54 protein-coding genes (1 of these 54 running past the window's edge) are annotated in these 57671 nt (G+C 56.7%); 18 read left to right on the top strand and 36 right to left on the bottom strand.

Annotated elements, in window-relative coordinates; all coding sequences use genetic code 11:
* Positions 1-723, bottom strand: the 5' portion of a protein-coding gene (locus AS89_RS0110970; protein ID WP_010132674.1) for a hypothetical protein. The gene continues 195 nt to the left of window position 1, outside the view; 723 of the gene's 918 nt are visible here — the first part of the coding sequence; it begins with the start codon at positions 721-723; its stop codon lies beyond the left edge, outside the window.
* A 251-nt stretch (positions 724-974) separates the two neighbouring features.
* On the opposite strand from AS89_RS0110970, the gene AS89_RS0110965 reads away from it, so the two are divergent.
* Complete coding sequence (locus AS89_RS0110965; RefSeq protein WP_033230331.1) at positions 975-1700, top strand: redoxin domain-containing protein; 726 nt, start codon at positions 975-977, stop codon at positions 1698-1700.
* Between the two features lie 195 nt (positions 1701-1895).
* Here the strand turns inward: AS89_RS0110965 and AS89_RS0110960 are convergent, their stop codons facing one another.
* Positions 1896-2300 (bottom strand): hypothetical protein, encoded by a 405-nt coding sequence (locus AS89_RS0110960; RefSeq protein WP_010132672.1) that lies wholly within the window; start codon positions 2298-2300, stop codon positions 1896-1898.
* A gap of 62 nt (positions 2301-2362) precedes the next feature.
* Positions 2363-2506, bottom strand: a complete 144-nt coding sequence (locus AS89_RS18790; RefSeq protein WP_158217356.1) for a hypothetical protein — start codon at positions 2504-2506, stop codon at positions 2363-2365.
* Between the two features lie 180 nt (positions 2507-2686).
* Between AS89_RS18790 and AS89_RS0110950 the strand changes: the two genes are divergently transcribed.
* Together AS89_RS0110950 and AS89_RS0110945 are read left to right on the top strand one after the other, a co-directional pair.
* Complete coding sequence (locus AS89_RS0110950) at positions 2687-3157, top strand: methylglyoxal synthase (protein WP_010132671.1); 471 nt, start codon at positions 2687-2689, stop codon at positions 3155-3157.
* Between the two features lie 166 nt (positions 3158-3323).
* Entirely contained in the window at positions 3324-3746 is a 423-nt protein-coding gene (locus AS89_RS0110945) for an ExbD/TolR family protein (protein WP_010132670.1), read from the top strand.
* A gap of 158 nt (positions 3747-3904) precedes the next feature.
* On the opposite strand, the gene AS89_RS0110940 is transcribed toward AS89_RS0110945, so the two are convergent.
* Complete coding sequence (locus AS89_RS0110940; RefSeq protein ID WP_010132668.1) at positions 3905-4687, bottom strand: tryptophan 2,3-dioxygenase; 783 nt, start codon at positions 4685-4687, stop codon at positions 3905-3907.
* Positions 4688-4979: 292 nt separating this feature from the next.
* Between AS89_RS0110940 and AS89_RS0110935 the strand changes: the two genes are divergently transcribed.
* Together AS89_RS0110935 and AS89_RS0110930 are read left to right on the top strand one after the other, a co-directional pair.
* Positions 4980-5771 (top strand): enoyl-CoA hydratase, encoded by a 792-nt coding sequence (locus tag AS89_RS0110935; protein ID WP_010132666.1) that lies wholly within the window; start codon positions 4980-4982, stop codon positions 5769-5771.
* Positions 5772-6302: 531 nt separating this feature from the next.
* Positions 6303-8138: a sensor domain-containing diguanylate cyclase gene (locus AS89_RS0110930; RefSeq protein ID WP_010132664.1), complete on the top strand. Its 1836-nt coding sequence runs from the start codon at positions 6303-6305 to the stop codon at positions 8136-8138.
* Between the two features lie 23 nt (positions 8139-8161).
* On the opposite strand, the gene glpQ is transcribed toward AS89_RS0110930, so the two are convergent.
* The 13 genes from glpQ to AS89_RS0110865 all read right to left on the bottom strand — a co-directional run bounded on the left by glpQ (position 8162) and on the right by AS89_RS0110865 (position 23011).
* The gene (glpQ, locus tag AS89_RS0110925; RefSeq protein WP_010132662.1) at positions 8162-9244 is read right to left on the bottom strand and encodes a glycerophosphodiester phosphodiesterase; all 1083 of its coding nucleotides are present in this window, start codon (positions 9242-9244) and stop codon (positions 8162-8164) included.
* 169 nt (positions 9245-9413) lie between these two features.
* Positions 9414-10865 (bottom strand): M48 family metalloprotease, encoded by a 1452-nt coding sequence (locus tag AS89_RS0110920; protein ID WP_010132661.1) that lies wholly within the window; start codon positions 10863-10865, stop codon positions 9414-9416.
* A gap of 52 nt (positions 10866-10917) precedes the next feature.
* Positions 10918-11601: a hypothetical protein gene (locus tag AS89_RS0110915; protein WP_237709671.1), complete on the bottom strand. Its 684-nt coding sequence runs from the start codon at positions 11599-11601 to the stop codon at positions 10918-10920.
* 74 nt (positions 11602-11675) lie between these two features.
* Positions 11676-12332 (bottom strand): hypothetical protein, encoded by a 657-nt coding sequence (locus tag AS89_RS0110910; protein ID WP_100169352.1) that lies wholly within the window; start codon positions 12330-12332, stop codon positions 11676-11678.
* A gap of 41 nt (positions 12333-12373) precedes the next feature.
* Positions 12374-13375 carry a vWA domain-containing protein gene (locus AS89_RS0110905; protein ID WP_010132658.1) on the bottom strand — a complete coding sequence of 334 codons (1002 nt, stop codon included), beginning with the start codon at positions 13373-13375 and terminating at the stop codon, positions 12374-12376.
* Positions 13372-14454, bottom strand: coding sequence for a vWA domain-containing protein (locus tag AS89_RS0110900; RefSeq protein WP_010132657.1), 1083 nt, complete (start codon positions 14452-14454; stop codon positions 13372-13374). Before AS89_RS0110900 ends, AS89_RS0110905 begins: the two co-directional genes overlap by 4 nt.
* Entirely contained in the window at positions 14444-15748 is a 1305-nt protein-coding gene (locus tag AS89_RS0110895; RefSeq protein WP_010132655.1) for a hypothetical protein, read from the bottom strand. The genes AS89_RS0110900 and AS89_RS0110895 overlap by 11 nt, the downstream gene beginning before the upstream one ends.
* A 97-nt stretch (positions 15749-15845) precedes the next feature.
* Positions 15846-16640 carry a MotA/TolQ/ExbB proton channel family protein gene (locus tag AS89_RS0110890; RefSeq protein ID WP_010132654.1) on the bottom strand — a complete coding sequence of 265 codons (795 nt, stop codon included), beginning with the start codon at positions 16638-16640 and terminating at the stop codon, positions 15846-15848.
* A gap of 119 nt (positions 16641-16759) precedes the next feature.
* Positions 16760-17119 (bottom strand): hypothetical protein, encoded by a 360-nt coding sequence (locus AS89_RS0110885; RefSeq protein WP_010132653.1) that lies wholly within the window; start codon positions 17117-17119, stop codon positions 16760-16762.
* 11 nt (positions 17120-17130) lie between these two features.
* A complete protein-coding gene (locus AS89_RS0110880) occupies positions 17131-19221 on the bottom strand; it encodes an SUMF1/EgtB/PvdO family nonheme iron enzyme (protein WP_010132652.1) in 2091 nt (696 codons plus the stop codon).
* Positions 19222-19570: 349 nt separating this feature from the next.
* Positions 19571-21151, bottom strand: a complete 1581-nt coding sequence (locus AS89_RS0110875; RefSeq protein ID WP_010132651.1) for a hypothetical protein — start codon at positions 21149-21151, stop codon at positions 19571-19573.
* Between the two features lie 123 nt (positions 21152-21274).
* Positions 21275-22471, bottom strand: coding sequence for a hypothetical protein (locus AS89_RS0110870; protein ID WP_010132650.1), 1197 nt, complete (start codon positions 22469-22471; stop codon positions 21275-21277).
* Positions 22472-22531: 60 nt separating this feature from the next.
* Positions 22532-23011 (bottom strand): hypothetical protein, encoded by a 480-nt coding sequence (locus AS89_RS0110865; RefSeq protein WP_029249954.1) that lies wholly within the window; start codon positions 23009-23011, stop codon positions 22532-22534.
* Positions 23012-23021: 10 nt separating this feature from the next.
* Here AS89_RS0110865 and AS89_RS0110860 point away from each other — a divergent pair, with 10 nt between their 5' ends.
* A complete protein-coding gene (locus AS89_RS0110860) occupies positions 23022-23402 on the top strand; it encodes a hypothetical protein (protein ID WP_029249953.1) in 381 nt (126 codons plus the stop codon).
* An 84-nt stretch (positions 23403-23486) separates the two neighbouring features.
* Positions 23487-23765 carry a hypothetical protein gene (locus tag AS89_RS0110855; protein WP_010132647.1) on the top strand — a complete coding sequence of 93 codons (279 nt, stop codon included), beginning with the start codon at positions 23487-23489 and terminating at the stop codon, positions 23763-23765.
* A gap of 383 nt (positions 23766-24148) precedes the next feature.
* On the opposite strand, the gene AS89_RS0110850 is transcribed toward AS89_RS0110855, so the two are convergent.
* Together AS89_RS0110850 and AS89_RS18685 are read right to left on the bottom strand one after the other, a co-directional pair.
* On the bottom strand, positions 24149-25444 hold the full coding sequence (locus tag AS89_RS0110850; RefSeq protein ID WP_010132645.1) for a hypothetical protein: 1296 nt from the start codon (positions 25442-25444) through the stop codon (positions 24149-24151).
* Positions 25441-25995, bottom strand: coding sequence for a hypothetical protein (locus tag AS89_RS18685; RefSeq protein WP_138976393.1), 555 nt, complete (start codon positions 25993-25995; stop codon positions 25441-25443). The genes AS89_RS0110850 and AS89_RS18685 overlap by 4 nt, the downstream gene beginning before the upstream one ends.
* A 294-nt stretch (positions 25996-26289) precedes the next feature.
* Here AS89_RS18685 and AS89_RS0110840 point away from each other — a divergent pair, with 294 nt between their 5' ends.
* The 4 genes from AS89_RS0110840 (at position 26290) to AS89_RS0110825 (ending at position 31240) form a co-directional block, all read left to right on the top strand.
* Entirely contained in the window at positions 26290-27354 is a 1065-nt protein-coding gene (locus AS89_RS0110840) for a branched-chain amino acid aminotransferase (protein WP_010132644.1), read from the top strand.
* Positions 27355-27789: 435 nt separating this feature from the next.
* Positions 27790-28389, top strand: coding sequence for a Yip1 family protein (locus AS89_RS0110835; RefSeq protein ID WP_010132643.1), 600 nt, complete (start codon positions 27790-27792; stop codon positions 28387-28389).
* A 402-nt stretch (positions 28390-28791) separates the two neighbouring features.
* Positions 28792-30099: a parallel beta-helix domain-containing protein gene (locus tag AS89_RS0110830; protein WP_033230338.1), complete on the top strand. Its 1308-nt coding sequence runs from the start codon at positions 28792-28794 to the stop codon at positions 30097-30099.
* Positions 30092-31240, top strand: coding sequence for an SO2930 family diheme c-type cytochrome (locus AS89_RS0110825; protein WP_010132640.1), 1149 nt, complete (start codon positions 30092-30094; stop codon positions 31238-31240). The genes AS89_RS0110830 and AS89_RS0110825 overlap by 8 nt, the downstream gene beginning before the upstream one ends.
* A 135-nt stretch (positions 31241-31375) precedes the next feature.
* Here AS89_RS0110825 and AS89_RS0110820 read toward each other — a convergent pair whose 3' ends face one another.
* From AS89_RS0110820 to rsxA, 8 genes are all read right to left on the bottom strand, one after another.
* Positions 31376-33871 (bottom strand): transporter substrate-binding domain-containing protein, encoded by a 2496-nt coding sequence (locus AS89_RS0110820; RefSeq protein ID WP_010132639.1) that lies wholly within the window; start codon positions 33869-33871, stop codon positions 31376-31378.
* Positions 33872-34082: 211 nt separating this feature from the next.
* Positions 34083-34802: a TetR/AcrR family transcriptional regulator gene (locus AS89_RS0110815; RefSeq protein WP_010132638.1), complete on the bottom strand. Its 720-nt coding sequence runs from the start codon at positions 34800-34802 to the stop codon at positions 34083-34085.
* Positions 34803-35455: 653 nt separating this feature from the next.
* Positions 35456-36169, bottom strand: coding sequence for an electron transport complex subunit E (locus AS89_RS0110810; RefSeq protein ID WP_010132636.1), 714 nt, complete (start codon positions 36167-36169; stop codon positions 35456-35458).
* Positions 36169-36864, bottom strand: a complete 696-nt coding sequence (gene rsxG, locus AS89_RS0110805; protein ID WP_010132635.1) for an electron transport complex subunit RsxG — start codon at positions 36862-36864, stop codon at positions 36169-36171. The genes AS89_RS0110810 and rsxG overlap by 1 nt, the downstream gene beginning before the upstream one ends.
* Complete coding sequence (gene rsxD / locus AS89_RS0110800) at positions 36864-37916, bottom strand: electron transport complex subunit RsxD (protein ID WP_010132634.1); 1053 nt, start codon at positions 37914-37916, stop codon at positions 36864-36866. The genes rsxG and rsxD overlap by 1 nt, the downstream gene beginning before the upstream one ends.
* Positions 37917-37941: 25 nt before the next feature.
* Positions 37942-40119, bottom strand: coding sequence for an electron transport complex subunit RsxC (rsxC, locus tag AS89_RS0110795; protein ID WP_010132633.1), 2178 nt, complete (start codon positions 40117-40119; stop codon positions 37942-37944).
* A complete protein-coding gene (rsxB, locus tag AS89_RS0110790) occupies positions 40116-40724 on the bottom strand; it encodes an electron transport complex subunit RsxB (protein ID WP_010132631.1) in 609 nt (202 codons plus the stop codon). The genes rsxC and rsxB overlap by 4 nt, the downstream gene beginning before the upstream one ends.
* Before the next feature lie 10 nt (positions 40725-40734).
* Positions 40735-41310, bottom strand: coding sequence for an electron transport complex subunit RsxA (gene rsxA / locus AS89_RS0110785; RefSeq protein ID WP_010132630.1), 576 nt, complete (start codon positions 41308-41310; stop codon positions 40735-40737).
* 361 nt (positions 41311-41671) lie between these two features.
* Here rsxA and AS89_RS0110780 point away from each other — a divergent pair, with 361 nt between their 5' ends.
* A complete protein-coding gene (locus tag AS89_RS0110780) occupies positions 41672-42238 on the top strand; it encodes a transglutaminase-like domain-containing protein (protein WP_010132629.1) in 567 nt (188 codons plus the stop codon).
* 59 nt (positions 42239-42297) lie between these two features.
* On the top strand, positions 42298-43185 hold the full coding sequence (gene yghU, locus AS89_RS0110775; protein WP_010132628.1) for a glutathione-dependent disulfide-bond oxidoreductase: 888 nt from the start codon (positions 42298-42300) through the stop codon (positions 43183-43185).
* A 60-nt stretch (positions 43186-43245) separates the two neighbouring features.
* Here the strand turns inward: yghU and AS89_RS0110770 are convergent, their stop codons facing one another.
* The 8 genes from AS89_RS0110770 to metG all read right to left on the bottom strand — a co-directional run bounded on the left by AS89_RS0110770 (position 43246) and on the right by metG (position 52788).
* The gene (locus AS89_RS0110770) at positions 43246-44136 is read right to left on the bottom strand and encodes an NAD-dependent protein deacetylase (protein WP_010132627.1); all 891 of its coding nucleotides are present in this window, start codon (positions 44134-44136) and stop codon (positions 43246-43248) included.
* Between the two features lie 89 nt (positions 44137-44225).
* Entirely contained in the window at positions 44226-44468 is a 243-nt protein-coding gene (locus tag AS89_RS18680; RefSeq protein ID WP_138976392.1) for a hypothetical protein, read from the bottom strand.
* Positions 44437-44967, bottom strand: a complete 531-nt coding sequence (locus AS89_RS0110760) for a hypothetical protein (protein ID WP_010132626.1) — start codon at positions 44965-44967, stop codon at positions 44437-44439. The genes AS89_RS18680 and AS89_RS0110760 overlap by 32 nt, the downstream gene beginning before the upstream one ends.
* 152 nt (positions 44968-45119) lie before the next feature.
* Positions 45120-45404 (bottom strand): DUF883 family protein, encoded by a 285-nt coding sequence (locus tag AS89_RS0110755; protein WP_010132625.1) that lies wholly within the window; start codon positions 45402-45404, stop codon positions 45120-45122.
* Between the two features lie 288 nt (positions 45405-45692).
* A complete protein-coding gene (locus AS89_RS17365; protein WP_010132624.1) occupies positions 45693-48305 on the bottom strand; it encodes a zinc-dependent metalloprotease in 2613 nt (870 codons plus the stop codon).
* A gap of 367 nt (positions 48306-48672) precedes the next feature.
* Positions 48673-49608, bottom strand: coding sequence for a D-2-hydroxyacid dehydrogenase (locus AS89_RS0110745; protein WP_010132622.1), 936 nt, complete (start codon positions 49606-49608; stop codon positions 48673-48675).
* Positions 49609-49786: 178 nt separating this feature from the next.
* On the bottom strand, positions 49787-50512 hold the full coding sequence (locus AS89_RS0110740) for a hypothetical protein (RefSeq protein ID WP_029249950.1): 726 nt from the start codon (positions 50510-50512) through the stop codon (positions 49787-49789).
* Positions 50513-50736: 224 nt separating this feature from the next.
* A complete protein-coding gene (gene metG, locus AS89_RS0110735) occupies positions 50737-52788 on the bottom strand; it encodes a methionine--tRNA ligase (protein ID WP_010132620.1) in 2052 nt (683 codons plus the stop codon).
* A 252-nt stretch (positions 52789-53040) separates the two neighbouring features.
* Here metG and apbC point away from each other — a divergent pair, with 252 nt between their 5' ends.
* The 3 genes from apbC (at position 53041) to AS89_RS0110720 (ending at position 55189) form a co-directional block, all read left to right on the top strand.
* Positions 53041-54201, top strand: coding sequence for an iron-sulfur cluster carrier protein ApbC (gene apbC, locus AS89_RS17360; protein WP_010132619.1), 1161 nt, complete (start codon positions 53041-53043; stop codon positions 54199-54201).
* Between the two features lie 102 nt (positions 54202-54303).
* The gene (locus AS89_RS0110725; RefSeq protein ID WP_010132618.1) at positions 54304-54675 is read left to right on the top strand and encodes a hypothetical protein; all 372 of its coding nucleotides are present in this window, start codon (positions 54304-54306) and stop codon (positions 54673-54675) included.
* Positions 54676-54799: 124 nt separating this feature from the next.
* Positions 54800-55189, top strand: a complete 390-nt coding sequence (locus AS89_RS0110720; protein WP_010132617.1) for a hypothetical protein — start codon at positions 54800-54802, stop codon at positions 55187-55189.
* Between the two features lie 66 nt (positions 55190-55255).
* Here the strand turns inward: AS89_RS0110720 and trhO are convergent, their stop codons facing one another.
* A complete protein-coding gene (gene trhO / locus AS89_RS0110715; RefSeq protein ID WP_010132616.1) occupies positions 55256-56254 on the bottom strand; it encodes an oxygen-dependent tRNA uridine(34) hydroxylase TrhO in 999 nt (332 codons plus the stop codon).
* Between the two features lie 206 nt (positions 56255-56460).
* On the opposite strand from trhO, the gene AS89_RS0110710 reads away from it, so the two are divergent.
* Positions 56461-56727 (top strand): hypothetical protein, encoded by a 267-nt coding sequence (locus AS89_RS0110710; protein WP_010132614.1) that lies wholly within the window; start codon positions 56461-56463, stop codon positions 56725-56727.
* A gap of 220 nt (positions 56728-56947) precedes the next feature.
* Positions 56948-57634, top strand: coding sequence for a hypothetical protein (locus AS89_RS0110705; RefSeq protein ID WP_029249948.1), 687 nt, complete (start codon positions 56948-56950; stop codon positions 57632-57634).
* The last annotated feature ends 37 nt before the right edge of the window (positions 57635-57671 follow it).

Genomic DNA, 57671 nt, shown 5'->3' with positions numbered 1-57671 from the left:
AGCGGTAGCTTTCTTGGCAGCAGCGGTAGCTTTCTTCTTGGCGGCAGCAGCCTTCTTCTTCTCAGCAGCGGCCTTCTTCTTGGCGGCAGCAGCGGCCTTCTTCTTGGCAGCAGCAGCTTTCTTCTTCTCAGCAGCGGCCTTTTTCTTCGCAGCGGCAGCGGCTTTCTTCTTGTCTGCGGCAGCCTTCTTCTTGGCGGCAGCGGCAGCTTTCTTGGCAGCAGCAGCAGCTTTCTTCTTGTCTGCAGCGGCCTTCTTCTTGGCAGCAGCGGCGGCTTTCTTGGCAGCGGCAGCGGCGGCTTTCTTCTCAGCGGCAGCCAGCTTCTTGGTGATTGCCGCTTCTTCCTTGGCTACAGCCTTGGCAACTTTGGTTGCCAGCTTGTTCTCAGCAACAATGGCGGCCAGCTTTGCTTTTGCCACAGCAGCGGTTGCCTTGGCAGCGACAGCGGCCTTTTTGGCAGTTGCAGCGGCAGCTACGGCAGCCTTTACTTGCTTCTGCTGAGCAGCAGATTTTTTCTTGGCACGGGCTGCTTTAACCTTGGCGGCGGCAGCTTGTGCTTTTTTGGCAGCTTTGTCAGCTTCTTTGCCGGCTTTATCGGCTTCTTTCTTTGCGCCAGCTTCTTGGCTACTACGCGCCTTTTCCAGCTGGGTTTTCAAAGAAGCGAGTTCCGCCTCCAGTTTTGCCACGGCGCTTACGCGCGCGGTGGATTTTTTACGTCCGGCCATAAAATATCCCTGTATCTAAATTTAGTATTTAGGTGTTATTTTGGATGAGTGGAATTCATCGCGCTAATTGCAGCTTATTTATATACTTGATTGCAAGTGTTTTAAGGGCGTTTTTACTCTGTAATGAATAAATTTAAGGTTTTTTTACTTTTTTTGCCTTTAGCTGGCTATTGGCATGTGGAATCGGTGCTTCTTTTTCATTAATCGGTAGCACTACAGCCTCGCAAAAACTTGCCTGGGCGGGTGTGATTTTGAATGCACTGGCGTTACCAATTTGGGTTTGGTTCCGTTATTTGTATCCACAAAAATTTCACGGAGATCTGCGAGAAACCAGTGCTTTTCTGGCTGTATTACTCGGCCTGGCACTTGCGCTGCTCGCAGACGGACAGCTCAGCCTGCCCATTTACCTGGTAATTACGAATCTCTTTGTGGTTTTGCTTTATCTCTACCACTTTAGTTCGATTGCACACCCCGCGCTGCCTGGACTAAACGAACCGTTTCCTGAAATAGAGGAGCAAACAGGGAAAGGCTGTCATATCCGGGATATTTGTCGCGAGCGAGCCCTGGACGGGGTCTTCGTGGTGTTTTTGAGGGGGAGTTTTTGCGCGGACAGTCGGGGTCAGTTAGCAAGCTTCCAACACCTTCTGCCTGAGCTGCAAAAGAGAAACATCGGAATATTGCTATTCAGTGCGCAGCCATCGACTTCCTGGGATAAATCGCTCTCGCAGTTGGGAGCAGCGGCGAGGGCCGAACTACAGGTGCATCAACTGGCCGAATCGTCCGAGGTTTACCCGTTATTTGTCGCACGGCAGGGGGCGCCCCTGTTGATGCAACCTTGGCAGTCCGCGGCGGCGCGGCCCAGCGCCTGGCTTGTGGATAGTGAGGGCCTGGTTCTGTGGCGAGAGCTGGCAGGTAACTACCGAACACCACCGGGAGCTGATTCACTGCGTGCGCAATGGTTCCGGCTTGAAGATTGAACGTGTATAGGTCGCAATTGGTAGCAGTGGCGAGGCTGCCCTAATAGTAGACAGCCCAATACTAGCCAGCCCCAATATAAAGAAGGCGTATCGCTCAAAGCGATACGCCTTCTTTATATTGGGTGAACGATATGAATAGGGCGGCCGGCTGCTTCTGGTATTCGGAATTGCCTGCCGCCCAAACGGTTATATCGTTTAAAGGGGGCCGTAAGGCAGGTAACGATTGTCGGTATTGCCGCGTATCCACAAAAGTTGCTCGCGGCTAAGGGGGGCTTTGCGCTGGCGCAGGGATTTCGCCAGCGGAATTACGGGAGATTCTGCGCCACCCTGCCAGTCGAGGTGCGTTTCTGCCAGCGTGAAAAACTGGATGAAGGCCCACAGTTGTTCCGGTGACCAGTTGGCGGCTTCCTCGAGCCACTGTGTTGCTGGCAATCCTGCGAGCCAGCCCGCCGAGCGCAGTGTCTCTGGAAGCTCGGCCAAGTCGGCGTTGCCGTCGGCGAGTGAAACTTCCAGTATCTGCTTGAGCAGGTTGGGGTCGATTTTTTCTCGGGACTGATCATTGGAGGCCTGCTTGGCTGGTTCCCATGCGCCGACGCTCATACATACTCCTCTAGGAAAACTTGCCCGCAATCGGGCACATCGACCGGGGATTATACATGGGGTTAACGGTGCAAGGGGGAAGGGCATAAAGGTGCAGGTGGCAGGGCGTTGGGCAGGGCGTCGGAGCCAAGGTGCAGCTGGCCGCCGGAGCGCAGGATACGCACTGGCGAATCAGCAGAATAGATGCCGGGCGTGGAATTCTGCATAATCCAGCACATGGACAATTTCGACCTGTTGCCTTACCGGATCACCTTTTTGGGTTTCCTTTTAGGAGTCCCATTTAGGTAGGAGTCCCATTTAGGGGTTCCATGTAGAAGTTCCATGCTGGGGAAACGGCAGCCAAGCGCTGGCACAGGAAAACTGACCCGAATTTGGTTAGAAGTCATATGAATACAATCGACAAGCCAATCGCCGCACAAAAGCGCATTGCTCTGGTGGCCCACGACAATCGCAAGCAGGGGCTTATAAAGTGGTGCCAGCGGCACCGAGCCATTCTCGAGCAACATCAGTTACTCGGGACCGGTACCACGGGGACCCAGATTGAGTCGTCCACAGGAATGCAGGTGGAAAAGCTGTTCAGCGGCCCGATGGGCGGCGACCAGCAATTGGGGGCAAAGATTTGCCAGGGCGATGTGGATATCCTGATTTTCTTCTGGGACCCCTTTGAGCCCATGCCCCACGACCCGGATGTGAAGGCATTGCTGCGTATCGCCGCGGTATGGAACATTCCGGTGGCCTGTAATGCGAGCAGTGCCGATATGATGATTCACTCGACCCTGATGTCGCAGAGTTTTGCGCGGGAAGTACCTGACTATCAGGGCTATCTAGCGAGTCGGACCGGTGATTTTGCTGTATAAATTGTGAGCTTTCGGGTATGCTGCCGATTGTAAGTAATTGATTTTTAAGGCTTATGTTGTGGCTGTGCAGGATGCACTTGCATTGCTGGCCATTTCCCGGCAATCTTCCCCACCTGATTAGACCGGTGAATCCGGCGAATTCGAATCAAAAACTGTACGGTGTTTTATGAGTAGACGACGCGGTAAGGCCGTAGAAGAAGAAAAAGCGGATATCGACCTGACGCCCATGTTGGACGTCGTATTCATCATGTTGATCTTCTTCATCGTGACGGCATCCTTCGTAAAAGAGAAGGCGCTGGACGTGAATGTACCTGATCCGGATCAGCAGGTAGAGACTCCGCCGGACCCCGACAAGCAAAACATCCTGATCAGCGTGAACTCCGCTGACGAGATCTGGATGGGGCCCACGCGCGTTGACAGCCGTGCAGTACGTGCGCGTATTGCCCAGCTCTTCGCGGAGAACCCGCAGGCGATCGTTATTATCCGTGCGCACAACAAGTCCAGCGCGGACACTTACGTAACCATCGCCGATGCGGCGAAAGAGGTGAACCCGAACATTCAGGTTTCCCTGGTTCCTTTCGAAGACTGATTTTAATCGTCAGTCTCCTTGCGGGAGACAGCCTCTCGCAGGATCAAAAAAGCCAGCTTTTGCTGGCTTTTTTTGTGTCTGCTAATTGGGCTCTGGTGGCCGGAATGTCCACACAGTCACCGGCGGCCCTGGTCTTGGCCGCCGGTGAGTTGACCGGACTAAAACTCGGAACGAATTGCCCACAAGTCCGGAAATACCGGCTTGAACAGGGTGCTCTGCAGATAGCCCACCCCACTGGAGCCGCCGGTACCCATTTTGCTGCCGATGGTCCGCTCCACCATTTTCACATGGCGATAGCGCCACTGTTGCAGCGAGGTGTCGATATCCACCAGGGCCTCGCAGATATCGCTTACCAGCGGGTCATTGCGATACACATCAATCAGCACCGCTTGTACCGCCGGGGAGGGCTCGGCCACCTGACTGAAGTCCCGGTTTAGTACACTGTCCGGAATGGCGTGCCCCTCGTGGGCGAGAAACTGCAGGAAGGCGTCCCACAGGGTGGGGGCTTCGAGGCGTTTTTGCAGGCGCTGATAGTGTTCGGAGCCCTGCGCATAGTTTTGCAGCTTGCGCGGGTCCTTGGCGCCGTACAGGAACTCCAGCTCGCGGAATTGGTAGGACTGAAAGCCACTGGCGGTGGAGAGTCGGTCGCGAAAAGACATAAACTCCAGGGGCGTAAGCGTCTCCAGGATGTCGACCTGCTGGATCAGCGTGCGATATATGGCATCGACGCGCTTCAGTGTATGCAGCGCACGATTGCGCTCTCCCGCACAAAACAGGCGCACCAGAAAGTCCAGTTCATGCAGTAGCTGCTTGAACCACAATTCGTAGCTCTGGTGGATAACGATAAACAGTAATTCGTCGTGTTCGGGGCCTGCGGAGAGCGGTTGCTGGCATTCCAGCAGCTCGTCGACCTTCAGATAAGAGCTGTAGGTAACGGTCATGTGGGTGGATTCCTTTTGTCGAATAGCCTCATCTGCAATGAATGTAACGGTATTCGCCGGTATATAAATTAAAAGTTGCGTAAAATTGCACCAATTTGGCCGCATTATAAGGTCGATGAGGCAATTATTGGAAAATACATTTCGTGGCTAATAGCTGCGCTTCAGTCGAGCATTGCTTCGACTTAGGTAAGGCAAACTGGTCGAATTGGACCTCGTCTATACGCAATGACTGGCTAAACTAGCGCTAGATCGCCACCAAGATAATGAAACCAAGTAATAGCGGAGCCCCGTAATGCCAAGCCCCTTCGAAAGCCCCTGTGCAGAAATTGACGCCCAGTTAAGCAACCGGGTTCTGGAGATCACGATCAATCGGCCGCAGCGTAAAAATGCGCTAACCAAGGCCATGTACTCCGCTATGGCACAGCTATTGGTGGAAGCGGCCAGCAACCCGGAGGTGCGCGTCGTCATTCTGACAGGTGCCGGTGGCGCCTTTACTAGTGGCAATGACCTGACGGACTTCCTCGATGGCGCGGCCTCCAGCGAGGATTCCCCGGTATTCCAGTTTATGACCGCGCTGTACGAATTCCCCAAGCCGGTTGTTGCCGCGGTCAGTGGGGTGGCGGTGGGCATCGGCACCACGCTGTTGTTGCACTGCGATCTGGCGATCGCGGAAGATCACGCCATGTTCCAGATGCCGTTTGTCAATCTGGGGCTGTGCCCGGAGTATGCCTCCAGCCTGCTGTTGCCGCGTATCATGGGCCACGCCAAGGCTTCAGAGTTACTTTTGCTGGGGAACAAGTTTGATGCCCAGACCGCGGCAAACGTGAATATCTGTAATGAAGTCGTATTCTCCGGTGAGGCGCTGGGGCGCGCGCGGGAGTATGCGCAAGAGCTCGCGAAGAGGGCCCCGGAAGCTGTACGCCTGAGCAAGAAATTGCTGCGTCAGGGTACTTATGAGAGTGGCCTGGCAGTTATTCGCGAAGAAGCGTTGTACTTCCAGCAGCGCCTGCAGTCGGAGGAGTTCCGCGAGGCGGCGACGGCCTTTATGGAAAAGCGGCCGGCGGACTTTTCGCGGTTCGAGTGACACTCTGTTACCAACTTGCTCGCGGTAGGCGTTTCGCCACCGCGGCCGCAGGGTGCCTTGGGCTGTAGAATTAATTTTTTTATTGGCTGCATTATTGCGGCCATTTTTATTCCTTATTTGTATTTTGGGGTATTTTGTTTTGCTGGTCCGTTGTGGGGGTGTTGAGCGGGCACCTGCACGTCCCCGCCAGCCCCTGTGCACCTCCTCTGTGCACCTCCTCTGTGCACATGTCCGCGGGTTACCCGGGCCCGCGATCAGCCGTGATTCTGCGGCCATGAACCGGTAAACTGCTAAGCGATACAGCAGGACTCGCACGTTCCGTAGCGGCTCCTCGGGCCAACTTTCCAGCGCCGAAGAATAATATGGCTGGGAAATGCACTGTCGTGAGGCTTGTTTAGCTCAGCAAGTGATTGAATAACTCCTATAACAGGCAATTTCGGGCTGTCCATGAACGCCACTTTTTCCTCATTTGAGGTTTCCAATGTGTCGATATCGCGCTGGTTAAGGCCGGCCGCGGTTCGGGTTTTTGTCGTGCTGGCGTTGTTACTTCTCATTCCCAATACGGTGCTTGCCCAGATGGTGACGAGCGTCGGGGCCGAAGAAGATGGCAGTCAACGCACCGGGCAGGCACGGGTCTGGCACGACCCGAGCGGGCAAGCAACGCTTGCGGATGCGCTGACGGCGCTGAATTCAGGCCGCTTTTCCCCGCTGGCCGGCGGTGGCTCTACCGGGCTGCAAAAGGGCAGCTACTGGTCTTACTTTGAGCTGCGCAATACCCAGCAGCATGTGCTCCCGCTGCACCTGGAGTACGTGGACCACCAGTTGATCCGTTTACAGGCGTTTGCCAGTGACCAGGCGGCTAGCGACTTCCATGAGCTCGTCGATCTGGCAATGGGGGAACCGTTTGCCCAGCGCCCGGTATTTCACAATCGTTTTGTCGTCCCCGTGGAGTTGCCGCCCGGCGAGACGGTGAGATTTCTGGTGCGCTACGACTCTGAAGAGGCCGGCTTTGTATTCCCCTCGATGCGAATCTGGACCCCGGACGCGCTGAGCAAATCCCACACCGGTGAAACCGCAGTGCTCGCTTTCCTGTTCGGTGGTATTGCACTGATCTCACTGTTTTCCCTGATTGTGGGCGTGACCACAGGGGATTCCAGCTTCTTCGCCTATTTCGTATATGGCATTTCCAAGATCGTGGCTTGGGCCACGATCCTCGGGTTTACGCACCAGTATGTCCTGCAGCAGGACTTCCACTGGAGCTATATGTCTGCCGCCGGTGCAGTCAGTATATTTTGTGGGGTGGTGTTCGATCGCCTGTTCCTGCAAACCCGCCAGTACACCCCGCGTCTCGATTACATCCTTATCTTGATGATGGTAAATGCGGGCATTTTACTGGTTAGCGCCATACTACAAATCAAGACCGTAGCGCTCATCTCAATAACCCTGGCGCTGTTGCTGTACCCGGCCTCCACCGTGATTGCACTGGTGCGCTGGCGCCAGGGTTCCAGTGAAGCGGCAGTATTTGCCGTGGGTTGGACACTGTTACTGGCAGGGCTTTTCTATCAGGCGCTGCGTGACCTCGGTATCGTCGATCACAATCTGGTGAACTACTACTTGCCGCCCTTGAGCTCCTTCGTTGAGATGGTGACGATTATGGCCGCCATGGGGATCAAGTTACGGCGGGTGCGTTTGCAGGCTCTGGAGTCGGAGCGACAGTACCGGCGGCACCTGGAACAATCGAAAGTGAAGCTTGAGGGCCTAGTGCGGGCGCGCACGGAAGAGCTGGAAAAGGCCAAGCAGCTTGCCGAAATGGAGGCGCGGACCGACCCACTTACGGGTATCCGCAACCGCCGGAGCTTCCTCGAGGACGCTGAACTTTGTATCAAGCGGGCTTATCGCGAGGGTGAACCTGCCAGCCTGCTGATGTTTGATATCGATCACTTCAAGTCGATTAACGATGAGCACGGGCACGGCGTGGGCGACGCGGCGCTGCGGGAGTTCAGTGCAGCGATTCAGACCAAAATACGCGAGACGGACGTATTTGGCCGCCTGGGTGGCGAAGAGTTTGCGCTGCTGATTACCGAATCCAGGCCGAACTCCCTGCTTACCGCAGAACGGCTGCGGGACGCCATTGCCGCGATCCGCTTACCGACCGCGGGCGGTCCGGTGATGTTTACCTCGAGTATTGGTGTGGCACATTCTGATAACGACATCTCCGTCGAACAGCTTATGCGACAGGCCGACTTGGCAATGTACCGGGCCAAGCAGCAGGGACGTAACCAAGTAGTGGATTACGCTGCAGCGGACGATGCGGCAGCGGAGCATCCTGCACTGATAAGCGAATCTGCGGAGGTGACCCCGGCCTAGGCGCCCTTGCGCCAGTGCTTTGGTTAAGGCGAAGCGTCCTCGTGCTGCGGTTTGGGCCGTTTCTGCAGGTAGTCACGCACTTGATCCGGGTGGTCGGTAAATAGTCCATCCACTTTGTATTGCTCTACATAAAAGGCAACAAAGTCTTCAAAGCTGCGGAACGTATCGGGGATTTGCTGTCGATCTGCACGGAATGTGTATGGGTGTATCTTGAGCCCCAGGCTGCGTGCATGGGAGAGCAGTGCGCTCTCTGCCCCCTCCTCGTTTGCCAGCATTGGGTACCATGGGCCAATCCCTGCGGCATAACCGGCGATTTTCTCCAGCCCTTGCGGGGTGCGCATCCACTCATAATCGTAGTTCTGCCATTGCCCGGCCCGCTGTACCTGCTTTTCCTCCCACTCGGTTTCTGCGATCAATTGCACCAGGGGAATATCCATATCCATTGCCGGCAGCAGCTCCCGGTGAATACGCTGTAGCTCTTCCGCATCAAAGGATTGCAGGTAGACCTTGCTATCTGGCTTTGTGTAGCCGTACTGCTTGAGCACCTGGAGCACCGTGCGAGAAATATCGCGCCCCTCCTGCGTATGGAAGTACGGTTTCTTGATTTCAGGGTATATACCGGTGTTGTAGCCCAGCGACTGGTTGAGGCCCCGGATAAGCTCCAGTTCCTCAGCAAATGTCGCCAGCTGGAATTGTGAGTGCCACAACGGAAAACGTTTGCCGTATTTTGGTATTTCCTTTCCCAGTATGTTTATGAAAGGCCCGGTGACGCTGAGCTGCTTGAGTTCTGCGAGCGTGAAGTCAATGGTATAGAAATGCCCATCGGCGCGGGCCCTGCTGGGGAATTTTCGGGCGACATCGGTAACCTGGTCCAGGTAAATGTCATGCATTACGATCAGGTGATTGTCTTTACTCAGTACCAGGTCTTGTTCGATATAGTCCGCGCCCATGGCGTAGGCCAGCGTTTTCGCTTCGAGCGTGTGTTCAGGCAGGTATCCAGACGCGCCGCGATGCGCAATAACAATTGGGGTGTTGCGCTCCGCGGCGTGCAGGGTCGGCACGAAGGCGCAGGCAAACGTAATGAAAATGCAATAAAGCAGACGCATGACGGTGCCGCCAGTAGAGGGTTTGCCTAAACATACCCGGACTGGACTGAAATAAAAATGGCGCAACGAGGAAAGGTGGGTTATGAAAAAATTGTGTCAGTGTGAGGTGGGGTAGGGAGCGGACACCTACACCGACACTGACACCGGTGCCCGCCACCTGTAATCCAGATTACTGGACGATTTTGATCCACTCTCCGGGCTGGGGTTCACCACGCGGATAATAACCATTGAGCAGGCGTAATTGCTCTTCCGCGTACTCGCCAATTTCCATGTGGCGGGCCAGCGATTCAAAGGTTGTTTTCTCATTTGCCTGCACGTAGCGGACGCGCTTGATGTCGGGCTTCACCACGTCGGTTTTGCGCAATGGCCGAAAACTACGAATGCTCGTCATAAACAGGTTATCGTATTCTGCCTGTTTCTCTTTATCCTTTGGTTCCTCGGCAATCTTACCCTCCAGGATGTATTGTCGGCTGCCATAGAACAGCACCGCCACACGGTCCGGCGAATCTGCAGTGCGCACCGGCAACTTACCCGTGTGCCCCTCCAGGCGGTACTGGCTGAGCGCTTCATCTTCCTCGAGGCTGCGCACGTCATATACGCCGCGCAATGCCATGTCCGCTGGCTGGTTGCCATCGCGTTTGGCAACCCGGATGGTCATCGTCGCAGAATTATCCGGCGCAGTGCCAACAATGGCACTGCGTTGGTTCTCGACATTCCATCCATCGGGGAACAGGAGCGAGAAACCCAGGCTCTTGTGATTGAATCGGTTCTTTTCACTTTCCTGCGCATTTTGCCCGTAAACCAAGCCGTCGGTGCGCTCCCGGTAGTACTCCACTTTGGTGATTTTCTTGTCTTCCGGCAGTTTGCCGGCGGCCTCCACCACTTCGCGGAGGCGAATGTCATTGCGCGGGTGGGTTGAGAATACGCCATGGTACGTTTGCTGTTTCTTGCCCTCGACCCGGGCACGGCGTCGGGCAAAGGTCTCCTGGTCCTTCAGCAATGCGATTACATTGATCATTGACTGGGGGTCATAACCTGCGTTGTACATGTACTGGGCGCCAAAGCGGTCTGCCTCCAGTTCCATGTCACGGCCATAGCCTTTCACTGCCGCAGTGCTCCACAGGTTCGCCACGTCGCCGACGACACCACTGCCGGTAACCAGCACGGACAGCACCGACGCCACGCCCGCGCCGGTGGCCGCCGTTTTCTGGCGCACCGCATGGCGCGCTGTGATATGCCCAACTTCATGGGCGAGTACTGCCGCCATCTCGGCTTCAGACTGCAGATACGTGAGCAGGCCGCGATTGATGTACACATAACCACCGGGCAGGGCAAAGGCGTTGATGTCCTGGCTGTCGATGATGGTGAAGTAATAGGTCAGGTCTGGACGATCACTAGAGCGGGCAATTTTCTGTCCCACGTATTCCACATAGGCATTCAGAATAGGGTCGTTGTAGATCGGCGTGCTCGCGACCAGTTTCTCGTGCATTTCACGCCCGATCTTTATCTCTTTTTCTTCGGACATCAACACCAGGTCCGGCCGGTTGGTGGCTGGGTTGAACGCGCAGCCCACTGCACTGGCCAGCAGGGCCGCGACCATGATTTTTTTCAAAGTGTGCATGATGATCTCCTCTATTATTCTCTCCGATCCCTAGCTGAGTGATCGCTGTTCGCTAACGACTCGCGGATTGTGGTGGTAACAAGAATTCACGTAGTTGTGCGGCCATGCCCTTGCACGCGTTGTTCTGCACGCGCGCAATCAGTGGGATGGGCACCACGATGGCGGGCATATAGGACGTGCCCTGGGCGTCGGCGCTGATCTTCCCCGACAGTTCCTGGTCGCGGAAGTCCCATACCGACGCTTCGTAATCAGACTCCTTATCCCAGGTGCCAAAGCCGAAACAACCGGCCCCGGCAGTACTGATTGAGCAGCCGATGGAGCCGGCACTGGAGGTGGTTTCCGTTGAACCGTCGATCCACACGATGTATTTCACTCCGTACTGTTCCATGCGGTCGCGCACATCGGGAATATCCATCAGCTTGCTCAGTGACTTGATGTGCATGGGGGCCTTGCGTGGTTCAAACCATGGGTACAGGGCATCCACAAACTGCTGCTCGGGGATCACATTGACCCCTGCCTCCGGGCTGTGCAGGGTGTCGCCGACACAGTCGATCAGGTCGGGCTCGGTTTCGTACTCACTGGAGTGGCGCCTGCCCAGGATCACCACTGAGTCGCCCACCGCCAGCTCACCGGTACTGCGCCGGTATTCATCGATCACCACTGTGGTGCAGCCGCCGCTAGCCAGCGCTGCGGTGGCCAGTAGCAGTGGCGCTACCAAATTACTCAGGGATTTCACCGAACCATCCTCCTTGATAGGGCCTGCCGGTCTGGGGCGGCCCGAATCGAACATCCAGTTTGCGCCGCTGCGCACTACTTCTCGCCAGTCACTTCCTGCATACTCAGTGCGCGCTGCTTGTTCACAATAAAGGCCTGCAGCTCCGGCACCTGGGTAAAACCGGTATAAAGCGTGGCGCCCGCATCGCGCAGCGCTACATTAATCGCCTGAGCCAGCGCGGCCTCTTGCGATTTCAAAAATGCCGTGGGCGTTTTCCCATACGCAGTAATTACCCACTCCGCCACAGAATCGCCACGCTGGTTGTAGGCGTGCATGTCGTACTTGATCCATACCTCGAAAATATTGACGCGGGTTTCTCGTGGCATGGTGAACTGGAGCTCGCGCACCTCGGGCACGATCACCAGGTCCAGACCCTGGGGCAGGTCGCTGGGATACTGGGCGAGGCTGATGGTTTCCCGGAACATTGACCCGAGAACTGTCTCGAAAAGGTTTTTTTGCGCGCGCCCGGTATTGATATTCCATTCGTCGCGGTCATCCCGATTTTCGCTATACGTAAACTGTCGGAAGTCATCACTCAGATATACGCCCACGGTCAGGGGGTGCTGGTTACCCACGGGGGTGGGAAACTGCCCGTCAACCGAGACGGTATGGGCACAGGCAGTGAGTAGCACCGCGGCGAGTACCGCAGTTAGCCTGCCCATTGTGCGAAGTCCATTTAGCCAGATAGTCATTGCGTGCTCCCGGGCGATCCGTGCCCATGGTCAAATTAGTTTCACCGAAAATCGTTGAGTCCCACGAAGGTACCGCCATTGCGGTAGGTGAGCTCTCGCATCAGTGCGGCAAAACGCAGGCCGGTTGTTTGCAGGTGCAGTGGACGCGAAAACTGAATGGGGAAGCCGATGGCATGAATGCGGACCATACGCTGGTCTTCACCCCGCTGTGCATTGACCCGATCCACGGCCATCATGACGTTGCGAATCGACTTGCCGGTGAATTCATCGCCGAGCACGTAGATGCTGATTTTCTTGTTTGGGTCATAGAAGGTTCGGACGGCTTTCTGGATACCTTCCACCGGGCTGGAATTACTGAAGGGATTCCATGCCCGCAAGCGATCAAGCACGGCCTGCCGACGCCCGGGTGTATCGGGTATCCAGCGATTGCGATAATTGGAGAACATGTAATCCCCCATATCGTTCATTACCTGAATGCCCTTTACGTTGGGATATAGATTGAGCGTGTTTACCATCTCTTCAATCATTCGATCCCAGCCGTAATTGAACATGCTGCCGGAGGTGTCGATGATGAACAGGATGTACTCACTATCCACGGGGATACCGCCAATCACATTGTTCTTGCGCTGATAGTTTTCACCCAGCAGACGCTTCATTTCATCGGTCATGCTCTGCAGGGCGATGGTCAGCTCACCTTTCAGCTTGCCTTCCTCTGATTCACTCTCAGTCTTGCGCGCGTAGACTGCTTGCAAGGTTTCCAGTTCGCCCTTCAGCTTGGCAATACGCTTGGTCTCGATGTCCAGCTGCTCTTTCTTGGCATTCAAATCGCGGTTCAAAACGGTGGTTTCGCCGCGGATCTCTGCCAGTTGCTCCTGCAGTTCCTGCACCTGGGCATCCAGATCCAGTTCCGCTTCTTCAAGCACGATGGGCTCCACTGTTTTCGCGATCATAAGCAGCAGGACGATCGCGCCGAATCCACAACAGATAACGTCGAGAAAAGAAATGCTGAACTCTTCTTGCTGTCGCTTGCTACGTCTGCTCATGGCCAGTCCTTAGAGGGTGCGAGGAAAGAGCCCTGGCTGCTCATCGCAAGCTTCCAGAACTCACTGGCGGCAAAGGGGTCACCCTCCATGGGGGCGAGTACCACATTCACCGGAATACTCTTTGGCAACACCTTCACCGCATTGCGGAACAGCTTCCTGCGGTCCTTGCCGGATACGGTGTTACCACGCGGCGCTTTCATACCTTGGGTGGGTAGGCCGTCGGTGATCAGAATGATGTTGTCCGGCAGTGGGGACATATTGTTCACTGCCTGGAAAATACGCTCGAGACTCGTGCCGTTCTGGGGCACCACTTTATCCAGTGCCTTCATTGCCTCGTCGATTTGATCGCGATCGTCGACATTCAGCCAGCGATCTTCGGTACCGACGATTGCAGCCTGGAAACTGGTGTTAAATGTGTAGATTTGGTACTGGCTGTCTTGGGGAAACTGGGCCACCAGCCAGTTGACAGTTTGCTTGGCACGGCGCCACTTTTCTGTATTGCGCTTTACCGAATCCGACATGTTTCGGGTACGGATAACCTTGATCAGCTCATCGGCGAGCATGCTGGCAGAGGAATCCAGCAAAATCAGGATGCGGTCACCGCCCAGGCGCAGGCCGGTGAGATATTGCCGGTCGCCATCGCCGACAAACTTGCGCACATTGTTGCCGAGCTTTTTGTTTTCTTCCTCGAGCTGTTTCTTGGCCTGCTCCAGCTTTTTCAGTTTTTCCTGTAGCCGGGCAATGTCCATCTCGTCGGTAGTGCTGTCGACCTCAGCGAGATTGCCTTTGACCTCTTCGATCTGCTCCATGATCCGCCGTGCCAGGCCCTGTGCCTTGGCAAGCTCGTCACTGGTGGTGTCCAGGGTGTTGCGGGCCAGCACCATGTGCTCTCGACCGAACTGCACCTCTTCTTGGAGCAGGTTTACTTCCGCCGACGGGTCCTGGTTCTCGGCCTCAATATCGTGGTCCGACCCGTGTTTGATGATCAGGAAGATCAACGCCACGGCACCAAAACCACAGGACATGATGTCGAGGAATGACAGGCTAAATGTTGTAAAACGCCGATTTTTACGCGCCATATTGTTCCACGCTGATCGCAGTGATTACGCCGTCGAAGTCCGCTACGCCGATGCGGTCACCGGCGGTAAGGTTCACCGGGGCGGAAATCGATTCGCCGTTTAACATCAAGTCCGCGCCGGCATCCACGCGCAACGCAAGGCGTCCGGCGTGGTTTGTGATGGTGGCCGCGGGGTGGGTAGGTGGCGTAGGGGTGATGTCCAGTTTGCCGTTTTGCCAGCTTACGAATAGTGGCTGTTGCGCGGCGAGGGCGCGGTGGCCATGTAACAGGTGGGTAGCGCCCGCCTCGGCGGCAGCGTTTACCTGCACCGCGATATCGTGGGCTTCTGCCGCACGCAGGCTGGTGATCAGGCGCAGGTTGCCGCTTTCCGAGTGCAGCTCCTGCCAGTGGTTTTCCACCGCCTGTGCCACGGCATTGTGGGGGAGCAGGTGGATACGCTCCGCGAGCTGTGCACCACCAGGGATTTCTGCCCAGCGATGGGATACGAACACCACGCTGTTGGCATCGCCGAGATTGTCGATCATTGCGCGCACCCGCGAGAGGATAGGGGTGCTTGCGTCTTGCAGTTGGCGCAGGCTGACCTTTGCGGTGCGGTCGTCGAGTTCTGCCATGACTTCGCCCTGGCGCATCGCCCGGGCTATCCACTGCGGCAGCAGGTCATACAATTGCTGTTCTGCCTCGGCGGAATGGAAGGGGTCAAAGCGGCACTGCATCACGAAGGCATCGCTGAAGACTCGTGCCCAAGCTTCCTGGAAATGCTGCAGGCCGGAATCGGTGACGGTTTCGGCAATCGCGAGTTCCGCATGCTCATGTACCTCCACGCGGCTCACCAGCGTTTGGTGGCGGTGCAGCTCCACATGCAGGTGGTTACCGCGGGGTGCGCAGCTGCTGATACAGGCAGCTGCGCTGTCAATCAGGGTGACGCTGTTGAACGCGCTTTCCTTGACGACCCCGAGTAACAGGGCGAGCTGTTCATGGGTAAAGTTGCCGGGCACCGCAAGGGCGACTTCATCCGGCAAGTCGCAAAGTTCTGCGATGTGCTTGAGCTGGCAAAACGCGAGATCCGCATGGTGACGGCATCCCGGATTGTTCGATTTTACCGACTCCAGGCTTAGCCGCCGCCAGAACTGATGATTTACTTCGGTGGGGTGACTGCGTGCGCGCATCAACGCAGCAGTACCGGTAATGATTTCACTGCTATTGATAATCGCGACCCCAGGGCTTTCGAGGATTTCATTTGTGCCATCGAAAACACGCAGACCGCAGTCGTTAATTTCCAGTACACCCTTGCTCATGCCAATTCCTGTTTTGCTCTGGGCAGTCAGGTCCGTGACTTGCCAAATCTCTGGTTGACCGGGATTGCCGGTATTGCTCAAACGTTCTCGACGTTGCTTAACTCACCTTGAGGAAGCGGAGTAATTTGTTGTCGCAATAATTTTGGGTATCCAACACCAACCGCTCCTGCATCAACTGCAATTGGTGCGTGAAAAACATAATTACGATACTGATTACCAGTGCCACAAAAGTGGAATTGAAAGCCACACCGAGGCTGACGGTGACGCCGGCAATGTCCCCTTCCACGGCGCGGTGCGCCTGCGCCAGGGCCTCACCAATACCGCGCACGGTACCGATAAATCCGATCGATGGGATAGCCCAGGTAATGTACCGCACCATGGCCAATTCGCTGTCGAGCCTATCCCCCTCGGTCTCACAGACTTCTTTCACTGAGTTGGACACCGCCGCTACATTGCGGGTAGATCCAAAACGCTGCAGCGCGGTGAGCAGTGCCCGGGGGAGCAAAAAATTTCGTTCGTCTTCTGGCAGTGCCTGGATCGGTCGCGAAAGATCGCGCGCATCTTCTGGCAGTATCGGTGTGCCTTCACTGACATTCAGCAGGGCTTCGTCCAGCAGCTTGCGCTCGCGTATGGAGCGGCGGGCTTTGAGACCCATGATGGCCATGGCCCATAGCATCAGGACAAAGCAGGCCTCCTGTTCGTAGTCGCGCATCACAATGTAGAGGGAGCGCTGCTGCGCATAGGTTTCGCCGGCCTCTTCACGCGCCATCTGCTCGGCAATCAAGGCATCCGCATTTGGGCGGATAATCGCAACGTAGATGGCATGAACCAGGATGATGGCCCCGAGCAGGGCAAACAGCTGGAACATAAAATCTGAAGACTTGAATTTCATGAGATTTCCCGCTTCCTTTTGGGGGCCTTCCTTTGGTGATTGGCCCGGTATTGCTATTGTCTGTGCGTGCTCTGCGCACCGCTCCGTCATCGGGACCAGGTGCGATGTTTAGGTCAATTTCAGATGTCCACTGGATACGAAACAGAAAGATCCTCGGAAATCTCTTCCGTTGCTTCGTAGTTGTCTGCGCTTTCTGCGCTTTGTGCTTTGATACGGGTTTTGGCTTTCTTCGGCTTTGGCGCGACTGTGGTGTCCACTGCTGTTTTCGGAGCTGCCGTATTCCCGGACTCGCTGCCTTGTTGTGCATCTTCGCCCGCGCTGCCGGCGGCATCTTGCGCGGCACTCGGCAGGGGGAGCAGGGCGAGCGCGCAGGCAAAAGTTGCTGCCAAAATAAACGCAACTCGGTTCTTGCTCGGGCGTTTCACAAGTAGGGCCTGTGCAACGGCTGCAGAGCTGGGTGGCGATTTAATCTGTTTCATGAGCACTCCGATTACTTGACCCAGCGGGCGACGCGAAAACCAATGTCGTTGCGTGGGTCAGCGCCGTAGTCGCGGTACGAAAGTCGCAGTTCGGTGAGGCCCGCATGCTTCCAGCTGGAACCGCGCACCACGTGATAATCCCCTTCCTGCGCGCCCACCGGATTTTCCTCTCGCTTGAGGGAGAGCCCGGTGCCGATGCTGTACATGTCGTGAATCCACTCGGATACATTGCCGCCCATATCAAACAGGCCAATGTGGTTTGGGCTGTAGCTGGCGACGGGCGCCGTTGCGGGATAGCGGTCGTTGTAAGTGCGCAGCACGGCCGGGACAATTTGCCCTGCGCTACTATCGGCGTAGTTACCAGAGTTTTTTCCGACTGGTAGAGCATCACCCCAGGGGAATTTGCGCATGGCGCCACGCTCAAAGCGCGAGGCCCAGGCCCACTCGGCTTCGGTGGGTAAGCGATAGCCATCGGCGCTGGCATCAAAGCCGGTAACGCGGCCGCCTTCGGTACGGTATACCTGTTTGAGCCCATCGCGTTCGCTGAGCCAGTTGCAGAACAGTGCGGCGTCATTCCAGCTGATATTCACCACCGGCAGCCGGTCGTTATCCAGGCTGACTCCGTTGGCATGGCTGGAGTTGTGCATGCGCTGGTAGCGTCGATATTCTCGATTAGTGACCTCTGTGGTACCGAGGTAGAACGGGCGGGTAAGCGCAACTTTGCGCAAAACTTCATTGGCCCGTCGCCCCTGCTCGCGGCGTGAGGAGCCCATGGTGAATTCCGCCTTCGGACGCATCAGCAGCATCTTGCCGCCTGCGCCATGGGTGATCTCGGTTGGGACATTGCTCCAGCGTGCCTGCTCGCCGGTTAACAACACGGCGCGCACCGACTGTTTCAACTTGTTGGAGGGCACAATGGTGGTCTGGTAATCCTCGTAGCCCGCCTTGCGCACAAGGATGCTGTGACTGCGGGTGGGCAGGGTAAAGGTCTGGCCTGCAACACCGGCGAGCTTGCCATCGATGAACACCTGGGCATCCGCCGGACTGCTGCTAATGGATACCTTGCCGAATACCGCGCTGAGCTCGACATTCATGTCCCGCAGGTCGCCGGCACGCACATCCACCGAGCGTTCAACCGTGCTGTAGCCATCCATAAAGAAGCGCAATTTATGCCGGCTGTTCGATGCGAGATCCAAATCCAGTGGAGTCTGCCCGCGGTATTCTCCGTTCACGGTTACGCTGGCGCCAGCGGGGGTGCTCACAACGCGCAGGGTGCCATCGGCGGCGGACAGATCGACGGTTTGCAGAGTCTGGTCGACACCGGCGGTTACCGGCACGGGAACCTGCACGGTCTTGTATTGTGACAGTGAAATGTCCACCATCCGGTCGCCCTGAACCAGCTCGGCGGTAAGCGGCGTGGTGCCGAGAATTTTTCCCTCTACGCTCACGGTGGCACCGGCAGGGTTACTGGTGATATGTACGTTAGCCCAGGCGGGGCGCAGGTTCGCAGTGAGTATTTGCGTATTGTCGAGGCCCTCGATTTCGAGCTCTTTACTAAACGGCAGGTAGCGTTCGGTGAGAATAGTGATGCGCTTGCGGCCCGCTGGGATCGCGGATGCCAGTCCCGCTTCACTATCGACTTCCGCACCGTTTACCAAAATCCGCACCGGCACATTGGGGTCGGTGACCACCTGCAGGTGCCCGGGCAGACGCTCCAGGTTCACCGCATGACGACTGTTGCGATCGCTGCGCACCTCCACCTCGCCACTTTGTGGCACATAACCCGTGGCGCTCACGGTGTAGTTGTAATGGCCAGGTAACACCAGGTGACCGTCTCCCAGGGGGAGTGCAATGCCACTCACGGTAACCTTGGCATCGCCTGGCTGGGTTTCAAAGATCAGCGAGCGGGCGATCAGCAGGTACACCAGCATCAACGCGCCGGCCAGGAGGCAACTGGCGACGACAATCGCTTTCGGGGACAGCAGGAGTTTCTTACTACCGGAAGATACCGGAGCCGGGGTAAAGCCAATTGGCTGAATGACGGGTGCATCTTCGCTGGACGGCTCACTATCGCGAGCGGATACCGCTTCCTTGGCTGTCATTTATGATTCCCTGTTACTGCGTACTTATTGATTTTTCCGTCGCGGCTGTCGCATTTTTATCCGCATGCAGTTTCGGCGGAGACACCTCTGGACAAGAGACACAAAGCCGCGCATTTCAGCTTAGTCTGCTCTCGTCTGTGCGGCCTGAATCGCCGAATGATTGGCGTAGCTTTGCTTGTTTTGGCGATACCGAGACGACAATTTCGTCCACTGATGGCTTCGTCAAAATAATGAAAAATACGCGTCCGGCTGGTCAGCTTTTCTGGGGTGGCGATGCCGGCGAACAGTGCACACTACGTGAAAAATCGTGTACTTTTTTGATCTGTTCGCCGGGGCAGGGTTTCCTTGTTCAGGAATTATTGGCGCTGTTAATTTTTTCTGCGCATTGGATAGTGACAACCGGTGAGTCGGACTTGGGATCAACCACAAATTCCTGGCGCACATCGCGGTATCCCTGACGCGTACCCACCGCCGTGTAGCGGCCTGGTTTCAATGCGATTTCCCGCTGTGAGAAGTTACCGAGCTTGCCGACGTGGTAAATAGTCACTTGGGTGCTGGCATCAGACTGTAGCACCACGGTAATCGGGATCAGCGCCCGAGTAAGCGCCGTCTCCAGGGATTCAATCTGCTCGGTGATGCGGGCGCCGCTCGCATCGAGTCCACGCGCATCAGCAAGTACCTTGCGCGCATACTGGTTGCGTTTTGCCTGGCTCAGGCTCAATGGGTCGCCCAGTAGCTCTTGCAACTGATCGTCGAGTTCCGCCCGCGCGCTGGCCCGTGCTTTGCCGGTAATGGCTTCCACCAGGCTGCCGTCCGACTCAAGCAGCTTCGTATATTGCTCTGCAGCCTTATGCCAGTGCTCCATTTGTTCGTTTTTCCGGGCGTTGGCAAACAGGCGGTCAATTTTCGCCTGGGCGATACCATTCGCGGCCTGTTGCAGGCCTGCGTCCGGATCTGTCGCGGTTGGCTTCAGTTTCTTGGCCTTGGAAAAAAGTCGTTTGGCCTGTTCAAATTCATTGCGGTCAATCGCCGCGTAACCCGCCGACATGGCCTCACTGTAATCACGCTCGAGAATCGCCGCGTTAACGTCCGGCAGCAGGGCCTTGGCTGGGGCCGTATCGGCATCGAGTGCCAGCGCTTTTTCCAGCTCGGTTTTCGCGAGATCCAGCTTCAGGGTTTCAAACGCCTCCTTGCCGCTGGTGAAGTGTGACCATACCTCCGGCAAAAGGTCTGCACGGGCCTTGCCTTTTTCCCCGCGCGGATGTCCTTCAGAAATGGTGAGGGCCAGGTCAAAGGCTGCGTGCGCGGCCTTGTCGTCGCCAATATCCAGTGCACCATTGCCTTCGGCAAGGTGTTGCTCGATCCGCGCTGGAATACTGTCGCGCAGTTGCTGCATTGCTGCCAATGCCTGGCGGTATTGTTCTAGCGCCTGCATAAACTTCCGCTGGCGGTAGATACCATCGGCTCCTTCTGCCAGGGTGCGCGCTGCGAAGTAGTCCTCCGCCGCCCAGGTTTCTACCCGGCGTTCAAGCAATTCTTCCTGCAATTGGAGAATTTCTTGCAGCACCTGCTGAACGTCCCGGCGCTGTTGCATGATCTCCGCTTCGGTGAAAGGCGACGCTTCAATTTTTGGCTGTGCGGCTGTGGGTGCAGCGGGCGCCTGAGCAGTGGCCGTAATTACCGGTGGGGCGGGTGTGTCGATCATCTGCGGTAGCAACCAGAATACCGCCACCAATCCACCGAGCATACCGCTGCCAATGAGCAAGGGGCCCCATTTCCTGGCATTTTTCTGCCGCAGGTGTCGGGGGTTCTGTTGCTCCGTCGAACCCGAATTAGCGTTGGGAGAATTACCCTCTTCCGTGCCGCCGAAGGAAAACTCTGCGGGCTGGATGTAGGATGGATCTTTTGAATTGGAATCGCGGTGTTGCATGTGAATTCCGCTGTGCTCGCTGTTATTGTCTATTGGTTGGCGGCGAGGATTGACTCGCAACCATGCCCAGTTCGCTTGCCGACTGCGGGTACACGGCAGGGACGTGTACCCGCAGAAAATCCGTCAAATATCCTGCAGGCCACCGGTCTCCGCCCGGTAGATTTCCCGGAGGAGTTCACGCCATTGTTGATACTGGTTTTCCACTGAACCAGACAGGGTCACGGTGCGGTCCTCCAGTTCTACAATTTGTGGCTCCACTTCGGCTTCCATTGAATCACCGAGCTCCTGCAGCGCCTCGATATGCATCTTGGCCTCGGAGCGTCGGTCAAAACCGCTTTTCACCAGATAACCACCACCGGCAACGGCCACATTACCGGCCTGGCTTGCCGCACCACCGCCTGCGCCAGCCGCGGCAATGCCACCAACGATTGCGGCCACACCCATGATGGTGTTGTTGCGCGCTTTACGCTTGAGTTCGCGCATTTGTTTTACTTCTTCAAAACTCATTGCGCGCCACTCCTGGTAGGGCGCCTTCATGGTTTTAACAAAGGTCCCGTAGTAACCCTGAAGTGTGTCGACAAACAGGTAATCCCGTTCGCGAATCTGACGCACACGTTGCAGCATGGGGTCGTTGTCCGCAGGCAGGGACGTCAGCTGATACATGCCATTCTCGTCCTGGACCAGGTAGCGCTGAAATGCACTGGGAGAAAAACTCTGGGCAAATTTAATTTCTGAAATGGTGCGCAGCTCAGCAATGTATTGGTCAGACAGTCCCTGGCGGTACATCAGCATGTCGTTTGAGATGCGGTTGTAGATACCCTGGAACGCATCACCCTCCGTGGGGTGCTTGCGGTCATAGGCGTAATGCGATGCGAGTTCGGTGTACTCCTTGGTAAACCACAGCTGCCCACGGGAGTCGCGTACCGTCACCTCGACCGTGAGGGTCTCTCCGTCGGACTGGACAATAGTGCCTGACACGGTGACGTCGATATTGGTGCGCTCACTTGGGATTACCCGTACCGCACCCCAGCCCTGGCTGGATTGCAATGCGTCAGCCAGGGTGACAGCGATATAACGGGATTCCGCACGGCGGAGTTCAGGAAAAACCAGCTCGTCCTCTTCCGGTTCATCCTCGCGCTCGAGCCCGGCATCAAATTGCACAATACCAACATCCAGGAGCCGGTTTTCTGCAATCGCCTGGTCTTCCACCGTCAGCGGTGTGTAGGCAGTGGTACGTACTTCGGTAGTGGTGCAACCGGTGATGGTCAAAAGACCAAAAGCCAGGCTGCACACGGTGCTGCGTAAATGCGAGAAAAACATAGCGTTACTCTCTCCCTAGTTTCTCCGAACTCTTTCAAGTGGCCCTATGAATGGGTGTTGTTATTTCTGTGATTTTTTGTATTTCCGATACTCTTCCCAGAGTCGCTCGCGCAACTCGGGATCTGTCTCCCGCGTGGCGGCTTCACGGATCTGGCGCGCGACAACATCATCATCGTCTCCGGTAGGTATATCCTCCGGTACCACGGATGGGCTGCCGCCATGATCGTATTCCCCCATGCGCCCTTTGGTGGGGAGGCCGGGGCCGGTTGCCTGGCCACTGGAATTGCTTTGCTCGGGGCCAGAGCCGCCCTCGCCCTGGGCGCCGGGTGAAGGGGGTGCCGGTAACTCTGCTTCGGCAGACTGGATCAAGTCTTCGAGGGATTCCCCTGCCGGGACCTCGTCCTCCACCGCTTCCTCTTCCTGCTCAGAAGCCGGGCGGTTGCGCACATAGTCGCGCTCGCGCAGGATCATGCCGTCGTAACTGGCCATGGTGGATTCGAACTGCCCCTCCAGCTCGGCGACGCGTTCGGCGCTGCTCATCGGCGCTTCATTGGGTGCACTACTGCCACCGGCGGGGCCGCCCGCACTGGTGGACGCACTGGCTTGCTGTGCGCTGCTCGGTCCACCGCTTTGTCCGCCGCTCTGGCCACTCTGGGCGGAAGCCGGGGCACCGCTGGCTGCGCTACTGGGAGAACTGCTGGAGGCGCTGCTGGGTGCGCCAGACGCACTGGCGCTGGCCTGCGCACTGCTGCTTGAGGCACTGCTGCTCGAGGAGCTGCTGGACGAACTGGACGAAGCGCTCGAAGAGCTGCTGCTGGACGCGCTACTGGCAGTCTTTTCTTCCTCAGAAAAGTCGATTTCCTCCGGTGGTTCACCCTCGCTATTGCTGGATGAAGGGTCCGGGGGCATGCGGGATTCTTCCGGGCGCTGATCGGAATCGCTGTACACCGGCGAGGATGGGTTGCGGCTGGCGGTTGGGTCTGCGTCGCTGCTGCTTTGAGCGCTGGAGCGACGCTTGGATTCCTCACCCTGGTCCGATGCAGTGGATGCCTGCTCGCTGGACCGGTCCCCGGACTCGATACTGGGAAACGAAGTGTTTGGTTTTGCCTGGCTGCTGGATGTCGACACGCTGGGACTGCGGCTGCTGCTCGGCGAGCTTGGCGACGGCATGCTGCTGGCCGTGGACGGGCTGGATTGCGAACGGCTGCTCGATGAGCTCGACGACTGCGATTGGGATTGCGACTGTGACTGCGACGGACTCGATGGGCTCGAACTGGACGGCTGCTGTGGCTGAGCTGGCGGCTGCTGCTGTGTTTGTTGATTCTTACAGCCACTGATCACTGCGGCGAGAACCAGTACCGAGGCGAGGGTTTTCCAGCTACGGCCATGGATACCACTATTGGCAGCGTCGAAACGACGGGCGATCGTCCTTGAAGTCATCACTTTCTCCTGATGCGTTCACGGGTCGCAACGACAGCGCTGCGACCCGTGTGTTCCTTGTCTGTTCGACAGCGATAGCGGCCCTAGGTTTAACAGCTGGGCGTGTTTCCATGCCACTTTTGCCTAGTCTGTTTGCTCCGCTCTCACTTACCTCGATACATCAGTCGAACACTGTTTATTTCCTTTCTGCCTGCAGATCCGGTCTGTTCGGGCCGCGGAAAATGCGTAGCCAGTGTGCTAGTCGAAGACAAATCGCTGGACAATGCCTTTTGTTTCCACCGGCTCACCATCTTCGAAACGGGGGCGGAATTTAGCGCGCTTCAGTACATTGCGAACCCGCGAACGGATGCTTACCTTGTCTTCCGGCTGGGCACTGAGAATGCGAATGTTGCGCGCCTTGCCAAAAGCGGTGACGTCGTAAGATACGGTCACATAGGCATTCGCCAGTGCCTCGCGATCCTCATCGAGCAGGGGCAGGCTAGGCAGGGCCGCCGGCCGCCCGAAAATTTCATCGATCTCCTGGTTGGTCGCGCCGTTATCCCAGAGTGCGTGGTAGGCCTCGCCGTAGGTCTTGCGCGCCGAGTGCCACTTGTTGAAGAGCATGTACCAGTCTCCCAATTCCACCTTGGCCTTGGCAGAGGCGGCCGGTGGCGAGGCCGGGTTTTTCTGGTACACATCCATGATCTTGGTGATCGCAGTTTTTCCGGAGCTGAAACTATTCAAGCGATAGTGGTCCAGCTGTGCGCGGCGCTCATTCGACATGTTGCCACCAGCAAACCCGGTGTTGATCACGATGGCTTCTTGTGGCTCGCCGGAGTAAGTCGCCAGATAGTAGTTCGTGGCTTTCAAGCCGCGCAGGGCCTCGACCAGGCGTAAGTCATTCGCGCCAAAATTGTTCGAAATAATGTCCACTGCCAACGCATACAAATTTGTCGCATTAATCAGGTGCTCAAACATGGTTGCACCTTTCTCATCAATGTATGCCTGCAGGTGCCAGCTGCTGAGCTGATTGATGATGGGGAGCATGCGCGGATCGTTTTCCCCATAATTTTTTGCGTGAAGCCAGAACAGGTATTCGTGATTGTCGTTCGCGCCTTCCCATTCATTGAGCGCGATCTGGCTTTCGATGATACGTTCGATCATCGGCACCTGGTTGAGCGAGTAGAGCCCTTCATTCACACGGTTAATCAGCATCGCGCGGCGGAACTGTGAGATGGCTTCGGCATGCGCACCGTGGCGTTGCAATGCATGGCCCAACCCCATCAGCTGTTCATCAATGCCCGCACCATAGGCGCCATGCTCGGCTTCCATGTCCTCGATACGCTGGCGGTAGTCATCGATGGCCACTGACCGGCGAAGTCGCCGCTTAGGTTTCTCCAGTGGTTTTGATGCTGCCTCTATATAAGCCGTAGGTGGAGCCTTGGCATTGTCGAGAGCGGAGTTTTCTTCCGCCACAACAGAGCCACACAGCAGAGCTGAGGCTGTAAACATCAAGCCGATAGCAACTGCGTTGCTGATATCTGTCTGTGTCACGATTGAACCACTTCCATTACATGTTTTGCCTGACCCGAAGAATTTTGTGCAATACAAAATTCGACAAGCTCGATATCCGCGTGGCTACTTCCATCGTTGGCAGTCATGCAAACTTCTGCCGCCGACGACTCCGCGCGGAACTTCTCTCCCTGAAGTGTGGTTCGTGTTCTTTCCTGCCGGTTTCCCGGTGTGTTGTCGATGTCGACACTGGACTTTGGTGTCGCCGGAAAATCTTTTGCCAATCGTTGGCGATGGTTTTCCTTGCGTAGGGCGATAACCGTCCATGTGATTTCAGTATAGCCAAGTAAATTTCGTGCTTTGCCTCTTGGTGTAGGCTCGCGCGCCACTCGACTTTTACCACACAAATTGACGCGCATTGGACACGGCGCGAACTGGCTTTCGTACGCCGGTACCGTTATTTCGGATGTCGATTTTGGCGGTAATCGTCGAGGCAGGTTTTGTCTCGCGCCATGCATCCCATGCGTTGCGGAACCGTAGATAAAATTTGCTAAAAACAGTCTGGCATTGCGCGGCTGGCCGCGAGGCCACATTGAATTATCCCAGTGCCAATATTCGCCGGCATGGTGGAAGCCGGTGACGAAGTGTGTTGTTAGCCGACTGGGGTGGGCTCGGGTGTCAGCAACCAGGGCAGGGTGTCATCACGGTCAGCGCTTTCGCCCGAGGCGGGCTTTGCGCATGTTTGCGGGTTGGCCATCCTAAAGTTTATGTTTTTTGGCTCTTTCTGTTGCTTGATTTGCTGCTCTGTTGGTCTGGGGGTTTGGAATCTGGCCCGTTGCAGCCATAATTCGCAGGATTGACCGCACCAGAATCAGTGGGAGAGCTTTGTGAGCATAAAAATACAACCGGAAGCCATTGCCAGCCTACGTGGTTACGAGGTCCCTGAGCGACTGGGGTTCGGCACCGTGATGGCGCCAGTTATGTTTCGCGCCCGTTATCAGGATGGTCGCTGGAGTGACGGTGAGCTAGTGCCCTACGGACCGCTGGCGCTGGACCCGGCGTCCAAGGTCCTGCATTACGCGCAAACCTGTTTCGAGGGTATGAAAGCCTATCGCTGCGGCGGCGAGATCGGTCTGTTCAGGCCGGAGCGCAACGCGGAACGTATGGTGCACTCCGCCCGACGCCTATGCATGCCATCGGTGCCGGAAGACCTGTTTATGGATGCCGTGCGCACGGTGGTGTCCTACTGCGCAACACTCATCCCGGTGGGAACCGGTGAATCGCTTTATATTCGCCCGTTTTTAATTGGCACACAGCCAGACCTTTCGGTGACGGCCAGCAACGCGTATGAATTTTATGTGATCGCCAGTCCCTCTGAGGCCTATCACTCCGGCAATATGCGTCTTTGGGTTGAGCGGGAAGACAGCCGTGCGGCGGTCGGCGGCACTGGCGACGCCAAGGTGGGCGGGAATTATGCGGCCTCGTTGCTGAGTATCGCGCGTCTCAAGGAGCGTGGTTACGACCAGTCCCTTTGGTTGAATCCGGGCAACCGCCGCACCGTAGACGAACTGTCGGGCATGAATTTCTTTGCAGTGATGGATGGTGCCCTGCACACTCCCGCGCTAAACGGCTCCATTCTGGAAGGTGTAACCCGCGACTCGATGTTGACCCTGGCGCGGGACCTCGGGATCGAAGTGCATGAGCGGGAAATCGATATAGATGACTTGCTCGCGCTGGTCGCCTCGGGCACCTGTAGCGAAGCATTTGCGTGTGGTACTGCAGCGATTGTGAGCCCAATTAGCGAGCTCGGAGACAGTGAAAACCGTTACCGCCTGGCCAGCGCACCAGGCCCCGTGGCGAGCCAATTGCGCGCGGCGCTGCTGGATATTCAGGAGGGGCGTGCAGAAGATCGTTTTGGTTGGATGCAAATGGTGCAAACGGCCAGCTTGTGACGCGTATTTACACTTTGATGTGATGCGCCGGGCGTACGGCTTCACTACGTGGTTGATAATGGCGCCGAAAATTTCGCTTCGAGTGTTTCGGTAGCACTATTCAGGATGCGGTTGTTTCCAAGGGGAACGACCGCATTTTTATTTGCGGGAAATACAGGTGCTCCGTTGACTTGCATGACGGAGGTGTTACAACAACAACGTGCCTGCATTAAACAGGCGCGATGAAATATGCCGGCACGCATGGCGATGGGCAATGTGCCGGGAAAAATAAGAAACTGGAACTGTTGGGAAAGGCCTTTGGCGGTATCCCTCACTTTGATAAGTAGTATCCAGATCAAATTGAGACACAGGAGTCGAATTGCGTCTGTGACTCCCTGAAAGGCTCTCCCCTGCGGCCACAAGCCGTGTGGTTCCTCGTGAGTGAGGAGAATGGGAATGCTGAATCATCTCTACGGCCTGATGGTACAACCGCGCAGGCAGTGGCAGGAAATTGCCGGTTTATCCGAAAAAGGGGTCAACCGTCAGATTCCTTACGTCATTATCCTGGCGCTGGTGCCCGCGCTGTGCTGGTACTTCGGTACGACCGAAATTGGCTGGAACATCGGCGGCAACGGCGAAGTCCGTACGCTAACCAGCAATAGCGCACTTTCTCTGGTGGCCGTGTTCTACGTCACCATGATCCTGGCGGTGGTCGCCGTCGGCTATTTTATTCACTGGATGGCGAAAACCTACGGTGCGAAAACCCACCCCATGAAAGGGATCGTGGTCGCCGGGTTTACGGCGACACCAATTTTTGTTGCCGGCGCGGCAGGCCTGTATCCCATCTTGTGGTTGGATATCCTGGTTGCGACACTGGCGGTGGCTTATGCCGTGTACCTACTGTACGTGGGTATCCCCATCGTGATGAATGTCTCCGAGGAGCGCGGGTTTCTGTTTGCCAGCGCGGTGGTTACCGTGTGCCTGGTAATGGTCGTGGTGGTGATGGTCGGGACGGTGCTCTTCTGGAGCTTTGTTGCCGCCCCTGTGTTCCGCTGATCTGTACGCCTCCCCTGAAGCCCGGATTGTGTATCCGGGCTCTCAGGCCCATTCCCTCCCTCTCGTCTCTCATCTTTCATTTCTCTCCTCTTTCATCTCCCATCTTTCGTCTATCTCTTCTAGACCTGCCGGTCGCAAATCCACTGGTTAAATTGAGACGAAGTTCCATTTCCTGAATTGCCCGCTGGCTGGCGAGCAGATAGTATCCGGGCAAGGGTCTTTGACGTGCTTTGTACCCTGTAATTGGTACAGGCGTACCAATTAAGAATGGAAAGTAAGCTTTGGTCACGAATGGGGTGGGCCTTGCCGGTGCTGCGGTGTGCGCATTATCGCGCGGCAAGGGTTTCGTACCGGAATCCCGTGGGCAACAGATCAATACGAATAAAAATGTTTGGAGAGAATATGAAGACATCGGCTAAGTTTGGCGCGCTCCTGTTGGCAGCACTGGCCACCGCCTGTTCGCAAAAAGAGGAAGCCGGCACTGCCAACACCGCAGCTGCGGATGATGCGGCGCAATTTCAAAAGCAGTTGCTGAAGCAGCTGATCCAAGCGCAGCCTGGTGATGTCATCGAAATCCCGGAAGGGCGCTATGCACTGAACCGCAGCCTGTCACTGAACGTCGACGGCGTTACTATCCGCGGTGCGGGCATGGATAAAACCATTCTTTCCTTTAAAGACCAGATCCAGGGCGCCGAGGGCCTGCTGGTCAACGCCAGTAACTTCACAATTGAAGACCTGGCCATTGAAGACACCATCGGTGATGCGCTGAAGGTAAATGAAGGCAAGAATATTGTTATCCGCGATATTCGCGTTGAGTGGACCAATGGCCCGTCCACCGAAAATGGTGCCTACGGTATCTACCCGGTTCAGACCGAAAATACCCTGGTTGAAGGCACCGTGGCGATCGGCGCATCGGACGCTGGTATTTATGTAGGCCAGAGCCGCAACGTGATCGTGCGCAACAACCGTGCGGAATTCAATGTTGCGGGTATCGAGATTGAAAACACCATTGGCGCGGACGTTTATGACAACGTAGCGACCAATAACACCGGTGGTATCCTGGTTTTCAATATGCCGAACCTGCCACAGCCGGGCCACAGTACCCGTGTTTACAACAATAAGATCTTCAAAAACAACTACGAGAACTTTGGCCATGAGGGTACGCCGGTTGCCGCTATCCCTGCGGGTTCCGGTGTGGTGATCAATTCCAACGACTTCGTGGAAATTTTTAGCAACGAGATCTCCGATAACGACACCGCTAACGTGATCGTCAGCAGTTACTACGCGGCGGGCTACTACAGCGACAAGTCTACCCAGGAGGACTTCGATCCATACCCGGAAGGCATCTATATCTACGACAACACCTTTACCGGTGGCGGTGAGTCCCCGGACGATCTGCAGTTGAAAGCCCTAAAAGTTGCCAAGTTTGGTCTCACCGGCAGCCTCCCGGACGTATTGTGGGATGGTGCCATCGACAAGAACAAGCTGGTGGATGGCAAGCTGCCGGAAAACCTGAAGCTGTGTATCGATAACGGTGAAGCCGGCATTATCAATGTCGACCTTCAGGGTGGCTTCAAAAATATCTCCACCGATATTGCGGCGCACAGCTGCAGCTTGAAGAAACTACCCCAGGTAGTTTTGGATTTTGACAAAGAAAAGGAACCCTCTCAGGATGAGCAACACGCAGCGAATGAGGTAGCCGATGCGTAAGCTGTTTTCATCCAGGTTATTTGGGGGTGCGGTACTGGCCCTCATGCTTGCGGGGTGTGAAGCACCTCGTGAGCAGGTAACAGTACACGAACGTAACGCTGTTCCGGATAACCTGAGCGAGTGGCACCTGGTCGAGGCGATCGACGGTAAGTTGTCATTGAATGATCGGGTTGTACCCTATGACTTGAATACCGCGCTGTTTACCGACTACGCGCACAAGCTGCGCACGGTGTGGATGCCCGAAGGCACCTCTGCAGAATACGGTGAAGCGGAGTTCGACTACCCGGTAGGCACCATCATCAGCAAAACCTTCTACTACCCCCGGGGTGAAGGTGGTGCGGTGGTGCGTACCGACGATCACAGCAATGACTTTGCCGGATCTGGCCTCGACCTCTCCAAGGTACAGCTCGTTGAAACCCGCGTGCTGGTGAAGCGCGCGGATGGCTGGCAAGCGCTGCCATACGTATGGAACGAAGCCCAGACCGATGCCGTACTCGAGATTGCCGGCGACGCCACGCGTATGCAGCTGGTCAGTGAGGACGGTAGCCAGGAAACCTTTACCTACGTGGTGCCAGATGCAAACCAGTGTGCCGGTTGCCATGCGGACAACCACTCACAAAAAGCGGTACGCCCCATTGGCCCGCGTGCCCGTCACCTGAACAAGGACTACGTGTACCGCGAGAGCCCGATTCAGGACGGAGCCCAGAACCAGTTGGTGTACTGGCAGCAAATGGGTTTCCTCACGGGGTTGCCGGAACTGGCGGCAGTGCCGCGCAACGTGAACTACCAAGAGGAAAGCGCCTCTCTGGAAGAGCGCGCACGTTCCTACCTGGATATTAACTGTGGCCACTGCCATAACCCGAGTGGCCCGGCGGACACCTCCGGCCTGATGCTCAATATCGCAGAGCACGATATGCGCCGCCTGGGTGTGTGCAAGCCGCCAGTGGCAGCGGGTACCGGTTCTGGTGATCGTCTGTTTGCGATCGTGCCTGGCAGTCCGTCCGACTCCATCCTCAACTTCCGTGTGGAATCCACCGACCCTGGTGCGATGATGCCGGAATTAGGGCGCAGCCTGGTCCACGAAGAAGGAACCGCGCTGCTGAAAGAGTGGATTGCGTCGATGCCGGGTAATTGCAGCTGAGTGCACCCAGCCGCTAACGCAGTAAACAAAAAAAGGCGACGGTTTTCACCGTCGCCTTTTTTGTTTGTGTCCGCTTTTTGTTTGTGCCTGTTTTTGTCTGTATCCGGTTTTCTTGCGGTGCAATCGTGATCGAAACTAGTGGGCGCTTACGAGATGGTCGGTCGGTGTCGCGATCCACTGGCTGAATTGTGGATACAGGGTGTCGAGCAGTTGCCCGGTTTCCTGTTCGCCCTTGCGCCGCTCGTAGTCCTCAAGTAGTGCCACGTAGGTGCGGAAGCGCGCCTGTATTTTACGCACATAGTCGAAGGGTTCCTGCCCGCGGGCGTATCCATAACGCGCCTTTTCATAATATTTTTTCTCCGACAGCAACAGCATGGCATTCTCCACATTGTCGAACCATACGTTGCGATCCCAGCCTTTTTCCTCCGCCAGATCCTGTGCGTCATAGACGTGGCCAAGGCCTGCATTGTAAGACGCCAGGGTAAACCACATCATGTTTTCCGGGCTAATGCCTTTGTCTTCAAACTTGCGGTGCAGCCACTCGAGGTACTTTAAGCCGGCCCGAACACTGGTCTCCGGGTCGAACAGGTTCTTCTCACCCACCTGCTTGCCGGTGTCGGGCATTACCTGCATCAGGCCTCGTGCACCCACCCAGGACTTGGCCTTGGGATTGAAGGTGCTCTCCTGGTACATTTGTGCCACGATCAAGCGCCAGTCAAAATCGTACTCGTCGGAGTATTTTTTTACATACTCATCGAATGGCGAGATATTGCCCTCGGCATTCAGCTCATTGATCTCTGGGCGTGTCCGTTTCGGTGAGTCAAAGTACTTGTTGTAAAGTATCGCTATTTTCTTTTGTGTCCCCTTGCTATCGAAGAACTTTTCCACCGCTTTGAGTAGTTTCGGGTTGTTCTCTCTTACCATCCATGCGTACACGTTGTCATCGATATGTAAATCGATCAGGGCATCGATGTTCTTGCGCCAGGTATGCTCAAGTTTGACCGACACATGATCGGCTATCGCGAGGTCCCACTCGCCATCGGCGACCTTGTCGATAATTTGCTGGATGTTGAGCTCCTCCGGGGCCAGTTCTATTTTCACCCCCGGTACTTTTTTCTGGAGCTCTAGCGCGATCTCATAGTGGTTCGCCGACTTGCGTACATAAATGGTTCTGCCATCAAGTTCTTCGATACTGTCGATATTGTCGTCATCCTGCCCGACCACGACGACCCGCTCCTTCATGTAGGGGCGGCCAAAGTCCATACCGCTGTTATCGCGGCGTTCGGTGACGGACAGCAGGCTTGCGGCAATGTCTGCCTTGCCGTCTTTCAGAAAGGTCAAAAGGTCTGCATGGGTGGGAGCGACCACGATTTCGAGACGGAGGTCTTCTTTTTTGGCAAAATCCTGGGCAAGTTCAAATTCGAACCCGAGAATGCGACCTTTCCACATATAGTAGGTTCCGGGATGGTTGCGTGTGACAACCCGGATATAGCCTCGCTCGCGGATTTCATCGAGATCAGCCACCGAGCGCTTGACGACACGGGTGAGCATACTGTCGCGCACAAACTTGTTGATTTCCTCAAGCAGTTCCGGGGACTGTTTACGCACTGCCCAGGCCAGTTGCAGTTCCTTGGGAAACACATAGTTGGCCTTTACGTTGTCCTTGAACTGGGTGACCAGGTCGAAGGTCTGCTGTTCAACGATGGTGAGGTCGAGGTTTTCTTCGGCAACATCAACCATTAACTCAACATAGTTTTTCTCGACTACTTCGAGTTTCAGGCCTGGATATTGTTCCAAGAGTTTGCGGGCCAGCGGTTCAAACACGGTCCCCTTGGTGACGCGAATGGTTTTGCCGTCGAAGATCTTCTCGCCATCTTCCCCTTCCTTGGCGTCCGGGACATCGGTACGTGACACCAGTATCAATTGGGTGTCGTCGGTGGGAGTGGAGAAGTTCACGATTTCTTTGCGGGCGTCAGTAATGACCATATTGTTGGCGATGATGTCGCCTTTGCCACTATTAAGCAGCGGCATCAGTTGGTCAAAGTTTTCCGCATACAGAACCACAGGCTCCAGGCCGAGGCCGCGGGCAAACCGTTTCGCCTCCTCCAGCTCGATATCTTGCTGGGTGGCCTCACGGTGGAGCGTATCGACGTTGGAGATATCCACTAGGATGCGCAGTATGCCGCGCTTTTTGATGGCTTCGAGATCGCCGGTTTCCTCATAATTTTTATAGGCGTTAATGGGGTACTCCCCAGAAGTTTCTGGGCGCCAGTTTGCTTCCGGGCGAAGGTCGCCCTTGTCCGCAGGCCTGAGCGGCTCTTCGGCGTCGTCTGGTTGCTGTTGTGCTTGGTCTGCGGCAGCCGTGTCCGCTCCATCTTCGCTACGGTCACTATCATTGTCATTGTCACTGTCACTGTCACTGTCACTGTCACTGGCCGCAGCTTCCGCGCTTTGGCCTTGTTCCGCTGGCGCGACGCTATGCTTCCCGCCCTTGTCCGTTCCACCATCAGCATCGTCCTGGCGGTTGCATGCCGAGGTGAGCAGTAGCAACAACACAGCAAAACAAATCGTTACCGCACGATGCGGGAAATACTTACTCGAAGGGCGGGCAGACAGCAGTTCCATGACCATGCATCTAACACTTCCAATGACGTCTTTATCAGTCTAGCTCGTCCTCAGGGCGTGGCTTGGATGGCGGTCAAATCGGCGGTTGTTGGAGTAGGGTAGCGGTGAGGGGGAAGGTTCTGAGGGCTGGGGAGTTGGGGGCTGGGGAGTTGAGGGCTGGAGAGAGCCGTTTTGCAGGTGACGGCCGCCACCTGCAAATTGCGCGGGAGGGTCAGGATTACGCGAATTGTGGGCGTGCGGTGTGCGCTGCTGCCGCGGTCGCCTGAGCCGGAATAAGGCGCTTCACCATCAAGGAGACCGCGCGTTCGAGCAGCGGTGAGTCCACCGCGATAGCGCCATTCAACACCTGGAATTCCAGGTTCAGGATGGTGCCATATACGATTTGGGCGGCGGCCAGTGGGTCAGTGAGTTGCAGCAACTCAAAGAATTCCACGATGAGATTTTCAATCGACTGGCTGGCCATGCGCACGGCGCGGGTGAGCTGCGGGTTGCGCAGGGCTTCATTCTTAAAGGCCAGCTCAATGATGCGGTTGTCGCGACTGGCTACCTGGGTGCGTATATGGGCAAGCACGAAGCGGGTCAGCTGTTGTGTCAGCTGTCGGCGGCCTTCTGGAGAGTGCAGTTGCTCACTGGGGAGCTGGCGCACGGCAGCGAAGCTTTCCTCCTGCAGCGACCGTGTTTCATCAATATTTTTTTCGACGAAATAGGTGAAGGCGTCACTGATCAGGTCGTTGAGGTCTTTGAAGTAATAGGTGGTTGCAGCGAGAGGGACCTCCGCTTCTTTGGCAACGGCACGATGGCGAATACCACGGATGCCTTCTTTGACGATAAGGCGCAAAGTGCCTTCCAAAATTGCTTTACGGCGTTGGCGGCTATCGGCGCGTTGCGCGCGACGGCCTTGGTAAACCAGTTCAGACTTTCCGTTGTCTAAAGTCATGGTTGTGCGACTTCCTTTGCAATAGGGGGCAAAAAGCTATTGGAAATCAGGTAATGCGTAATCCAGATGAAAATAGCGTGATTAATCAAGAGTGGGCTGCGTTGCCTGTTCACTGTCTCTGGTCCCGGGTTGAGTCGGTCTTATTGTTGTTTATCTTGAGAGTCTAACGAAAAGTACTTCGTTGAATCTACGCTTAGGTTTGACCGCTCAGACGCATATCGGACGTGCGCGCTATTTTAGCGATGAAATATCGCTTGGCTAGCGGCAAATCAATGTTTGTGAAAAAAATCCCATTACCAGTACTTACACTGCTTGTTTGTCGAAGGATGCTTCGGAATGTACTGAATGATACTTCGGAATCTAGCGTAAATTGCCGTTACAACTTGTACTTGTGTACCGCAACAGGAATTAACGTGGAGGTGCAGTCGAGGCCACTCGCATTCATTCGCCGGATCGATAGTCGGATTTCGTTTGGGGAATACACAACAAAAAAGCCGGCGATTTGCCGGCTTTTTTTGTTGTGCCTCCACAGGGGGAATTTTTTATTTTTCGTCGCGCTGTTGTTGCGCAAAAATTATTTCTGGGAAAAATTTTCAGGAAGCTTTCTCGGCAGTCTTCTCGGGCATTTTCTCGGGAGCTTTTTTGAGCGCTTTTTAGGAAATTTTTCCGGTGGTGCGCACCCGCTTGCTGCCACTGACAATTCTGGTGTTGGCTTTTTGGCGACGCTCAATATTTGCATCGATGGCGTTTTTGGCAGCGATCAAAAGGCCGGTAACCAGGAAGGCGCCGGGGGGGAGCACCGCAACCAGGAAGCCGGAATAGTCCTGCCCCAGTATGGGTAGTGTCCAGTTTGCGGCCATGGGGCCGAGCAATAAGTCCATGTCACTGAATAGGGTGCCCTGACCGATAATTTCCCGCACCGCACCAATCACAATCAGTACCGCACTGAAGCCCAGCCCCATCATCAGGCCATCCACCAGTGAGGGCAACACCGGGTTTTTACTGGCGAAGGCATCGGCGCGGCCGAGGATGGCACAGTTGGTCACGATCAGCGGAATAAAAATACCGAGGACCAGGTACAGCTCGTAGGTGAACGCCTTCATCAGCAACTCGGCGCAGGTTACGAAGGTGGCGATGATCATGACCGAGGCGGGCAGGCGTACCGTCTCGGGCATTTGGTGGCGCACCAGTGATACCGCCAGATTGGAGCAGGCCAGTACTGCGGTAGTGGCGAGCCCGAGGCCGATGGCGTTCACCACGGACCCGGTCACAGCCAATAGCGGGCACAGGCCCAGTAGCTGGACCAGCGCGGGGTTGTTTTTCCACAAGCCGTTGTGGGAGATTTCCGAATAATCCGGGGTGGCCATCAGTTTTGCTCTCCCTTGGGTGGCTCTTGCGTATTCTCGGGTTGTTGGACCTCAACCGCACGTTTGGAGACCGGTGCACTGAAAATTGCCTGCTGGTGCTGGGCGACAAAGTCGAGGACCGTACGCACCTGATTTACCACCGCCCGCGGTGTGATAGTAGCGCCGGTAAACTGGTCAAAGGCACCGCCGTCTTTTTCGACCTTCCACTGCTCGCGTGTGGGGTCGCTCAGAGAGCGGCCGCTGAACGACAGGATCCAGTCACTCTTCTTGATTTCGACCTTGTCGCCGAGGCCCGGTGTTTCCGCATGGTTGGTAACCCGTACCCCGGCAATGGTGCCGTCGCGGTTGACCCCAACCAGCATTTGAATGGGGCCGGAATAACCGTCCGGTGCCACGGTGGGAATAATGACGGCATCGATGGTGCCGTCGGTTTCCCGCGCTAAGTTTATGTCTCCCCCTTCTTTCAGCCCGAGCATTGCCCAGTACTGTTTGGGAATGGGGTAGGTGTCCACCAGCAGGTCATTGCTGTGACGCTCAATGGGGATGATTTCCAGCAGCGCCTTGGCGGATGCCTCGCGGATGGCGCGCTCGATAGGCTCTTTGGTGGTGATCTGGGTGATCGCCAGGGTGCCGGCGGTCACCAGAGCGAACAGCGCGAGGACAGCCGCGTTCTTACCGATGGAGCGTTTCAGCATCACTGTTCCTCCAGATCGGTGGCCTTGCGCGCGGCCTTGTGGCCATAGGTGCGGGGCAGGGTGTAGTTATCAATAAACGGTGCGGCGAAGTTCATCAGTAGCACCGCAAATGCCACCGCGTCCGGGTAGGCCCCCCAGGCACGGATTACAAACACCAGGATGCCGACACCGGCACCAAAGATCAGGCGGCCCTTGTTGCTGGTACAGCCGCTCACCGGGTCGGTAATGATAAAGAAGGCTCCGAGCATGGTGGCACCGGAGAACAGGTGCAGCATGGGAGAGCCCTCACTCAGGGAGCTGCCGCCATCGTAGAAGACAATGGAGAGTGCGCTCAGGGTCACCAGCATGGCTACCGGGGCATGCCAGGTGATCAGGCGGCGAAACAGCAGGAACAGGCCGCCCAGCAGGAAGCCGAAGTTGGCCATTTCCCAGCCCAGGCCAGCGACACTGCCTTTACTGAACGTTGGCTCCATTTCGTAGAGCTGGGCGAGGATAGTGGACTCATTGTGGCGCACGATTTCCAGCGGCGTGGCACGGGTGAACCCATCCACATTCATGTTGCCGAAAATCAGCGCAAAGGTTTCACCCAGGTCCGGTGTACCCTGAATCAGTTCAGAAGCACCAACCCAGCGCGTCATTTCCACCGGGAAGCTGATCAGCAGCACTACATAGCCGACCATCGCCGGGTTGAACGGGTTGTAGCCCATACCGCCGTAGAGCTGTTTGGCCAGCAGGATGGCGCTCAGGCTGCCAATCACCGGTACCCACCAGGGGCAGTAGGGCGGCAGGGCGATACCCAATAGCACGGCCGTGAGCAATGCGCTGTTGTCTTTCAGGTAAAAGCCCACGGGACGATTGCGCAGCCGCATCACGGCCGCTTCGGTGAGCCATGCGGTGGCGATACACAGGGCGATATTGAACAGCACACCGGGGCCGAAGTAGACCACCAGTGCCAGCACACCGGGAATGGTCGCAGCGGCCACCGTGGCCATGACCTTCGTGGTGCTCTGGCCGGAGTGGGCGTGGGGAGATGTGATTCGCATCAGGGACATGAGAGTTCTCGTCTTGCGCCCGGCGTTACTCGCCGGAACCCTGCTGGGCCAGCTTTTCCTGTAGCTTGGCCTGCATTTTTTCCAGTGCGGCTTCAAAGGCGCCGGTGTTCGGATCGTCTTCGCTGCGCGCCTTTGTCAGCCGCGCCTCCGCCTTTTCCACGCGTTTTTTCAGTGCCTCGATCTCCGACGCGAGTTTTTCTTCAGGGCTCATGCTGGCACGGGCCGCGGCTGCGGCCTTGGCGCGCTCGATGGCGGCGCCTGCGGCAGAGGAGGAGGCGCTGGCCACGGTCAGCTTGTCCTCGGTGATCGATGGCTCGGTATTTTCACCAGTGGGCTGGCCCTGCTCCTTCTCCGGTGCGGGGGCAGTGGCCTGCAGCTTTTCCGCTTCCGCCAGCTTGTCGCGGGCTTCCTGCAGTTTCAGTTGGGCAGTTTTCAGCTGTGCTTCCAGCTGTGCCTGCTGCGCTGCTTCCGCATCGGCGAGCTTCTGCTGCATGCGCTCCACCCGGTGCTCGGCACTGGTGAGGGTGCGCTGGGCGCGCGCCAGTTGCTGTTCCGGCGTGGCCTGTTTGGCTTTTACCCGCGCGAGTGCCGCGGCGACAACGTCCGACTCCTGCTTGGCGGCCTGGGCCTCGGGGCTGCTGGCGTCCTGTTCGCGCTTTTTACGCGCTTCTTCCGCCGCTTTCTTGCGTGCCAGGCGCTTGGCTTCTTTTTCCTGCTCGGCTTTTTCCAGGCGCAGCTTGCGGTACTCGAAACGCTCGCGGGCGCGGTCCGCTTTTTCTTTTTCTTCGCGGGCAGCGCGGATATCGCCCTTGGCCGCACGGTAGTACTGCACCAGCGGAATGCTGGATGGACATACGTAGGAGCAGGCGCCGCATTCGATACAGTCAAATAGGTTGTAGGCCTGTAGCTTTTCCCGGTCTTCCGCGCGGGCATACCAGTACAGCTGCTGTGGCAGTAGGCTCGCTGGGCAGGCCTCGGCACACAGGCCACAGCGAATGCACGCCTGTGCCGGCGGCGGCGGCGGTAACTCTTTGTCCGTGGGGGCGAGGATACAGTTGGTGGTTTTGACCACCGGTGAGGCTTCGTCCTCGATGGTGTAGCCCATCATTGGGCCGCCAATCACAATGCGCTGCAGCACACTGCGGTCGATGCCATGGTTTTCCAGAATGTGCTGGATAGGCGTGCCAACGGGAACCTCAATATTACGCTGGCGGCTTAGGGACTCGCCCACCACGGTAGTGACACGACTGATGAGTGGCTCACCCAGGGTGATGGCACGGTAAACGGCACGCGCGGTGCCCACGTTCTGGCACACGATGCCAACATTCGCCGGCAGGCCCTCGTTGGGCACTTCGCGCCCGGTGAGGATTTCGATCAGCTGCTTTTCGCCACCGGAGGGGTATTTGGTGGGGAAGGTCACCACATGGAAGCGTGTGCCCTCGGCCGCCCGCTGCATGGCCTTGATCGCCTCGGGCTTGTTGTTCTCGATGCCGATCAGTACCCGTTCTGGCTGCTCCAGCAGGTGAGCAAGTATTTCCACACCCCCGATAATCTCGTCGGCGCGCTCGCGCATCAGCATATCGTCGGCGGTGATATAGGGCTCGCACTCGGTACCATTGATGATCAGGGTGTCTATCTCGGCACCACCGCGCGGGTTCAGTTTTACCGCGGTGGGGAAGCCCGCGCCGCCCATACCGGCGATGCCACATTCGCGAATCTGCTCGAGCAGGTCGTCGACATCGTGGCTCTGGTAGTCCTCCACCGGAGTCAGCGCACACCACTCGTCGCGACCATCGCTGCGGATCTGGATACAGTCCGCCACCATGCCCGAGGCATGGGGTACCGCCATCGGTTCGATCGCAACCACCTTGCCGGACGTAGGCGCGTGTACCGGGCAGCTGACCGGGCCGTCCGCCTCGGCAATCTTCTGCCCTTTCAACACCTCATCGCCCAGCTTCACCAGCGGAATGGCAGTGCCGCCAATATGCTGGTTCAACGGCACAATGAGATCCTCCGCCAGCGGGATGCTGCCGATCGGCTCGCCGGTGGACTGGTGTTTGTTTTCTGGCGGGTGCACACCGCCGTGGAAATCGTTGATCTTTAGTTCACGGGACAGGTCCCGGGCCTTGGAGCTGGCGATCAGGTGCGCTTCCCGGGCCGCGCGGCGCTCGCTGGCGCTCAGTCTTTCATCTGTTTGGCTCATGCTGCACTCCGGTCGTCTCTGTGCAGGTCGGGTCTGTCGCTGGCGATTAGCAGCACTCCGTCTGTGGGTTTGTTCGGATGCCACTGCTGCAGGCTAGATTCCAGCGGCACCATATCGATACAGTCCACGGGGCAGGGCTCTACACACAGGTCGCAGCCGGTGCATTCGTCCACGATCACCGTGTGCATTTGTTTGGCGGCGCCGACAATCGCGTCAACCGGGCAGGCCTGGATGCACTTGGTACAGCCGATACACTCCGCTTCGCGGATAAACGCCACTTTCTTGACGTCTTCGGTGCCGTGCTCGGCATCCAGCGGGGTGGCTTCCACATCCAGCAGGTTGGCCAGCTCGTTGATGGTGGCCTGGCCACCGGGGGGGCATTTGTTGATCGCCTCGCCATTGGCGATGGCTTCGGCGTAGGGGCGGCAACCGGGGTGGCCGCATTGGCCGCACTGGGTTTGCGGTAATAGCGCGTCGATCTGGTCGACAATGGGGTCGCCCTCAACCTTGAAGCGCACCGCGGCGAAGCCCAGCAGGGCGCCAAATACCAGGGCCATGCCGCCAAGGACCAGCAGGGGCGTGGATACTTCAGACAGCCATTCCATAGTCGCCTCCTTACACCAGCCCGCTAAAGCCCATAAAGGCCAGGGACATCAGTCCGGCCGTCATCATGCCGATGGCGGCCCCTTTGAAAGGTTTGGGTACGTCTGCCACCGCGAGGCGCTCACGCATCGCGGAAAACAAAATCAGAACCAGGGAAAAGCCCACCGCAGCGCCGAAGCCATACAGGGTGGACTGCACGAAATTATTTGCCTTGAGGGTGTTTTGCAGGGCGACACCGAGTACCGCACAGTTGGTGGTGATCAGTGGCAGGAAGACGCCGAGTACCCGGTGCAGCAGCGGGCTGGTCTTTTCGATAAACATGCGCGCAAACTGCACCACCACCGCGATCACCAGAATGAAGGATATGGTGCGCAGGTACTCCATCCCGAAGGGTTCGAGTAAGTAGGTGTTTACCAGGTAGGAGCAGATGGCGGCGAGAGTGAGCACAAAGGTGGTGGCACCGGCCATACCAATGGCGGTTTCCAGCTTGTTGGAAACCCCCATAAATGGACACAATCCGAGGAACTGCACCAGCACGTAGTTGTTCACCAGGATGGTGGAGAGCAGGATGACGGTAAATTCGGTCATAGAGGTTCCATTCTGCCCACTGTGCCGGGCCGCGGCGAGCACAAAGGTGAATTCGCTCGGTGGATGCTGCAGGCCAGTGTTACTGGCCAGTAATGCCTGATCTGGGTGCGGTATTATGGGGGAGAGGCTATAGGCGTTCAACTTGCCAAACAATCCGGGAGGCGTGCGCGCGAGTCAACGCAGCTGAGCCTGGAAACCGGCTCCATGTGCTTTTTTGCGCCGACTCGCCGGCTCGATCTGCGCCACGGGTTCAGTCGGGGTCCGCCCTTCGCAGCATATACAAGCGTCCCCAACAGCGTATATATGAGGCTAGCCCTCTAAGCTGACCCCCTAAGTGGTATCAAAAGCGACCGACACGATCATGCAGGCGTATCTACAGCACACCCCGATTATCGACTGGCAACACCCGGACATTCTGGCCCTCGCTGCCGATCTGCAATGTTCCTCGGGGGCCAAATTCGGCACTGCGCGCAACAGTTTTGAGTTCGTACGCGACGAAATTCGCCACAGCGGCGATTTTGCGCTGAACCCGGTTACCTGCCGGGCCTCGGATGTGCTGAGCGCGGGTACGGGATTTTGCTTCGCCAAAAGTCACCTGCTGGCGGCGCTACTGCGGGCCAATGATATTCCCGCCGGCTTCAGTTATCAGCGCCTGCTGCTGGATGAGGGCAGTCGCCGTTTTTGCCTGCACGGCCTGAACAGCGTGTACCTGGAGCGCTATGGCTGGTTTCGGGTAGATGCCCGGGGCAACAAGCCCGGCATCACAACCGAGTTTATCCCGCCGGACGAGCGTTTGGCCTACGTCCCTGCTGCCGACGGCGAATGCGATCTGCCAGAAGTGTATGCGGATCCCTTGCCGCAAGTGCTTCAGCTGCTGCAAAGCCAACACAGCTTTGCGGCCGTGACCGAAAACCTGCCGGACGTTTAAAAAAAGCCGCCGTCGGATTACCCTTAGGCCACCTAACGGAATGCTAACGAGGAGTGATCATGTCGGATACGAGTTACACCCCGCCTGCGGTCTGGAAGTGGGATGCGGAAAGTGGCGGCCAATTCGCCAATATCAATCGTCCTATCGCCGGCGCGACCCATGACAAAGCGCTGCCGGTGGGCAAGCACCCCATGCAGCTTTACTCCCTGGCGACGCCCAACGGGGTAAAAGTCACCATCATGCTCGAGGAGCTGCTGGCGCTCGGGCATGAAGGAGCGGAGTACGACGCACACCTGATCCGTATTACCGAGGGTGAGCAGTTCAGCAGTGGCTTCGTCGATATCAATCCGAACTCCAAGATTCCCGCGCTGGTGGATCACAGCACCAAGCCGCCGATCCGTGTATTCGAATCCGGCTCCATTCTGATGTACCTCGCGGAAAAATTTGGCGCCTTCCTGCCGCATACCCCGGAACAGCGCACCGAAACCCTTAACTGGCTGTTTTGGCAAATGGGCGCAGCGCCTTTCCTTGGGGGTGGTTTTGGCCACTTCTACGCGTACGCGCCGGAAAAATACGAGTACCCGATCAATCGCTACACCATGGAAGTGAAGCGTCAGCTGGATGTGCTCGATCGCCAGTTGGCAGAGCACTCGTTTATTGCCGGTCGAGAGTACACTATTGCGGATATGGCAATCTGGCCCTGGTATGGCGCGGTGCTGAAAAACGAAGCCTATGATGCGGCTGAATTTATTGAGGCGCACACCTATAAAAATGTAAACCGCTGGGTGGAGGAGATTGGAGAGCGCCCGGCAGTGCAGCGCGGCGCTATGGTGAACCGTGCCTGGGGTGATCCCGCCAAGCAATTACATGAACGGCACGATGCCAGTGACTTCGCGTTGCGCACGCAGGACAAGATCGGCGACAGCAGCGAAAACGACAAGGGCTAGGTTCACTAGCCCTAACTGGACCTCACCGCAAGGGCGGGCATTGGTGACGCCACAACAGCATTACGCGAGTTGCAAAAGCGTGCGCTGCAAGGTTTCTCCAATGTCTGCATTCAATTTCAAATCCAGCAGCGCGTCGGCGCGGGTGCGCCCCAGGGTGAGCGCGGCGATGGGCTTGCCCCGTTCTTTTGCATAACGGCAGAAGCGAAACCCCGAATACACCATTAACGAAGACCCCACCACCAGCAGCGCGTTGCTCGCGCACAATGCATTCATTGCCGTGTCCACGCGTGCCCGCGGAACATTATCCCCAAAGAACACCACATCCGGTTTCAGGATGCCGGCACATTGCGGGCAGTCGGCCACGCGAAAATGACTGAAATCTACTTCCAGATCGGCGTCGCCGTCCGGCGCAGCCTCCGCGGTAAAGTGTCGAAACTCCGGGTTCAGAGCGTAACTGCGATCGTGCACTTCCTGGCGCAGCGCGCGGTAGTCGCACTGCATGCAGCGAATCTCATCGGCGCGCCCATGCAGGTCAATGACCTGTTGGCTACCTGCACGCTGATGCAGGCGGTCAACGTTTTGCGTAATCATTAGCTGGATGTGACCGCGTCGCTCCAGTTCTGCCAGGTGATAGTGTGCACCATTCGGTGTGGAGTTGCGGATGACTGGCCAGCCTATCAATGCGCGGCCCCAGTAGCGTTGCCGTGTGGCTGCGCAGGCCATGAATTCGCGGTGGTCCACCGGCGGCTTGCGCTTCCATTGTCCGTGCTGGTCGCGGTAGTCGGGAATGCCAGAGTCGGTGCTAACCCCGGCACCGGTCAACACGGTCAAGCGCGGGTAGCGCCGAATAAAATCCACCAACTGCTCTGCTGCTTCGGCACTGGGCAATACCGGATCCGCAATATTTTCTTCACCAGTGAGTGACGAGGGGGATAGCGTGCTCAGACTCATGGTTCGAGGCACCTCTTGGATGGCTGTGTACACGGTATTGTACCCAGTCTGCCAACGCTGTGTTGCGCCAGGTGTCGAAAGCCACCGCGTTAAAAATTGCGCAGTGTCAGATACCAGTTGACCAGTGAGCGGGTCGCAGGCTTGTTGTATACCCGCTGAATGATAAAGCCCGCGGCAAACGCGCCGAGCATTGCGAGTGGCAACGGAATCCGGTTTGCCTGGGTTAAGGCCTGGGCCTTCTGTTGCTCCAACAGACTCAGGGCACAATGGCGTTGTTTTTCCAGTGCCTGCCGGCGCTGTTCAATCTGCTTGTTTAAAGAGCGCAGTGACATTTTCGAGCGCCTCTTGAGCTTGCTTGCGGGATTCGTCGAACCCCAGAAGATTTTTCAGACGATTGATCGATAGTAATAGCACCGTCAGGATGATGATCTGGGACAACATAAAAATGCCGAAGCCAATATAAATGGACTGGAAAAAGTAGTAGCCGAGTAACCCCAGTCCCGCGCACAGGCTCACAATCAACGCAATTGCCAGGAAGAACAGGAATAGCAGCATGATGACGATGCGCTTTCCCGCCTGCAGGGTGCGTTGGAACTCCAGCTGTACCAGGCTCGTTAGATTTTCTGCCCAGGCCGAGGCAAGAGTCATGGTAGCTTCAGCCCTGTCACGTAGCGTATTGAATTCGTCGAGAAGTGACTCGGCCTGCGGTGTGTCTACAGCCGCTTGAGGTGATGCACCTTGCGGCTCTTGCGAAGAGGCATTGGGCTCTGGATCGTGATTGGGGTCAGCCGATTGATTCGAGTCGTCATGCTGATTGCCGGGGGCTGCCATCAATCAATTCCTCGATCAGTGTGTGTGATGTCGAGCGGACGTACAATAGTCAGTGATCATTATGCCGCGCAGCATAACCAGTGCCTTTGCATGACATCTGTGCATGAAATAGGCACCGGTTATGCATCTAGAAAATTGTAGGTCACGTAACGTTATTTTAGGATTTTTGCGATCAGCCAGCCGGCAGCGAAGGCACAGCCCACACTGACAAGCGGATGAGCCTTGATCTGATTCTCCGCACGCTCGGCAACGTCGTGCGCGCGCTGCTTGCCCTTCTCCATACCATCGTGGGCACGGGCCTTCACGGTGTCTGCAGTTTCACGAGCACGTGACTTTAAGTGCGAGGCAGTCTCGTGAGCTGCCTCGCCCGCAAGGTTGTAAGCCTGATGCAGCTTGTTGTGACTGGAACCTGAGTTAGGCGCTTTTGCTGTTGCCATGGTGTTACCCTCCGATAGCAATCAAGGTGAGCGCGAAGGTTAATCAGGAATATTCGTGAATCAAACCGGTTATTGCCGAACGGGGCAAAACGGTATTAGCAAGAGGCTGACTAGAGCGACAAAGCATAGCTGGCCAGGGGTGCCTTGTTAAAACAAGAGTTTGATGACTGCAGCGTTTTGTCTGGTGGTGACTCGTGTGGGCTGGATCATTCAATAGATCAATAGATTTTGGGGAGTGGGCGTTCCGGATTCTCCCTAAGGATGCACCGGAACGCTGCAAGGTCATGTTTAGCCTGCACTACTCGGCTGGCTTGCATTGGGGTTTAAGGCCCTGCGAATAACAAATTGCAATTGTTCCTTGTGCGCGCGCGACGCCGGATTGTTACCAGCACTCTTCAACTGCGCATCAATCTGCCGGAGTGAGTAGCGTGCGATTGCTTGCGACTGCTGCTGCCGGGCGCTGTCTTTACTGGCGTTGGCAGTGGCAATCAGGCGATTGATATATTCTCTCTGCAGGTTCTGCCGGAAGGTGTCCACATTGCCGGTTGCATCCGCTGCGAAGATCGCCAGGTTGAGGTCGGCATACAGGTCTGTCATCGAATACTCATTGCCATACAGGCTCGAGTCCTGAACCCGCTTGAGCACCACCGGGTTGAGCAGGTGGTCGAGCACAGACTTTTGAATATTCAGTACCAGGTCATGCACCTTCGGGTCTTCAGTCTTGCCATAAAAGAAGAACCAGCGACGCTGTTGCTGCATTTCTGTAATGAGTTCGGGAGACAGCATCAGGGCGTCAGGAGCAAACACGTATTCTTCAAGCATGGACATTGCGCGTTTTTGCTCGGCAGCGGCCACTGGACGGAATGGATCACTGCTACCTTCCTGGCCAACCATGGCACGATCCACCTTTACTCCGCCGATGTAGCGCGAAACTATCTGGGCGGCACTTGCGTATTGCTGCAGGGCGACGTTTGCCCCATTTACCAGTTCCTGGCGCGACTCTCCTTGCTTGAGCAGGCGCGCTGGCAGGGAATTCAGAATCTTCTGGCTTAGGCGGAACTGGTGCTGTGCATAGCCAATGCCGTCACCACTCATGTCATTGATCATGATGCGCGGATCAATGCCTGCTCCCGGCGCTCGCATATCGTCCGCGTCATTGCCAAATGCCAGGGCCGGGTCGGTGGAACGGGCGAGGATATTGCTGAGACGCTGCGCCTCTTCTGTTGCGTCTACCGCTGCGGGTGAATAGCCATATTCAATGGCCCAGCGGTCGTAAGCCCCGGGTGCAACGTTGTAGAACTGTTCCTGGCTGCCCTCGCTGATGGACAGGTTGGGCGCGGGGTAATCCATCACCGACGCGGTGAGCCCCTGCTTGCGGGTGATATCGCCATCAAAGATCGATGCCAGTGGTTGATACTGGCTGGCAATGAAGTTGTGGTTTAAGCCGAGGGTGTGCCCCACTTCGTGCAAAATCAAAAAGTAGAGGAATTCTTCCGAGAAGCGGCTGGTAGTTGCCTTGTCGGCGCCAAGTGCGGTGAGCGCGGCGGCACCAAATGCGGCTCCTTGATAGATCGGCAAATGTGATTGTGCCATGGGGTGGAAGTGCCCCGCGTCCGCTGCTGGCTGGCCGGCGGGTACGTTATAGATCTCTTCCATGCGCGACCGGTTTTGCATCGCCACCAGTTCCAGCATGATATCCGCACCGAGGATTTGCCCGGTGCGCGGGTCCGCAATACTGGGACCCAAACCGCCAAACAGCGGTTGGGGTGATGCCGTCCAGCGCAACACGTTGTATTGCAGGTCACCTGCATCCCAATCAGCGTCGTCCGGCTGCACTTTTACCTGGATGGCATTCTTGAAGCCAGCCTGCTCAAACGCCAGATTCCAGGCGAGGGTGGCATCACGGATAGTATCGCGGTATTCCAGCGGTGTGGTGTTTTCGATCCACCAGACAATAGGATTAATGGGCTCGGAAATATCGGCCAGCGGGTTTTTCTTGACTAAATGCCAGCGGTTGATGAAATCGCCGTAGGGTGCGGCACTGTCAGAGGTCAATATTTGTTTGAGTGAGGAAAAATACCCGAGGCGTGGATCATCCCGACGGGGCTCAAAATCGTTGTCCGGTGCCTGAATCAGAATATGCCGGATGCTAAACGCGAGACTACGCTCATCCCCCAGTGCATAGTCTTTTATGTTCAAGCCAAATTCTTTCGGTAATACCGGTTCCGGATTGTCATACACATACTCCACCACAACGTCCGTATTTTGCGCATAGTTGTGCAGACTGGTGAAGCGAGTCTTGTCACTATTCAGCTTTCCAAGTGTCAGGCGGGTGCCCGGTTTCTCCTCGGGGTTGGGCGAGGGTTTCAATTGGCGCAACGAATCGTTGAGAAACAGTGAGTCTATGTTGACGAAAACTGCACCACTGGCTGAGTCTTCTGCCTCGATTTTCAGCGCGGCCAGTATCGGGCGGTTCAGGTTTGCGTGGCTGGCGCGGCTAACAGGGTTTTCCTTCTCGTGTACGAAAACCGTATTTTCCTGCCGTACATGGATTTTATCGAAGTGTTTCTCAAAGCGAATAATGCGGGGCTCAAAGTACATTCCCATGGTATGCAGGATATTACTGCCAGGGATTCCATTGCTCACCTGCATATGGTGAATGATATCTTTCCCGATCTGGTCCGGATCAAGCTTTAAATAGACGCTGCCGGTATCCCGATTCTGATACAGCTCGAAAAGCCCGGAGAGCTTTTCACTGTTTTTGGTGATTTCCGCTACTGGCTTGAAATTGGACTTGGCACTTTCCGCTTTTTCTTCTGGTGCACTGCCTCCGCAAGCGCTGACACTCAAGATGAGTAGGGCGAGTGAAATAATTTTCACTATTCGCACTGAAGTCGTCATGGTTCTTATCCTTGTTGCGTAATGGGCTGATATCACAGGTCTGCAAACAGCCTTACCCCTCCCTGGTGACTACGCGAGTAAATCAAATCTTTGATTGGCCTGTCCAGAGCCCAAAAATAGCTAGCGCCTTGTGGTGTGGACATGTAAATGCACTACTGACAGGTAAATTATTTTCGAAGGGTATTTTGGCTGCCACGATTGATTGAAATGGCGACAGGAATAGCGACAAGAATGGTGTTGGAAATAATGATAGAAAGAAAGGTAAAAGAATACTTTGGGCAAAAAACGTAGATGTTTGGTAGGGGAGCCCGCTACTTGGCGCGAAATATACCGCTGCAGCCTGCAACCGCAGCGGTATCTTGCAGCGCTAGCGATCGTCCTTCCAGTCAAGGATGTTCTGCGTCACCCCGTCCAGTAAACGCTGCCGACTTTCACGGCTGATCCACGCATTATGCGGGGTGATGATGAGGTTGGGGATGTCGCCTGCCAGCAATACGTGATCTGCAGGCGGTGGCTCCACACTAATCACATCCAGTGCCGCACCGCCGATCGTGTGATCTTTCAATGCGGCGACAAGGGCCGCTTCATCCACCAGGCCACCGCGAGCGGTGTTAATCAGGAAGGCGGTTTCTTTCATTGCGGACAGAAACTGCTGATTGACCAGCTGATCCGTTTCTTCAGTGAGCGGGCAGTGCAAACTGATCACATCAGATTGCGCAATCAACTCTGCTAGCGGTGTGCGGCCGGCTTTCTTGTCCCCGGTGAACGACTCCGCAATCAACACCTTCATACCGAGCGCCTCGCCCAATCGTGCGACTTTTTGCCCGAGGTCGCCGTAGCCAATAATACCCAGCACTTTGCCGTCGAGTTCGATTACCGGGTAGTCGAGGCGACAGAAAACCGGGGACTCTGCCCAGCGGCCGCTACCCACGTCGCTGTGATATTGGTGCCAGCGGGTGGCGAGGGCCAGAATCAGGGCGAGGGTATGTTGTGCGAGGGAGGTGCCGGTATAACCGGTAACATTTTTTACCGGAATATTGCTGGCAGCCGCCGCATCCAGATCGATATTGTTGGTGCCGGTGGCGCACACACAGATAAGTTTTAAATTCGGTGCCTTTTCGATAAGCGCACGGTCGAGCACTACTTTATTGGTGATCACTACGTCCGCATTGGCAATGCGCTGTGCGGTCTGCTCCGGTGTCGTAGTCTCAAAAAACTCCCACTGGTCCAGCGTGTTTTGCAGCGCTGAAGTATCCAGTTCATCTAGCTTCATGGTCAGGGTATCGAGAAATACACCGCGCATCGTGGGCTCCAAAGTTTAAGGTTTTAAGGTTTCCGGCTGCGTTGTTGGGGGCAGCACTGCGGGTGCGCAGCGCTGGTTGGCAGGGGGGGTACTGTTGGGGGAGATGGTAAACGGTTCAGAACGGTTTGGCGATTTGGGTTTGCTCACGGGTGAGTTGGTGCTGCAGGGCCCGATCAGCTTATTTTACCGTCACTACCAATTCTGCCGAGGGCGCGGGGTGGCCGGCAAAGCGGGCAACGCTGAATGCCAGGCTCGCCAGCAGCAGAACTTCGCCGCCATTACCCGGGGCTGGTCCCAGCAAGCTGGGCGGTATGGCTGCGGTAAAAAACATGATGGTTGCGCCGACGGTCATCCACGGCCACCGGAACTGCCGCCATAAGCCAATACCGACAATAAGCGTGAGCAGTGTGGCGACAATCGAAGGAATGGGAGGGCCATTGCCGGTAACCGGTTGCTGCCCCTCAAAACACAGTTGGGTGGGGTGCAGGTTGGAGGTGTAGCGCAGGGTATCGTCGAAGCAAGCGGGTACCAGCTCCAGACCGATAAGTCCTTCATAGACCCCTAGCAGAATCATCAGCGGAACGAGCAGCCAGATAAACCAGTTCCATTTTGGGCCCCGGGTCCAGCTTAACCCGGCGCACTGCGCGGTTTTGCTTGCAACTACCAACAGTAGTGGCGTGAGCACGGCATGCATGACAAAGCGTGGCCAGCTCAGGCTTTCCAGCAGCGGGCCGATACCGATGGACGCACCGATCGACAGGATGATGTTGTCGTAGGTGAGCGCGGCGCAGACTAGCGCGATCAGTGCCGCACCGGGTGCGCGCCGGGATTTCCACAGCGAGCAGGCCCAGACACACAGGGTGGTATGGCAGAGCGCATAGATAGGAAACATGACTGCGGACATGGTTAGCCTCGAAACGTTTGTCCCATTGCTGAGCGGTAGCATCTGCTCGACAAGGCAGCGTGGTTAGGATGTTACGCCATTGGACGGAGTGGGAGGCTTGCTGGCAAGGACATTTGTCAAAAGCGAAGCGGGCGCTGGTTGAGCAGTAGGTGGGGCAGCGCTACTGCCCCACCACTAGAGGAAAGGAGATAGAGGAAAGGAAAGAGTGGAAAGGGAAAGGGCGCTTACATCACCCGCATACCCGGCTGAGCACCTGCATGGGGCTCCAGAATCCACAGGTCTTTGCCACCCGGGCCCGCCGCCAGCACCATACCTTCGCTGACCCCAAAGCGCATTTTGCGCGGTGCCAGGTTGGCAACCATTACGGTGTGTTTGCCGATCAGGTCTTCCGGGCTGTAGGCGCTCTTGATACCGGCGAATACATTGCGGGTTTCGCCACCCAGGTCCAGTGTCAGGCGCAGTAGTTTGCCGGCACCTTCCACGTGCTCCGCATTGGCGATCAGGGCGATGCGCAGGTCCACCTTGGCAAAGTCGTCAAACTGGATTTCGTCCGCCAGCGGGTCGTCTGCCAGTGGGCCTTTGGCTGCCTCGGTGTTGGATTGAGTTTCGGCCTGCAATTGTGCCAGGGATTCTTTTGCGGCTTCTTGCACGGCTTCCACCTGAGTTTTTTCGATACGCTGCATCAGCGGCTTGAATTTGTTGATGGTGTGCCCGGCCAGCGGTGTGGTTGCGGTGTTCCAGTCCAGTGCCACACCGAGGAACTCCTCGGCTTTCTTCGCGGTTTCCGGCAGTACCGGTGCCAGCCAGCTGATCAGTGCGCGGAACATGTTCACGCCCTGCGAGCAGATCGCCAGTACTTCTTGTTCCTTGCCTTCTTCCTTGGCCAGAGACCAGGGAGCTTTTTCCGCAATCCACGCATTGGCGGCATCCGCCAGCGCCATGATTTCACGGGTGGCACGGCTGTATTCGCGCGCTTCAAAGAAATCGGTAATGCGCGGGGCCGCTTCCACAAACTGGTTCCACAGCGCCGGGTCGGCCAGCTCGCTGGACAGGGCGCCGCCGGACTTGCTGACAAACTTGGCGGTGCGCGAGGCAATGTTTACCACCTTGCCCACGAGGTCCGAGTTCACCTTGGCGATAAAGTCTTCCAGGTTGAGGTCCAGGTCGTCCACACCGGCGGTCAGCTTCGCTGCGAAGTAGTAACGCAGGTATTCCGGGTTCAGGTGGTCGAGGTAGTTGCGCGCATTAATAAAGGTGCCGCGGGACTTCGACATCTTCTTGCCATTGACGGTCAGGAAGCCGTGTACGCACACCTTGGTTGGGGTGCGGAACTGGGCAGAGTCGAGCATGGCCGGCCAGAACAGCGCGTGGAAGTTGACAATGTCCTTGCCGATAAAGTGATACACCTCGGCGGTGCTGTCTTTTTTCCAGTACTCCTGCCAGTCGAGGCCTTTTGCATCGCAGTAGTTTTTCAGGCTCGCCATATAACCGATCGGCGCGTCCAGCCATACGTAAAAGTATTTGCCGGGGGCGTCGGGGATTTCGAAACCGAAGTAGGGCGCATCGCGGGAGATGTCCCACTCCTGCAGGCCTTCATCCAGCCACTCGGACAGTTTGTTCGCCACTTCACTCTGCAGGGTGCCGGAGCGGGTCCACTGTTTCAGAAAGTCGGTAAAAGCCGGCAGGGTAAAGAAGAAGTGCTCGGACTCTTTTTCCACGGGCGTCGCGCCGGAGATGACCGATACTGGGTTGATCAGCTCAGTGGGGCTGTAGGTCGCGCCGCACACTTCACAGTTATCGCCGTACTGGTCTTCGGATTTACAGCGCGGGCAGGTGCCCTTGATGTAGCGGTCCGCCAGGAACAGTTCTTTCTCCGGGTCAAACGCTTGGGTAATGGTGCGTGAGGCAATATGGCCGTTCTCACGCAGGCGCTTGTAGATCATTGCCGACAGTTCGCGGTTCTCGTCGGAGTGGGTGGAGTGGTAGTTGTCCACACCGATCAGGAAGTCGGCGAAATCGCGCTCGTGCTCCGCCTGCATGTTGGCGATGTGTTGTTCCGGGGTGATACCCAGTTGTTCAGCCTTCAGCATGATGGCAGTGCCGTGGGCGTCGTCGGCGCACATATACAGGCACTGGTTGCCGCGGGCGCGCTGGAAGCGGGCCCAGATATCGGTCTGGATGTACTCGAGAATATGACCCAGGTGCAGGGAGCCGTTGGCATACGGCAGGGCACTGGTGACGAGAATGTTTCTTGGCTGATGGTCGGTTTGAGACATCATGGATTCCAAAGGCTGCGAGATTAGTCTGTGTGGATTCTTTGATTGGACGGCCGTGGGCCGGAAAGAGCGCGGAATATAGCAGAAATGGGCCTTGTAAGGCACCTGCCGACGACGCCCGCCGCGCTGTGCGGGACTGACGGGTCTGTACCCAATAGTCTGTACTGAATTCTGTACTGGGGCGTCGCTTGTGTTCACGACAGAGCTTGACCACAATGCCGCCCAAATTCCAGAGCCAGTGAGGATGCTGCCGTGAACGACGACCACCAAGACCATGAAGACTTCTCTCCCGAGGTTACGGAACAGCTCGAGCGGGTAGCGGCAACGATTGGCGCCCTCGAAGATCCGGCCACCGCGCTGCCACTGGATGCCCTGGATGCGGATATTGAGGTGGGTTTTGATGGGGATAACACCATCTTTACTAGTGTGACCCTCGGGTATCCCTGTGCGAGCCAGCAGCAGGTATGGGCGGAGCGTGTGCGCGCGGCCTGCGCGCCGGTCCTTGCAGACGGGCCTCTGGCGGGCAGCACCCTGAACTTTGATCTGCTTTTTGACATTCCGCGTACAGAAGTGGGTGAGGTGCCGGAGCCGCTTAAGGCGGTGAAGCACATTATCGCCGTGGCGTCCGGCAAGGGCGGCGTGGGTAAGTCCACCACCGCGGTGAACCTGGCGCTGGCGCTGGCGGCGGAAGGTGCTGAGGTGGGTTTGCTGGACGCGGATATTTACGGCCCGAGCCTGCCGACAATGCTCGGCACCGAGGGCACACGGCCCGAGGTAAAAGGCGGCAAGTTTTTTGTGCCGGTTCCGGCGCAGGGCCTGCAGACCATGTCACTGGGCTATTTGCTGACCGAGGATACGCCTGCAGTATGGCGTGGCCCAATGGCGAGCGGCGCACTGAACCAGATGTTGACGCAGACGCTGTGGGGCGAGAGCACAGAAGATGGCGAACTGGATTATCTGATTGTGGATATGCCGCCGGGCACCGGCGACATCCAACTCACGCTATCCCAGAAGGTCGTCCTCGCCGGTGCGGTCATCGTCACCACGCCGCAGGACCTGGCGCTGGTAGACGCGATCAAGGGCGTGGAAATGTTCCGCAAGGTGTCGGTGCCGGTTCTCGGTATTGTGGAAAACATGTCCCTGCACACCTGCTCCAAGTGTGGGCACCAGGAGCCTGTGTTTGGCGCCGGTGGCGGCGACAAAATGGCACAGGATTACGGTACGCGCCTGCTCGGGCAGCTGCCACTGGCGATGTCGATCCGCCAGCAGGTAGATGGCGGCAAGCCGACCGTGGCAGCGGAGCCGCAAGGTGCTTTTGCCGACCTGTACAAACAGGTGGCGCGCGCAACGGCGGCACAGGTTTGGCTGGCTGCGGATGGCGACAGTGACGTGCCAGAGATCGACTTGGGCTAGGCTCTTTGCATGCCCGCACGAGCGGGCGCTGGTGGCCCGCGTTATCGTCACGACTCCACGCGCATTGCGGGTTAGCTATGCGCGGCTCTCGGGAGAAAGGTTTTGGGCTTTCATGTTCGCTACGACCAAGCTTCGCGTATTGTTCATCTAAGCTTCTTTGCGCAGGTGGACCTCGCGGAGAAGCAGGCGGCTGCAGGGCAGGTGGCCAAGTCCTACGGCCATCTGCGGCCTCTGTGTGTGCTTGAGGATGTGCGCCGAGCAGAAATTGTGATGACACCGGAAGAGCGTGCGGCATTTGGCGCCTTTGTGGCACACCTGCCCGGCGTGAGTCATGCCCGGGTCGCTGTGCTGCACACCCCAGAGCATAACGCGAACGTTATTATTGACAGTGTGGCGCAGAAAGAGGGGCTGGTGGTACGAGAGTTCGTCACCGAAGCCGCGGCGTTGCATTGGTTCGCGGAGTGCGAGGCCTGAACATGCGTTGGCTCGCCCAGTACCAATCTTGGCAGCGTTGCGTATAAGCAAGGAGCGAGCGGGTATGGTGCAATGCCCAGGATGGTCGCAATGCGATGGCAGATAGCAAACGGAGTGCTACACCATGTCAGTTCAGATCAGGTTGGAGAGCGGCACCCGCGTGGTGCGTTGCTCCCCGCAGGGTGATGTTTCCTTCGACGAAATGGCGAATGCATCCCTGCGGATCTCACAGAAATATGGCCACGTGCGGCCGCTGCGGATCCTGGTTGATGTGCGCTTCGTGCAGGTTCACATGTCAGCAGATGACAATAAACGCTTCGCCCAGTTTGTTGCGCAGCTGCCCGGTTACGGGAGCGCCAAAATCGTCGTTTTGCACCCCCTTTCCCACAACCCCATGTCGGCAACCGATCGCGTGTCGCGTGAAGGCGGGCTGTCGATTTGCCAATGTGTCAGTGAGGGCGAAGCTTACGCCTGGCTCGCCGCGGAGAGTTCCACGCTCAATGCGAGCCACTGAGTTCTCACCGGTGTATCTCTCACCGGTATACCGTGGGGAATAAATCCACAGGCGCTGGTTGTGCACTCAGGCCTTGCGCGCCTGTTCTGCCTGTTGGCGACGCAGCGCTTGCTTGTGCTGCCGGCGGTTTAAGGTCGTAGCCTTGGCATCTTCACCGAGATGGCGCTCACCACGCTGTTTGGCCAGCTGGATCTGCTTCTCACGTTCGCGAAAACGCGACTTGTCAGCGTCTGACACCGTATCGTGGCAGTGCGGGCAGCTGACCCCCTGCTCGAACAATGGAGACTGCATTTCTTCATCGGTGATCGGCATACGGCAGGCGTTGCACTGCTGGTAGGAGCCGCGCTCCAGGTCGTGATTGACGGTGACCCGGTCATCAAAGACAAAGCACTCGCCCTGCCACAGGGTCTCTTCCTTGGGCACGTCTTCCAGGTATTTCAGGATGCCGCCCTGCAGGTGGTACACCTCGTCGAAACCCTGCTCCTTCAGGTATGCGGTGGACTTCTCACAGCGGATACCGCCGGTGCAGAACATCGCTACTTTCTTGTGTCTGCCTGGATCCAGATTTTCCTTCACGTAGTCGGGAAACTCACGAAAGGTGGTGGTGTTCGGGTTCACCGCGTGCTCGAAGGTGCCTACCTGGAATTCATAATCGTTGCGGGTATCGATCAGCACAACGTCCGGGTCGGAAATCAGCGCATTCCAGTCGGCCGGTTTTACATAGGTGCCGACGGTGCGGCGAGGATCGATGCCTTCGACGCCCATGGTGACGATCTCGCGCTTCAGTTTTACCTTGCTGCGCAGGAAGGGCATGTTTTCGGTGTAGGACTCTTTGTAGTCCAGTTCCGCCAGACGGCTATCGGACTTGAGGTAGCTGAGCAAGGTGTCGATGCCGGCACGGCTGCCGGCGACGGTGCCATTGATGCCCTCGTCAGCGAGCAGCAGGGTGCCGCGCACTTCGTTATCGAGCATTACCTTGAGTAGGGGATCGCGCAGGGATTCAAAGTCTTCGAGGCGAACAAACTTGTACAGCGCGCAGACCACAACGGACGCGGAATTGGTCATGGGAGTTTCCTTGTGCAAGCCGGAGCGTAAATCCGGGGCATGGGTAAAAATCGCCGCGTATTTTAACAAGTTTTGCACTGCGCGTCGTACACTTTTTCGACAATGTCGTATCGGGCTTGACCGGGTGTTCAGGAGTTCGCTTTACTGTCTTCCCGAGCATGTCGGTGCCAGTTCCCGCATCCCCCTTTGCCAGCGAGGCTTCCCCCATGGCTGAAGAAGTTACCCCGCAAGATTCTCCCCTGAGCCGCGCGTATAGCGATGGCAACCACACCGTCAGCATCGATATTTATGAAGACGGTGACGGCGGTTGGCTGCTGGAAATCGTTGATGAAAACAACAACACGACGGTGTGGGAAGACGTGTTTGACTCCGATGCCGACGCATTGCAGGAGGCGCTGGACGCATTGAAGGAAGAGGGAGTCGGGGCGTTTATCGGTCCCGCGGAAGAGAGCGGCAGCTGGGAAGCGCCCTGATACCAAAAATACGGTGACCACGTATTGGCGGGGCGTACTGAGAAAGTAACGGCCCCGCGCAGCAGGATTTTCAACACCTGCTATGGTTATACATAGAAGGGAATCGCGACAGTGTAACAGCACTACCCAATCGCGGTGCCGCCAAGGGTCAGCAAGGAAAGTTGCCCTGGCGGCACCAACTGATCGCGGTCTGCAGATGTATAAAGTGTGGTTGCTCTGCATGAAGATATTCCCTCTCTTTCTCCTTGTTTTTCTGTTCGGGTTTTCTCCCGTCATGCCGGCGATGTCCGGCGTCCAGCTAAAAGTGTCCGAGGACCGTGTGATCGATGTGGATCTCGCGGAGGCCAAGCTTATTTCCGAACTGAAAGGCTACGCCATTATCGCCGGACGAACCTGTGTGGACTGCGACGAGAACACAGCCATCTTTCTCGAGCGCATTGCGGTCGCACCGGGCGAGCCAACCGAGGCACGGCGGCCGCGTGATCGAGACGAAGATGACATTCCTGAGCCGGAGCAGTTTGCCGCACGGGCGCCGACGGATGGCTCCGTGGCGCAACAACGTGACCGGTCTCAGGCGGAGCTTGAAGGCAACGAAGATGGTGTGTTGAACCTGGATCTATCCGGCGAGCGCTTCACGTATCCGGGTGTGTACCGCGATTACCTGACCAAAGAGCTGGTGGAAAAAACCCGTATGTTTTACGGCAAGTGCCACGAAGATGGGCCGGCGCTGCTGTGGCTTAGCGAGTACCGCACGGAGCAGGGTTGGGTAAAGGAAGAGTACTTGCTGGTGTTCCGCGATGAAGGCATTGAGCATCGTTACAATCAATCGCACCAGCCAAGCGCCTATTTCATTGAAAACGATGGCTGCAGCGAAGTGCCGGGGATCGATGTCACCACGGAACCGTGAAGCATCCTGACGAACAGCAACAAAAAAAGCCCCGCCA

The organism is Microbulbifer agarilyticus S89 (genome assembly GCF_000220505.1).
GTDB classification, from domain to species: Bacteria; Pseudomonadota; Gammaproteobacteria; order Pseudomonadales; family Cellvibrionaceae; genus Microbulbifer; species Microbulbifer agarilyticus_B.
The sequence above is the reverse complement of the archived record's forward strand: the minus strand, read 5'-3'. Positions and strand labels throughout refer to the sequence as shown.

Coding starts and splice junctions, on each gene's coding strand:
- AS89_RS0110960 (WP_010132672.1), bottom strand. CDS start 2,300: ATGAGCGTCGGCGCATGGGAACCAGCCAAGCAGGCCTCCAATGATCAG.
- AS89_RS18790 (WP_158217356.1), bottom strand. CDS start 2,506: ATGCAGAATTCCACGCCCGGCATCTATTCTGCTGATTCGCCAGTGCGT.
- AS89_RS0110950 (WP_010132671.1), top strand. CDS start 2,687: ATGAATACAATCGACAAGCCAATCGCCGCACAAAAGCGCATTGCTCTG.
- AS89_RS0110945 (WP_010132670.1), top strand. CDS start 3,324: ATGAGTAGACGACGCGGTAAGGCCGTAGAAGAAGAAAAAGCGGATATC.
- AS89_RS0110940 (WP_010132668.1), bottom strand. CDS start 4,687: ATGACCGTTACCTACAGCTCTTATCTGAAGGTCGACGAGCTGCTGGAA.
- AS89_RS0110935 (WP_010132666.1), top strand. CDS start 4,980: ATGCCAAGCCCCTTCGAAAGCCCCTGTGCAGAAATTGACGCCCAGTTA.
- glpQ (WP_010132662.1), bottom strand. CDS start 9,244: ATGCGTCTGCTTTATTGCATTTTCATTACGTTTGCCTGCGCCTTCGTG.
- AS89_RS0110920 (WP_010132661.1), bottom strand. CDS start 10,865: ATGCACACTTTGAAAAAAATCATGGTCGCGGCCCTGCTGGCCAGTGCA.
- AS89_RS0110910 (WP_100169352.1), bottom strand. CDS start 12,332: ATGACTATCTGGCTAAATGGACTTCGCACAATGGGCAGGCTAACTGCG.
- AS89_RS0110905 (WP_010132658.1), bottom strand. CDS start 13,375: ATGAGCAGACGTAGCAAGCGACAGCAAGAAGAGTTCAGCATTTCTTTT.
- AS89_RS0110900 (WP_010132657.1), bottom strand. CDS start 14,454: ATGGCGCGTAAAAATCGGCGTTTTACAACATTTAGCCTGTCATTCCTC.
- AS89_RS0110895 (WP_010132655.1), bottom strand. CDS start 15,748: ATGAGCAAGGGTGTACTGGAAATTAACGACTGCGGTCTGCGTGTTTTC.
- AS89_RS0110890 (WP_010132654.1), bottom strand. CDS start 16,640: ATGAAATTCAAGTCTTCAGATTTTATGTTCCAGCTGTTTGCCCTGCTC.
- AS89_RS0110885 (WP_010132653.1), bottom strand. CDS start 17,119: ATGAAACAGATTAAATCGCCACCCAGCTCTGCAGCCGTTGCACAGGCC.
- AS89_RS0110880 (WP_010132652.1), bottom strand. CDS start 19,221: ATGACAGCCAAGGAAGCGGTATCCGCTCGCGATAGTGAGCCGTCCAGC.
- AS89_RS0110875 (WP_010132651.1), bottom strand. CDS start 21,151: ATGCAACACCGCGATTCCAATTCAAAAGATCCATCCTACATCCAGCCC.
- AS89_RS0110870 (WP_010132650.1), bottom strand. CDS start 22,471: ATGTTTTTCTCGCATTTACGCAGCACCGTGTGCAGCCTGGCTTTTGGT.
- AS89_RS0110865 (WP_029249954.1), bottom strand. CDS start 23,011: ATGAGCAGCGCCGAACGCGTCGCCGAGCTGGAGGGGCAGTTCGAATCC.
- AS89_RS18685 (WP_138976393.1), bottom strand. CDS start 25,995: ATGTGGCCTCGCGGCCAGCCGCGCAATGCCAGACTGTTTTTAGCAAAT.
- AS89_RS0110835 (WP_010132643.1), top strand. CDS start 27,790: ATGCTGAATCATCTCTACGGCCTGATGGTACAACCGCGCAGGCAGTGG.
- AS89_RS0110830 (WP_033230338.1), top strand. CDS start 28,792: ATGAAGACATCGGCTAAGTTTGGCGCGCTCCTGTTGGCAGCACTGGCC.
- AS89_RS0110825 (WP_010132640.1), top strand. CDS start 30,092: ATGCGTAAGCTGTTTTCATCCAGGTTATTTGGGGGTGCGGTACTGGCC.
- AS89_RS0110820 (WP_010132639.1), bottom strand. CDS start 33,871: ATGGTCATGGAACTGCTGTCTGCCCGCCCTTCGAGTAAGTATTTCCCG.
- AS89_RS0110815 (WP_010132638.1), bottom strand. CDS start 34,802: ATGACTTTAGACAACGGAAAGTCTGAACTGGTTTACCAAGGCCGTCGC.
- AS89_RS0110810 (WP_010132636.1), bottom strand. CDS start 36,169: ATGGCCACCCCGGATTATTCGGAAATCTCCCACAACGGCTTGTGGAAA.
- rsxG (WP_010132635.1), bottom strand. CDS start 36,864: ATGCTGAAACGCTCCATCGGTAAGAACGCGGCTGTCCTCGCGCTGTTC.
- rsxD (WP_010132634.1), bottom strand. CDS start 37,916: ATGTCCCTGATGCGAATCACATCTCCCCACGCCCACTCCGGCCAGAGC.
- rsxC (WP_010132633.1), bottom strand. CDS start 40,119: ATGAGCCAAACAGATGAAAGACTGAGCGCCAGCGAGCGCCGCGCGGCC.
- rsxB (WP_010132631.1), bottom strand. CDS start 40,724: ATGGAATGGCTGTCTGAAGTATCCACGCCCCTGCTGGTCCTTGGCGGC.
- rsxA (WP_010132630.1), bottom strand. CDS start 41,310: ATGACCGAATTTACCGTCATCCTGCTCTCCACCATCCTGGTGAACAAC.
- AS89_RS0110780 (WP_010132629.1), top strand. CDS start 41,672: ATGCAGGCGTATCTACAGCACACCCCGATTATCGACTGGCAACACCCG.
- yghU (WP_010132628.1), top strand. CDS start 42,298: ATGTCGGATACGAGTTACACCCCGCCTGCGGTCTGGAAGTGGGATGCG.
- AS89_RS0110770 (WP_010132627.1), bottom strand. CDS start 44,136: ATGAGTCTGAGCACGCTATCCCCCTCGTCACTCACTGGTGAAGAAAAT.
- AS89_RS18680 (WP_138976392.1), bottom strand. CDS start 44,468: ATGTCACTGCGCTCTTTAAACAAGCAGATTGAACAGCGCCGGCAGGCA.
- AS89_RS0110760 (WP_010132626.1), bottom strand. CDS start 44,967: ATGGCAGCCCCCGGCAATCAGCATGACGACTCGAATCAATCGGCTGAC.
- AS89_RS0110755 (WP_010132625.1), bottom strand. CDS start 45,404: ATGGCAACAGCAAAAGCGCCTAACTCAGGTTCCAGTCACAACAAGCTG.
- AS89_RS17365 (WP_010132624.1), bottom strand. CDS start 48,305: ATGACGACTTCAGTGCGAATAGTGAAAATTATTTCACTCGCCCTACTC.
- AS89_RS0110745 (WP_010132622.1), bottom strand. CDS start 49,608: ATGCGCGGTGTATTTCTCGATACCCTGACCATGAAGCTAGATGAACTG.
- AS89_RS0110740 (WP_029249950.1), bottom strand. CDS start 50,512: ATGTCCGCAGTCATGTTTCCTATCTATGCGCTCTGCCATACCACCCTG.
- metG (WP_010132620.1), bottom strand. CDS start 52,788: ATGTCTCAAACCGACCATCAGCCAAGAAACATTCTCGTCACCAGTGCC.
- AS89_RS0110720 (WP_010132617.1), top strand. CDS start 54,800: ATGTCAGTTCAGATCAGGTTGGAGAGCGGCACCCGCGTGGTGCGTTGC.
- trhO (WP_010132616.1), bottom strand. CDS start 56,254: ATGACCAATTCCGCGTCCGTTGTGGTCTGCGCGCTGTACAAGTTTGTT.
- AS89_RS0110710 (WP_010132614.1), top strand. CDS start 56,461: ATGGCTGAAGAAGTTACCCCGCAAGATTCTCCCCTGAGCCGCGCGTAT.
- AS89_RS0110705 (WP_029249948.1), top strand. CDS start 56,948: ATGAAGATATTCCCTCTCTTTCTCCTTGTTTTTCTGTTCGGGTTTTCT.